The sequence below is a fragment of the Micromonospora sp. ABR4_055 genome, assembly GCF_056160425.1.
This window is the reverse complement of sequence record NZ_JBSWXD010000038.1, coordinates 1-44,365: the sequence shown is the minus strand read 5'-3', so window position 1 is coordinate 44,365 and position 44,365 is coordinate 1. Positions and strand designations below refer to the sequence as shown.

Genomic DNA, 44,365 nt, shown 5'->3' with positions numbered 1-44,365 from the left:
GTGCTGGTCACCGCGACCGGCCCGACCGCCCGCGGCGTCCGCGCCGAACTCGACCGGGCCGAACCCGACCGAGCCGAACCGGACCGGGCCGGGGCTCAGCCGCCGACGTAGGCGGCGAGGTGCTCACCGGTCAGCGTCGAACGGGCCGCGACCAGGTCGGCCGGGGTGCCCTCGAAGACGATCCGACCACCGTCGTGACCGGCACCCGGCCCCAGATCGATGATCCAGTCGGCGTGTGCCATGACCGCCTGGTGGTGCTCGATGACGATCACCGACTTCCCGGCGTCGACCAGCCGGTCGAGCAGGCCGAGCAACTGCTCGACGTCGGCCAGGTGCAGGCCGGTGGTCGGCTCGTCGAGAACGTAGACGCCGCCCTTCTCCGCCATGTGGGTGGCCAGTTTCAGCCGCTGCCGCTCGCCGCCGGACAGGGTGGTGAGCGGCTGGCCGAGGGTGAGGTAGCCGAGCCCGACGTCGGCGAGCCGACGCAGGACGGCGTGCGCGGCCGGGGTGCGGGCGTCGCCGGACGCGAAGAACTCCTCAGCCTCGGCCACCGACATCGCCAGCACCTCGCTGATGTCCCGGCCGCCGAGCTGGTACTCCAGCACCGCCGCCTGGAACCGCCGGCCCTGGCAGTCCTCGCAGACGGTGGCGACGCCGGCCATCATCGCCAGGTCGGTGTAGATGACCCCGGCACCGTTGCAGGTCGGGCAGGCGCCCTCCGAGTTGGCGCTGAACAGCGCCGGCTTGACCCCGTTGGCCTTCGCGAACGCCTTGCGGATCGGGTCGAGCAGCCCGGTGTACGTCGCCGGGTTGCTGCGCCGAGAGCCTCGGATGCCGGTCTGGTCGATCGACACCGCCCCCGCGTCGGCCGGGATCGACCCGTGCAGCAGCGAACTCTTGCCGGAGCCGGCGACCCCGGTCACCACGACCAGCACACCGAGCGGGATGTCGACGTCGACGTCGCGCAGATTGTTGGCGTTCGCGCCACGGATCTCCAGCGTGCCGGTGGGCTCGCGGACCGTCTTCTTCAGGTTGGCCCGGTCGTCGAGGTGGCGGCCGGTGACGGTGACGCTGGCCCGCAGCCCGTCCACGGTGCCTTCGAACATCACCTCGCCGCCGGCGGTGCCGGCTCCGGGGCCGAGGTCGACGACGTGGTCGGCGATCGCGATCGTCTCCGGCTTGTGCTCGACGACCAGCACCGTGTTGCCCTTGTCCCGCAGCCGCAGCAGCAGGTTGTTCATCCGGGCGATGTCGTGCGGGTGCAGCCCGATGGTCGGCTCGTCGAAGACGTAGGTGACGTCGGTCAGTGACGACCCGAGATGCCGGATCATCTTGGTGCGCTGCGCCTCACCGCCGGACAGGGTGCCCGCCGGGCGGTCCAGCGAGAGGTAGCCGAGGCCGATCTCGACGAACGAGTCGAGGGTGTGCCGCAGCGCGGTCAGCAGCGGTGCGACCGACGGCTCGGCCAGCGCCTGGACCCACTCGGCGAGGTCGCTGATCTGCATCGCGCACGCGTCGGCGATGTTGATCCCGTTGATCTTCGACGACCGGGCCGCCTCGTTCAGCCGGGTGCCGGCGCAGTCCGGGCAGGTGGTGAAGGTGATCGCCCGCTGCACGAACGCCCGGATGTGCGGCTGCATCGCGTCGACGTCCTTGGCCAGGAACGACTTCTGGATCCGCGGGATCAGGCCCTCGTACGTCACGTTGATGTTGTCGACCTTGATCCGGGTCGGCTCCTTGTACAGCAGGTCGTGCAGCTGCGACCTGGTGAACTTGCGGATCGGTTTGTCCGGGTCAAAGAAGCCGCAGCCGCTGAAGATGCGCCCGTACCAGCCGTCGACGCTGTAGCCGGGGATGGTCAACGCGCCCTCGTTGAGCGACTTGCTGTCGTCGTACAGCGCGGTCAGGTCGAAGTCGGTGACCGATCCCCGGCCCTCGCAGCGCGGGCACATGCCGCCCAGTCGGGTGAAGGTCTGCTTCGTGGTCTTGCTGGCGCCGCGTTCGACGGTGATCGCCCCGCTGGCCCGCACCGACGCCAGGTTGAAGGAGAACGCGTTGGGCGGGCCGACGTACGGCTGACCGAGCCGGCTGAACAGGATCCGCAGCATCGCGTTGGCGTCGGTGGCAGTGCCGACCGTGGACCGCGGATCGCCGCCCATCCGCTCCTGGTCGACGATGATCGCCGTGGTCAGCCCGTCGAGCACGTCGACCTCGGGCCGGGCCAGCGTCGGCATGAACCCCTGTACGAATGCGCTGTACGTCTCGTTGATCAGGCGCTGCGACTCGGCGGCGACCGTGCCGAACACCAGCGAACTCTTGCCCGAGCCGGAGACCCCGGTGAACACCGTCAGCCGGCGTTTCGGGATCTCGACGCTGACGTCCTTGAGGTTGTTGACCCGCGCGCCGTGCACCCGGATCAGGTCGTGACTGTCGGCGGGGTGCGGGGTGGACGGCCGCTCCCCCGAGGCGGTGGCCCTGCTCATCGAGAATCCCTACCTATCGAGTCTGCTGGATGCGGATCAGGTTGCCGGCGGGGTCACGCACGGCACAGTCGCGGACCCCGTACGGCTGCTCGGTCGGCTCCTGGACGATGTCCGCGTCGCCGGCCTGCAGCCGCTCGAAGACCCCGTCGAGGTCGCTGGTGGCCAACAGGATGCCGGCGTAGGTGCCCTTGGCCATCATCTCGGTGATGGTACGGCGCTCGTCGTCGGTGATGCCGGGGTCGACACCCGGCGGGTGCAGCACGATGGCGGTGCCGGGCTGGTCGACCGGGCCGACGGTGAGCCAGCGCATCCCGTCGTAGCTGACGTCCAGGCGCAGCTCGAAGCCGAGCAGGTCGCGCCAGAAGGCCAGCGCGGCGTCGGCGTCGGCGTGCGGCAGGAAGCTGGAGTGAATCGTGATGTCCATGCCGGTCACGCTAGTTGCGCCGCCGGAACCCGCGCTTCTCGATTCCTGATCGGTCTGGTTACCTGTTTTGCCAGGCAGGCGGGCATCTCCGGGCGGGCGGAGCCGGCCCGGCGCCGGTACACGCTGGGCGGGACGCCGACCAGCTCGGTGAACCGGGTGCTGAAGGTGCCCAACGAGGAACAGCCGACCGCGAAACAGACGTCGGTGACGCTCAGGTCGCCCCGGCGCAGCAGCGCCATCGCGCGTTCGATGCGCCGGGTCATCAGGTACGCGTACGGCGACTCGCCGTAGGCACGCCGGAACTCGCGGCTGAGGTGCCCGGCCGACATGTGCACGCCACGGGCCAGGGCCTCGACGTCGAGTGGCCGGGCGTACTCCCGGTCGATCCGGTCGCGCACCCGGCGCAGCCGCGCCAGGTCGCCCAGGTGCTGCTCATGCCTCACGCTGCCGGTCACCTGCGCGATGCTGCCACACCCCGCCGACAAACTCCCGCCCGGCGGGGCCAAACCTACGGTGCGGCGGGAGCGTAGCGCGCGTTCGGCATGTGAACGACACGTAGGAAGGCGGGCAGGCGCCACGGTCGCGGCCCTCCGACGACGACGTCGCGACGCATCGCGGCCACGGCGGTGCCGGTCCGGCCGAAGAGCATCAGGTTGAACCGGGCCGGACGGAACCGCAGCCGGACGTCGACCGGGTCGTCCGGTGGGGCGAGCCGGATCCGTCCGTCACCGAGCACGACGGTTGCGGTCGGGGTGTACGCGGAACGGAACTGCACCGCGATCGGCCGTTTCGGCATTGCCCGCGAGGTGTCCAGCAGGACGCCGTAGTCGTGGTGCAGCATCCCGAGGAAGAACTGGTCGAAGTACAGCGACGCGTAGTCGTCGGGCATCGACCAGGGGCGGCGCAACACCCGGGCGATGTCCCAGCCGTGCACCAGCAGCTCGTTGACCAGGTGCGCCACCATGCCGGCGATCGGCACCCGCGCGTCACCCAGCCACTGGACGGTCCTTTCCGGCGGCAGCTGGGCGGTCGCCGCGAGGATCGCGTCGGTCGCCTCGCCGAGCAGTTCGGCGAGGCGAGCCGGGTCGCGTTCGGTGAAGTGCCGCAGCACATGGTCGTTGACGTCGGCGACGGTGTCGACGTTCGCGGCGGACAGGGCCGCGCGGATGTCGGGGATCTGCAGCGGCGGCTCGTCACCCTCGACGAGGGTGACGTACAGCATCGCGATGCTCACCACGTGCGCGGCGGTGTCCGACACCGTCCAGTCGCGGGTCGCCATCGCCTTCGGCTGACTGTCGACTGTCAGCAGTGATTGGAATCGGTCGGTGAGGACACTCAACGCCGTACGGGCCAGGGTCCAGCGGTCAACGGGCACAACGAAACTCATCCGGTGATCGTGGCACCGGCTGCGTCGACAGTGTTCCTTGACGTTGCGCGTTTCATGCGCGATTTCCGATGAGCCGACCCTGGCCGGGGTCGCGCCTGGCGACGACACGGGCGAGGGTGCGCAGCATGGTACGGACGAAGCGGTCGAAGACACGGTCGGGCAGAATCCGCCGGGCCGCCAGGATCACCCTGGCGGCCCGGCCGACGGGGTAGCGGGTCCGTGGCCGGCGGGCGCGCACCGCTCTGGCGACGGCGTCGGCGACCACCGAGGGCGGCGACGCCGGGCCGTCCTCGACCGCGAGGATGGCCGCGCCAAGTGCCGCCTGGTCGGCGTACGGGCCGCGACCCGAGGTGTCGAGGAGATGCTGGCCGGCGATGGCGGGCCACTCGGTGGCGATCGCACCGGGCTGGATGACGACCACGTCGATGCCGAGTGGGGCGAGCTCCATCCGCATCGAGTCGCTGAGTCCTTCGACGGCGAACTTGGTGGCGTGGTACCAGCCGCCGAGCGGCTCGTGGATCTTCCCACCGATTGACGAGATGTTGACGATGCGTCCACTGCCCTGCCGGCGCATCTGCGGCAGCACGAGTTGCGTCAGCCGGGCCAGGCCGAACACGTTGACGTCGAACTGGCGGCGGGCCTCGTCCAAGGGCACGTCTTCGACCGCGCCGAACGAACCGTACCCGGCGTTGTTGACCAGCACGTCGACCCGCCCGGATTCGGCCAGCACCTGTTTGACGAGGTCGACCAGCGCGGCGTCGTCGGTGATGTCGGCCCGCACGGGCCGGATGCCGACGTCGGCCAACGGGGTGATCCGGTCGAGCCGGCGGGCGACGGCGTAGACGTGGTAGCCCATGGCGCGCAGCTTGCGGGCGGTGGCCTCGCCGATGCCGGAGGAGGCGCCGGTGACGACGGCGACCTTGTCGCTCATGATCTCTCCCTTGGTAACCAACTAGATAGTTACATCATCGGCGCTACCCGCGCAGTTGTCAACCAACCAGTTGGTTTTGGGTAGGCTGGCGGCATGGTCCGCGACTCCACCGCCACCAAGCACCGGATCCTCGACGCCGCCACCGTCGAGTTCGCCGCCCACGGCCTGGCCGGCGCCCGGGTCGACCGGGTGGCCGAGCGCGCCGGCGCCAACAAGCAGCTGATCTACGCGTACTTCGGCAGCAAGGAACGGCTCTTCGACACCACCCTCGCCACCCACCTGGAGCGCTTCATGAAAGCGGTGCCCTTCGACGCAGACGACATACCCGGCTACGCCACCGCGATGTTCGACTTCGGCGTCACGCACCCGGACCTGCTCCGACTGCTGCAGTGGCACACCCTCGAACGGCCCGGCGAGCTCGCCCGGATGGAGCAGAACCACCACACGACCCGACGGAAACTGGCCGCCCTGGCCGAGGCCCAGGCCGCCGGCCTGGTCGACGACACGCTCCCGCCCGCCGAACTGCTCGCCGTCGTTCTCGCCGTCGCCCGGGCCTACGACGATCCGGCGCCGACGTCGGTGGCCGCGCGCCGGGCCAGCGTGACCACCGCCGTACGCCGGCTCGTCACCCCCGGCCCGCGCCCGTAGAGCCAGCTCGTCACTCCGCCCGCGACCGTAGGACCCGGCGACCCGGGTCCGGCGCGCCGCCGGTCCGCGACATCGAAACGGTTGTGCCGGGAACCAGCGATGCCGTTGCACCGACTACTCCTATCGGACCCCGGGACATATTATTGACTAACGTCTATCTGGAGTGCTCCGTGCCGCGACCCCGCATGCTTGCCGCCGTCCTCGCCGCGTCGATCGGACTCACCACAGCCTGCAGCGCTGACTCCGGTGGTGGCGCCACCTCGACGACGTTGCGGATCGGGTTGGGCACCGAGTCGGGCGCACTGGACCCGCACGCGTTCACCGGCAACTTCCTGCTCCTCGACGCCATCTACGAGCCACTGGTCAGCTACGGCGAGGACGGGCAACTGGAGCCGGGCCTGGCCGAGTCCTGGACGGTGGCACCGGACGGACGGCAAGTGAGTTTCGACCTACGCGACGACGTGCACTTCACCGACGGGACGCCGGTCGACGCCATGGCCGTCAAGTGGAACTTCGACCGGTGGGTGGGCAACGAACGCTTCTCGTTCTTCCGGGCCTCGCAGGTCGTCTCCGCTGTGGACGCCCCGGATCCGGACACGGTCGTGCTCACCCTGTCCGAACCGTACGAACCGCTGCTGCAGGAGTTGTCGATCGTCCGTCCTGTCCGGCTGCTCAGCCCGGAGTCCGCCGACGCCGACGGCACCTTCCAGGACCCGGTGGGCACCGGGGCGTGGAAGCTGGTGTCCAACGGCGCCACCGGCACCGTGCTGGAGCGCAACGACGACTACTGGGGGCCGAAGCCCAGTCTGGAACGGCTCGAGTTCAAGGTGATCCCGGATTCGCAGGCCCGCGTCGACGCACTCACCAACGGCGAGATCGATCTGATCGGCGGCGCCTACCTGGCCCCGATCACGCCGGTGGAGGCGCAGTCCTTGCGCGATCGCGCCGGCGTACGGCTGATCACCGGCGCGGCGGACGTCTCGATCCTGCTCGGGTTCAACCCCGACGGCCCCGCCGGCGACCGGGCGGTCCGAGAGGCCGTCGGCCGGGCGATCGACACCGAGGCGTTAGCGACGGCGTTGTTCCTGGGCCAAGCGGAACCGGCCCGTCGGGTGTTCCCGCCGAGCGTGCCGGACTCCGGTACCGATCTGCCGGTCGGCTTCGACCGGGCCGCCGCAGGGCGGGTGCTAGACACCGCAGGCTACCTCCGCGAAGGGGAGATCCGGACCCGCGACGGCGAGCCGCTGTCGTTGCGGCTGCTCATCCCGGCCGCACCGGCCGAGGGGCAGCTCGATCCGCGCACCATGGCCGCCGCGATCGCCGCCGCTCTGCAGGAGGTGGGGATCGGCGTGGAACTGGTCCCGGTCGACGCCGCCGCCTACTACGACGAGCGGGCCGAGGGCAGGTACGACCTGACCTTCTTCGAAACCCTCGGCGCCCCGTACGACCCGTCCAGCTCGATCGTGTCCCTGTTCACCGACGGGGCCCGGGCGCCGCTGTGGGTGACGCCGACCACCGAGGACCTGGTCGACAAGGCGTTGTTCGCCACCGACCCCGCTGAACGTTCCGTGGCCTACCAGGACCTCTACGAGGCGGTGGCCGCTGATACCGGGTTCGTCCCGTTGGTGTACCGGCCCCGACTGTGGGCGGTGCGCGACGGGGTGAACGGCTTCGCGGTGCCGCCCACCGACGTGGATCTGGAACTGACCGGAGTCACCGTCGGGTGAGCGGATCCGGGCGGCCACGGACCGTCGGCGGCCACCTCGTACGGTGGACCGTCGACACCGTCGGCGTGCTGCTCGCGCTGTCAGCCGGAACGTTCGCGCTGGTGCTGCTGGCCCGCGGCGATCCCGCCGCGGTGCTGGCAGCCACCCGGGCCGGCCGGCCGGCGACTCCGGAGCAGGTCGAGGCCGTCCGCTCCGAACTTGGGCTGGACGCTCCCGCCCCGGTGCGGTACCTACGGTGGCTGGCCGACGCCGCCACCGGCGACTTCGGACTGTCGCTGCGGACGAACCTGCCGATCGGCCCCGAGGTCGCCGACCGGCTGGCCGTGACGGCGGGGCTGGTGGCGGGATCGGTCGTGGTGGCCGTGGTGGTGGGGATGACGGTCGGCGTCGCCGGGGCGGTGGCCGGGCGGGGACCGCTGCGTGGGGTACTGCGGATCGGGGCGCTGCTGGCGACGTCGGTGCCGGCGTTCTGGCTGAGCTACCTCCTGGTTCTGCTGCTGGCTCTACGGTGGCAACTGGTGCCGACGTCAGGCATGGCCGGTCCCGCCACCTGGGTGATGCCGATGGCGGTGCTCGGGCTGCCGGCGGCCGGAGTGCTCAGCCGGGTGGTGGCGGTCACGTTACGGGAAGCGATCGACCGGCCGTACGTCCTGGCGGCGCTGGCCCGGGGCAGCGGGCCGATGTCGATCGTGCTCCGCGACGGTCTGCCGAACGCGGCCGGGCCGATCCTGTCCGTAACCGGGGTGATCATCGGCGGTCTGCTGGTTGGCACGGTCGTGGTGGAACAGATCTTCGGCTGGCCCGGTCTCGGGGCGTACTTCGTCCACGCCGCCGCCGCCCGTGACGTGCCGGCCCTGCAGGCCAGCGCGCTCGTGCTCGGCGGCGGCTTCATCCTGGCCAACCGGCTCGCCGACGTCGTGCAGGTCCTCGTCGATCCCCGGGCCCGGTCGGGGGTCGGATGACGGCCGGACATGGAAAGTGGACGATGCCCGCCCCGGTACGGACGGCGCTGGTCGGCCTGCCGTTGGCCGGGTTCGCGATCGTGGGGCTGCTCGCACCGGTGCTGGCGCCGGCCGACCCGGCGGCCAACGATCTGTCGGCCAGTCTGCTGCCGCCGTCGGCGGCCCATCTGCTCGGCACCGACCAGCTGGGCCGTGACCAGCTCAGCCGGCTCCTGCACGGTGCGCGAATCTCACTCGCCGTCACGGCGGCGGTCCTGCTGGTCTCGGTGACCATCGGGGTGCTCGCCGGCGCTGTCGCCGGATACCTGGGTGGCTGGGTCGACCGAATCGTCGCCCGGGTCATCGACATGGCGGTCTCGCTACCGGGAATGCTGGTGGCGCTGGCGGTCATCGGCATACGTGGCCCCGGTGTGGAGAATCTCGTCGTCGCGATGTCGCTGTGGACGTGGGCCCCGTACGCGCGGATCGCCCGCGCCCGCGTCGCGGGTCTGCGGGCCAGTCCGCACCTGGACGCGCTGCGGCTGCTCGGCGCCGGCCCGGTGCGCGTCATCGGCCGTCATCTGCTGCCGAGCGCCCTCGCCCCGTGCCTGGTCTATGCCAGCACCGACGTCGGCTCCATCGTGCTCGGCGTCGCCACGCTGAGCTTTCTCGGCCTCGGCATCCCACCACCGCAGGCGGAGTGGGGACAGATGCTCATCGAAGGGCGCCCCTACCTTGCCTCCGCCTGGTGGCTGGCCTACCCGCCCGGTATCGCGATCACCGCCGTCGTGTTCGCGAGCAACCTGCTCGGCGAACGGCTGGCGGTCGGCGACGAGCGCCCGTCGGTGCTGCGTTGGATACTTCCGGCCCGGCTGCGGGTGCCGCGACCCAGGCGGCCGGGGCCCGGGGTGCCCGCAACCGGCAGCACGGAGACCACGGCCACCGTCACGTCGAGGGCCGCTGCCGACGACGACGTACTGCTGCGGGTGCGGAACCTGTCCGTAGCCTATCCACGTGCCGGCGGCTTCCGGCGCGCCGTCGCCGACGTCTCCTACGCGGTACGCCGTGGCGAGACGCTGGCGATCGTCGGCGAGTCCGGCAGCGGCAAGACCACCTCCGCGTTGGCGCCCTTCGGGCTGCTGGACCCGAGCGCGCTAGTCTCCGGTTCTGCGCAGCTGCGGACCGGGCCAACGGCACGTGAGCTCGTCGGACTCGCCCTCCTGCAACGCCGCCGGGTCAACGGCCGCCGGGTCGGGGTGGTGTTCCAGGACAGTCTCGCCGTGTTCGATCCGCTGCGCAGCATCGGCGCGCACGTCGACGAGGCGGTCCGCAACGCGGGCGGCCGGGGCCGGCGGGCGGCGGTCCGCCGGGTCAGTGAGGACCTGCTGCGTCTGGCTGGTCTGCCCGACCCGACGGCGGTCGCCGGCCAGTATCCTCACCAGCTCTCCGGCGGGATGCGGCAACGGGTCCAGATCGCCGTCGCAATCGCCGGTGAGCCGGAGCTGCTCGTCGCCGACGAACCAACCTCCGCGCTCGACGTCACCGTCCAGGCGCGCCTACTCGACCTGCTCGGGCAGCTCCGCGACGAGCTGCGTATGGCCATGGTCGTCGTCAGCCACGATCTGGCGGTGGTCACCCGGCTGGCCGACGCCGTGGCCGTGATGTACGCCGGCCGGATCGTGGAGTACGGGCCGCTCGACTCCGTGGTCCGTCATCCCGACCATCCGTACACGCGGGGTCTGCTCGACGCCGTGCCGCGTCCCGGTGCGGCGCCGGGCACCCGGTTCCGCACCATGGCGGGACGCTCCGGTGCCGGGCCGGACGACACGTCAGGTTGCGCGTTCGCTCCCCGGTGTCCGATCGCCGTAGCCGGATGCGGGCACGAGCAGCCCGTGCTGTTGGCGGTGGGAGCGGACCCGGCGCACCGGTCGGCGTGCCCGCCGACCCGGACGGCCGACGCGTCGCTGCGGCGCGTGGCAATCGGTGACCTGGACGGAGACTGACCGATGTTGGAGATCGAACAGCTCACCGCCGACCACCCCCGGCGGCACGGCCGGGGCCGGCTCAGTGTGGTCGAGGACGTCACGCTCCGGGTCGCCGCCGGTGAGATCGTCGGGCTCGTCGGCGAGTCGGGCTGCGGCAAGACAACTCTCGCCCGCGTGGCCACCGGACTGCACCGGCCCCGGGTCGGCTCGGTGCGGTTCGAGGGTGTCGACATCCACGCCCTGCGCGGTCGCGCGCTGCGGGCACACCGACGACAGGTCCAGATGGTGTTTCAGGACCCGTACCTGACCCTCAGCCCTGTCCAGACGGTGCGCCAGGCCGTCGCCGAGCCGCTGCGCATCCACCGGATCGGCGACGGCCGGTCCCGCGCCGCACGGGTGGAGGAGGTGCTCGACCTCGTCGGGCTCGGCCCCGGGGTCGGCGGACACCGGCCCCGGCAGCTGTCCGGCGGTCAGCAGCAGCGGGTGGCGATCGCCCGCGCGCTGGCGCTGGGACCACGCCTGCTGGTGTGCGACGAACCCGTCACCGCACTCGACGTCTCGGTGCAGGCGAAGATCCTCAACCTGCTGTGCGATCTGCGCGACCGGCTCGGCCTGGCCTGCCTGTTCATCTCCCACGATCTCGCCGTCGTCCGGCAACTCGCCAACCGCGTCGCGGTCATGCGGCGCGGCCGCATCGTCGAGCAGGGACCGACCGGGCAGGTCACCGGCGGCCCGCGCCATCCGTACACCCGGGCGCTGCTCGCGGCGACCCCCACCATCGACCTCGGCGCCACCGACCGGCCACGACGTCACGCGTCCGAGCCGGCCGGGTTGTCGTAGACGGTGACGTGGGTGCCGGTGCCGAGGTAGGGCTCCCGGCGCCAGCCACCCCAGCGGTGCCGACGGCGCAGACCGGCGAGGCGGGCCATCAGGTCGAGCTCGGACGGCCAGGCGTAGCGCATCGACACCGGGGCCAGCCGCATCCCGTCGTTGCTGATCAGGATGTGCTGGCCGTCGAAACGCTGGTCTACGGGGTCGTGGCGGACCGCGACCAGGCGGACGTGGTCGTGGTCGACACGGTGGGCGTCGACGCTCTGCTGCCGCTGGTAGCGGGCGAGGTCGGGCACCAGGCACTCCAGCACGAACAGCCCGCCCGGCAGCAGTCGTCGGGCGACGTTGGCGAAGCACCGCACCTGCTCCTCCTGGGTCATCAGGAAGAAGAAGGTGGTGAAGACGACGAAGACCATGGCGAACCGGTCGTCGGTGCCGGGATCGACGTCGGCCATGTCGCCGATGGTGACGGGAATCCGGTCGCCGCCTGGCTTGGCCCGCATCCGGGCCACCATCGCCTCGGAGGCGTCGATGCCCCGCAGATCGATCCCGCGACCCGCCAACGGAACGGTGACCCGGCCGGTGCCGACCGCCAGTTCGAGGACCGGCCCGGCCGGCCCGTGCCCGATCAGGTCGGCCAGGCAGTCGACGGCATCGGTCGGGTCGAGGTCGGCGTGCCACTCGTCGTAGACGTCGGCGTTGCGCTCACCGTAGGTCTCCGGTCCGTACGTGGTCATGAGGCTCCTGTCCGAGGCTTCAGTGCAGCGGTCGCATGTCGTGGGTGACGGTGCCGGCGGCGGCCAGCGAGTGGTAGAGCCCGATCTCGGCGGTGGGCCCTTCGGCCATCACCAGGGCGGTGCAGCCGCGTTGGTCGGCGAGGTGGACGATCCGGTCACCGGGCTGGGCGGTCGGGAAGAACTCCGGGCCGCCGGGGAACATCGGTAGCCGTTCGGGTCCGCGCCAGCCGGCGAGTCGGCCGGCCGCCGGTGGATGCAGGAACGTCATGCCGTAGCCACGGTCGGCACTCAGTGGTGCGTCGAGCAGCCGGGGCCGTCGGCCGAGCGCGGTGTCGGTCACCGCCGCGTACACGTTCACCCCGAGCGACCGGCACATCATCTCCCCGATGACCGCCCCGGCGATCCGGCCGTTGATCTCCACGACCTCGGGGCCGGCCGGGGTGTGGGCGAACTCGGTGTGTGCCACGCCGTCGGTGAACCCGACGGCGGCGAGGACCTCCCCGATCCAGGTCGCCAGCCGCTCCGACTCGGCTGGCGGGAGCGCGACTGGAAAAGCGACGGCCTCCTCCCGACGGACCGGCTCGGGGGTGTGAATGTGCACGGCGATCCCGAGCAGTCTGGTGTGCCCACGCCAGCTGACGGTCTCGGCGCTGTACACCGGGCCCGGGAAGTACGGTTCGACCACCAGGTGTCGACCCAGCAGGGTGGCTTCGGCGACCTCGCGGGCGGTCCGGTCGCGTTCGGCGTCGTCGCGGATCAGCCACACCGACCGGGACGATGTGCCCGCCGAGTCCTTCACTATCACCGGGTAGCCGATCGCCGCGACCGCCCCGGCGACCGCCTCGCCGGTGGGCTCCACGCGGAGCGCGTCGGCGCGGCTGAGTCCGGCCCGGTGCAGCAGGGTACGGACCTGTGCCTTGTCCCGCAGAGTGTGGGCTACCTGCGGGCCGAGCGTGGCCAGGCCGTACCGGGCCGCCAGCGTCGCACCGGGCAGCATCCACGTGTCGGTGGAGTTGACCAGCCCGGCGAGGTCGGGCAGCCGGTCGAGCACGGCGGCGCAGGCGGCCACGTCGGTGGTGTCGACGTCGATCACCGTCACGTCGTCGGGTCCGAGCCGGTCGAGTTCGTACGCGTAGATCGACCGGTCCCCGGTGAGCAGGCACAGCCGGTGCCCGGACTCGGCGGCGGCGTCGCGCAGCCGGGCGAGGCCGAACGTCAACGCCTCCAGCGACACGATGGTCACGCCCCCGCCTCCTCGGCCTGCCGGGGACGGCTCGCCTGCGCAGGACGGCTCGCCTGCACGATCAGCCGCTGCGCGTGATTGTCGTACGGTTCACCGGCGAAGCCGCCGAAGCAGGTGATGCCGGTGAATCCGGCGGTGTCCAGCATGGTGCGGATCTCGGCGGCGCTGTAGACGAACTGTTCGAAGTACGCGTGCCGGGCGGTGTCGCCCCGGATCAGGGTCCAGTCGCTACGAAACCGGGTCCAGTCGTCCAGGATGGTGTCCCGCATGACCAGATGTCCGCCGCTCACCTCGACGACCTTCGGGGTGCCCGCCCACCGGGCGAAGATCTCCTTGCTGAACAGATCCAGCAAAAGTCGCCCGCCTGGCACCAGGCTCTGCCAGGCGTTGCGCAGTACGAGCTGGTTCTGGGCCGGGTCGGTGAAATACCCGAACGAGGTGTACATGCTGATGATCAGGTCGTAGCTGTCCCGCTCGACGAACTCCCGCATGTCGGCGCGGACCAGACGTAGCGTCACTCCGGCCTGCTCGCCGGCGAGGTCGGCTCGGTCCAGCATGGTCGCGCTCAGGTCCACCCCGGTGACCCGGGCACCGCGTGCGGCGAGCGGCACGGCGTAGGTACCTGGACCGCAGCCGAGGTCCAGCACTCTGGTCCCGGCTGCGACCTCCAGCAGCGGCGAGGTCGCCACCCAGTTCCGGGCCTCCTGCTGACGGTGCGGGGCGAACAACGCGCCGGCGAAGTCCACCCAGAACCCGTCGTCTGCAAACCACTCCATCGGCAGCTCCGAACTCATGCGACGACTGACGCCTTACAGGTCGCTCAACGACGTGCGGAAGTTCCCCGCCGACCGAAGAAAACTGATCACCTCCACATCAGGGTGAAGCAAATGAATCCTGGATCATTATATCGATGTCGGACATTGTCCAGCGCTCGACTGCCAGCGTCCTGATTCGCACGACAACAGGAACCAATCCACCACTCGGAGCGACCAACATGTCAACGGAACGCCTCGACACCGAGCAGACACATTCCCTGACGACAATGTGATGAACATCAGAGGAGCGATCAGCCCATGCCGTCCACGGGCCCGTCGACGCCCCCGCCGCCGGTACACCTGCACGTCACAGACGCCATCAAGACACCGAGCCTCATCCGCCTGTCGGACACCATGATCCTGGCCCGGTTCGAGACCCTGAAGGTCTACGCCGCCCTCGGCGCGGTACGGGCCCTGCTGGCGGCGGGGACCGTCCGCCCCGGCGACACCCTCGTCGACAGCTCCAGCGGAATTTACGCCCTCGCGCTGGCCATGGCCTGTCACCGGTACGGACTGCGCTGCCACATCGTCGCCTCGACCACGGTGACCCCGACCATCCGGTCGCAGTTGGAGATCCTCGGCGCCACCGTGCACCAGATGCCCGTCGAGAGCGATCTGCGACTGGACCAGCACCGACGCGTGGCGCGGGTACGGGAGCTCCTGCGCGCCAACCCCGGCATGCACTGGATGCGCCAGTACCACGACCCGGTGCACCGACTCGGCTATGCCGAACTGGCGACACTCGTCCGGGCCGCCGTACCGCAGGTCCCGCTGACCCTCGTCGCCAGCGTCGGCACCGGTGCGTCCAGCGCCGGACTGATTCTGCCGATCCGCGCCCACGACCCGTCGACCCGGCTCGTAGGTGTCCAACCGTTCGGCAGCGTCAGCTTCGGCAGTGAACGGTTTCCGGATCCGGACGCGATCATCGCCGGGATCGGCAGCGCCATCCCTTTCGACAACGTCCACCACGAACTGTACGACCAGGTGCACTGGATCGGCTTTCGCCACGCCATGGCCGGCACCATCGCGCTGATGCGGTCTCATGCGGTCTTCGCCGGCCTCTCCACCGGTGCGGCGTACCTCGCAGCGCGGTGGGAGGCCCGCCGCCACCCGGAACGGGTGCATCTGCTGATCGGAGCCGACACCGGCCATCGGTACGTCGACAAGGTCTTCGCCCGCCACCGCGAAGCCCTCGACATGGAGACGTTGGAGCCGGTGGAGATTGCCTCTCTCGACGAGCTGGCCCCGCCCTGGTCGACCTTGCCGTGGGCGCGACGCGCCCATCCGCCGTCAGCCGGCCAGGACCTGCACCCCGCCGCCGTCACCGGCGGCCCAGGAACAGACCGGCCCGCAACAGACCGGCCCGCGACGGCCGGATGAGCGCAGCTAGGAACCCTGCTGCGGTACGCGGCGTCCCAGCCATCGCCCGACAGTGAGCACCAGCACCGGAAGGACGACACACTGGGCGGCGACGACCAGCCAGAAGCCGGGTAGGAACCCGACTTGTTCGAACGCCCCGTACACGCTGCCCCCGGCGACGCCACTGAGGAACGAACCGACCCCCACCGCGAGCCGTTGCTGGCCGAAGGCCACCGTCGCCGACCTTCTCGACCCCGCCAACGCTTCGAGGTCGTTCTTGAGGAACAACACGGCGCTGCCGGCGCTGATCGCGGCGACCCCGCAGACCACCGCCGGACCGTTGCCAACCGCGAACGCGGCCATCCCGGTCGCCAGGGCACCGAATCCGATGGCCATCGCCGCCGGGTAGCTCATCCTCCCCACCCGCTCGGCGACCAGGGGCTGCACCACCACCAGGCCGAGCGAATAGCCCATCATCGCCGCCCCGAACAACAGGGTCGCCATCCGGCCCTGGGCGTAACTGGAGAGGTACTGGTAGAACTGCATGTGCACGTAGAACGACACGGCGGTGACGACGAACGGCAGCACCGCCACCCCGTGCAGCATCCGCCGGAACGGCTCCACCGGTGGCGCGTCGGCGACCTGCCGCTCCCGGCGGAGAAAGACGTGACCGAGCGCCACACCGGCGTACACCGTCGTCACGGCCGCGAACATCACGGTCGGCCGGTGCACGAACAACGCCCCCACCACCGGCCCCACCGCTATACCGAGGTTGCCTGCGGCGTTGCCTGCCGACACCAGCCGGGGCCGCTGCTCGTCGCCCACCTCGTGCACCAGATAGCTGCGGTACGCCGGCGAGTACAGTGATCCGCCGCCGGAGATGAGCAACAGGCCGGCGACGGTCAGCACCGGGAACCGCTGTCCCGCGAGGAACGCCGCCCCGCCGAGGCTGTACAGCGTGAGGGCCGCCACCAGGGCCCGCTTGAGACCGACCCGCTCGGCCACCGCAGCGGTCGCCGGGGCGCTGGCGAACTGCACCAGGGTCGCCGCCCCGAGCACCACCCCGACCTGCGCCATGCCCACGCCCATGCGTTCCCGCAGCAGCACGGCCAGGTACGGATAGATCGAGAACGAGCCGACGTTGACCAGGAATCCGCCGATCAGCACGGCCCACTGGGCACGGGTGAAGGAACCCCTGCGCAACGCCGACCAGGGGCGGTTGCCCGCAGCCGCGCGGGGGGTGGCCGGTGCGGCCATCAGTCGGCCGGCCCGCCGTCGGATCGGACACCGACCCCGGTCGACGGGTCGACGCCGCCGAAGGCATGCTGGTCGGACGGCAGCACGCCCAGCCCTGGGGCGTCGCCGAGAACGATCCGCCCCTGGTCGAGGCCCAGCCCCCGGAACGGGGGGTCGCGCAGGAGGAACTGGCTGTCGATGTCGATGCGCTCGGCCAGCGGGGCCAGTAGGGCGGCCTGGCTCAGCGCTAGCTCCGACTCGCAGTTGCAGCTGAGCATCACCGACAGGCCCGCCTGGCGGGCGGCCTCCATCACCCGTCGGGTGGCCCGGACCCCGCCGGACTTGGCCAACTTGACCACCACCCCGTCGGCCAGTCCGGCGGCCGCCCGGACACTGTCCACGTCGGTGCAGCCCTCGTCCAGGAAGACCGGCAGCCGGTCGGGCAGCTCACGGTAGCGGCGGTACGCCTCGACCGCGTCTCTCGGGAACGGCTGCTCGACGAGCTGGATGTCGAGGGCACGCAGGGCCGGGGTCAGTTCCTGCGCGGTCCGCAGGTCCCACGCCTCGTTGGGGTCGATCCGCACCGGCAGGTCGGTGACCGCGCGGACGGCGGCCAGCCGGTCGAGGTCCTCGGCGCCGCGCACCTTGATCTTGAACGCGCCGACCGGCGGCGCGTTCGCGACCAGCTCCAGGGTCTGCGCGACGCTGCCGAGCCCGATCGTGTACCCGGTCGGCTCGGGCATGGTGCGCGGTACGCCGTACAACTGCCATGTCGGCACGCCGGCGGACCGGCCCACCCAGTCGTGCACCGCGCCGTCGAGTGCCATCCGCGCGCCGACCGGTCCGTCCCAGTCGGCCACCCGGTCCAGGACCCGGTCCGGATCGGACAGGTCCGGGCCGAGGACGTCTCTGCCGTGTTCGGCGACCGCCGCGACGACCTGCTCGACGGTTTCGCCGTGCGCCCAGGCCGGTGTGCCCTCACCCAGGCCGGTGACGCCGTCGTGGACGACGGCGACGAGGCAGGTGTCCGTCGAGTCGTAGGAGTGCTGTGAACTCCGGAACACCGTCAACAGGCGCAGGGTCATCCGACGGACGTCGAGCTCCATGCGGATCAGCTTGTCACGCACCACGCCGATAATCCACGGTGATCGATCTGGCGTCCGGGTCAGGGACGGCAGAGGATCTCGCCGTGCAGGATGGCGAACCAGCCGTCGGGCGCGTCGGCCCAGCGGAGCCAGCCGGCGGAGAGGCGCTGCAGGTCGGCGGGGGTGGCGGTGCCGGCGGCGAGGATCTGCCGGGCCATCTCGGAGGCGACGATGCGCTCCGACCACATGGTCCCCCACCAGCGGCGGTCCTCGTCGGTGGCGTAGCACCAGGCGGAGGCGCCGGGCGTGACGTCACCGAACCCGGCGGCCCGCGCCCAGGAGAGCAGGCGGCGACCGGCGTCCGGTTCGCCGCCGTTGGCGCGGGCGGTCGCCTGGTAGAGCGCGAGCCATTCGTCGAGCTCGGGTACGGCGGGGTGCCAGGCGAAACGGTCGTAGTCACTGTCGCGGGCCGCGACCACTCCCCCGGGCCGGCAGACGCGGCGCATCTCGGCGAGCGCGCGGACCGGGTCGCCGACGTGCTGGAGGACCTGGTGGGCGTGGACCACGTCGAACGCGTCGTCGGGGAAGGGCAGATCGTGTACGTCGGCCGTGGTGAAGTCGACGGTGGTGACGCCCCGGGCCTGCGCCTCGGCGCGGGACAGGGCGAGCGCTTCGTCGGTGACCTCGGTGGCGGTGACCCGGCCGGGAGCGACGAGCGCGGCGAGGTCCATGGTGATGGTGCCGGGACCGGCGCCGATGTCGAGCAACGCCTGGCCGGGCCGCAGGTGCGGCAGCAGGTACGCGGCCGAGTTCTCGGCGGTACGCCAGCGGTGGGAGCGCAGCACCGACTCGTGATGACCGTGCGTGTATACAGCTGACATGCTCCGACGATAGACCGGCTGTCTCGCAATTCGGGAGCAGCTTCCCACATTATGGCCACCGCGGGATCACGACGGTACGCGGCTCAGCTGACCCGGGGCGGCCGGTTCTCCTGAATCCACCGCTCGACATCGGCGCGAAGCCAAACCTCACCCTGTTTGAGCTTCGCAACCGGCAGCGGGAAGGTTCGAGACCTGGTGATGGTGTACGTGCGTTGACGGGACAGCGGGCCGCCTGGCTGGCCCAGCATCTCGGCTATCTCAGCGCTGCCGACCAGGTCGATGTCCACACTCTCGCAAGTTAGGCTGCAGGCAACCGCACTTGACGGTTGCCCGTAATTGTTTCACCCTGTTGGGTATGACTGGCAGGGGTGACGGCCGACGGGCCGGGGCGTACAACGGGAGAGCCGCCCGGACGGCGGGCATCAACGCGCAGGCCGGCGGGACGGCCCTGCTGCGGCGGCAGGTGGGACGGTGCCTGGCGGCGTTGCGGTACGAGGCCGGGCTGTCCCAGGACGTCGCCGCCGACAAGCTGCGACGCGGCAACAGCACGCTCTGGCGAATCGAGGCCGGCGACCCGCGGGTGCGCTGGACCGAAGCGGACATGTCAGCGATGTGCCGGCTGTACCGGGCCGACGACGAGACCCGGGAACGGCTGCTCGCCCTCGCGGCGGAGATCGACCGCCCCAGCGGCGGGCGCTGGTGGCACGACGGGCTGGCCGGACTGCCGATCGACGCCGACCCGTACCCGGTGTTCGAACAGTCCGCGACGCTCATCCGCTGCTACGGCCAGGCGACGCTGCCGGACCTGCTGCAGACCCCGGGGTACGCCGAGGCGCTGCTGCGCTGCCCGGCCGGTCTCCGCAGCGACGACGACATCGCCGCCCGCCTCGACCAGCTGGCGGCGCGGCAGCGGCACCTGCTGACCCACCCGCATCCGCCGGCGGTGCAGGCGATCGTCGGCGAGGGGGCGCTGCGGCGTACCGTCGGCAACGACGCGACGGCGCGGGCGCAACTCGACCACCTGCGGGCGCTCGCGATCAGGCCGGGGATCTCGGTACGGGTCCTGCCGCTGTCCGGCGGCGCGCACGCCGGCATGACCAACCCGTTCACCCTGCTGCGCTTCGCCGCCGCCACGACGGTCCCCGGACGGCGGCCGGCCGGGTCGGGGCTGGTCCGGCTCGACACCCTGACCGGGACGATGCACCTCGACCAGCCGGCGCACGTCGTTGCGTACGAGCGGGTCTGGTCCGACCTGGCCGCCCGGGCGCAGCCGATACCCGACGGCAACGGGTCGGCAAAGTGACCGAAACCACAGCGGCGTCTACTCCGGGGTGACTCACCAACGGTGAGGCGCACCTAGGGTTCCGCCGCCGCCGGGCAGCCAGGCACGGGCAGCCGGGGACGGGACAGGTCCGAGAGGTGCAGGCGTCGGGCCGCCAGCGTGGCGGGCGGCGTTCCACGGCGGGACAAAATCCCGGGAGGCAGCCGGATGTCTGGCTGTGCCTCAGCCAGGCCCTCATTCGGAGGTGCCCCGTGGGCTTGCACCACCATCATCACCACTATCACCAGCACCGCGACCAGCAGCCCAGCGACCAACCCGAGCTGCACGGCAACTACGGCCCGGAGGCAGCGTACGCGGTCGCCCGCGAGGCCGAACTGCCCACCACCAAGTGGGAAGAGGAGATCGCCCGGGGCCTGGAGTACGGCCTGCCCGGTGCCGATTCGATCGTCGACAAGCGGATCCCGACGTTCTCCCGTGGCGAGCTGCCGCACTTCGCCGGGATCAACACCTTCCTGAAGGCACCGTACGTCGAGGACGTGCGCCGCTGCGGCGAGTACGACGTGGCGGTGCTCGGCGCGCCGTTCGACGGTGGCACGACGTACCGCTCGGGAACCCGGTTCGGGCCGCAGGGTATCCGCAAGATCTCCGCGCTGTACGGGCCGTACTCGTTCGAACTCGGCGTCGACCTGCGCGAGTCGATCACGATCGCCGACCTCGGTGACGTCTTCACCATCCCGGCGAACATCGAGAAGACCTTCGACCAGATCTCCAAGGCGGTCAGCCACGTCTACTCCTCCGGGGCCTTCCCGGTGGTGCTCGGCGGGGACCACTCGATCGGCTACCCGACGGTGCGCGGGGTCGCCGAACACCTCGACGGCAACCTGGGCATCATCCACTTCGACCGGCACGTCGACACCCAGGAGACCGACCTCGACGAGCGGATGCACACCACCCCGTGGTTCCACGCCACCGACATCCCGAACGTGCCGCCGAAGAACCTGGTGCAGATCGGCATCGGCGGCTGGCAGGCGCCCCGCCCCGGGGTCAAGGTCGGCCGGGAACGCGGCACCACGATCATGACGGTCACCGACTGCGTCGAGATGGGCATCGAGGCCGCCGCCGAGAAGGCCCTCGAAGTCGCCTGGGACGGCGCCGAGGCGGTCTGGCTGTCGTTCGACGTGGACTGCCTGGACGCCGCGTTCGTGCCCGGCACCGGCTGGCCCGAACCGGGCGGCTTCCTGCCCCGCGAAGTCCTCAAGTTCATCCAGCTGATCGCCGAACGGCCGTTGGCGGGCATCGAGGTGGTGGAGTGCTCGCCGCCGTACGACAACGCCGAGATCACCTCGCTGATCGCCACCCGGGTCATCTGCGACACCCTCGGCTGTCTGGTCCGCGCCGGGCACCTGCCGCGCCATCGAGCCACTGAGCGCTGAGCCGACGCGGCGCCGATCCCCCGTAGTTTCCCTTCCGCAGGAGGACATAGAGATGCGACGTACCCCCAAATTTTCCCGCCGTTCCACCACCCGGAGGCTGATCGCCGCCGCCTGCGCGACGACGCTGCTGGTGAGCGCCGCCGGCTGCGGCGGTGATGACGGTTCCGCCGACGACGGCGACGGCTCGACCACCGTACGGCTGGGGTTCAGCGCCTGGCCGGGCTGGTTCCCCTGGCAGGTCGCCGAGGAACAGGGTCTGTTCGAGGAGAACGGGGTCGACGTCGAGTTGACCTACTTCGACAGTTACACCGACAGCCTGACCGCGCTGGCCACCGGCAATCTGGACGCCAACAGCCAGACCCTCAACGACACGCTGTCGTCGGTGAGCGGCGGCGCGGCGCAGACCGTGGTGCTGGTCAACGACAACTCGACCGGCAACGACCAGATCATCGCCGCGCCGGGGATCGACTCGGTGGCCGACCTGGCCGGTAAGCGGATCGCGATCGAGGAGGGTACGGTCGACCACTACCTGCTGTTGTTGGCGTTGGCCGAGGCCGGGCTGAGCGCCGACGACGTCGAGATCAGTCCGTTGCTGACCGACGCGGCCGCCGCCGCGTTCCTGGCCGGGCAGGTCGACGCGGTCGGGGCGTTCGCCCCGTTCACCACGACCGCGCTGGGCCGCGAGGGCAGCACCGCGATCGTCACATCGGCGGACTTCCCCGGGGCGATCCCGGACCATCTGGTGTTCGACTCGGAGTTCGTGGCCGACCATCCGGAGCAGGTCCAGGCGGTGGTGGACACCTGGTTCGACACCCTGGACTGGATCGCCGACAACCCGGACGAGGCGGTCGAGATCATGGCGGCGCAGGCCGGGGTCAGCGTCGAGGACTACCGCACGTACGACGCCGGGACGACGATCTTCGACCTGGCCGACAACCAGGCGGCGTTCGAGCCGGGCGACACCCCGGCCAACCTGGACTTCCAGGCCCGCTCGATCGCCGAGTTCCTGGTGGAGACCGGTCTGGTCGACGAGGCACCGCCGCTGGACGGGCTGCTCGACGGACAGTTCGTGGGGGCGGTGTCGCCGTGACCGTCGCCCCGGCCCAGGCGACCGCGAACGGCGGCCCGGACGACACCCACGGGACCGCGACCAGCGATGCGGACGCGGACCGGGCGTCGTGGGGGCCGCTGCCGCGGCGGCGTCCGGCCCGCCCGGTGCCGGCGCTGCTGGCCATCCGTACGCCGATCCCGGCGGCCGGCCGGTGGACGTTGACGGTCGCCTCGATCGTGGTGCCGCTGGCCGCCTGGCAGATCGGCAGCGTGCTGGTCGACGGGCGGCCGGACTTCCTGCCGTCGCCGCTGGAGTCGGTGGCGGCCGGGGTGGAGATGGCCCGGACAGGTCAACTGTGGACCGACACCGCCGCGACCGTCGGCCGGGTGTTGCGCGGTTTCGGCCTGGCGGTGGCGGTGTCGGTGCCGCTCGGCCTGCTGATGGGCAGCTTCCAGGCCGGCCGGGCGGCGTTGGAACCGATGATCGGCCTGCTGCGCTACCTGCCGGCCAGCGCGTTCATCCCGTTGCTGATCATCTGGTTGGGGTTGGGTGAGCCGTCCAAGGTGGCGTTGATCTTCATCGCGACGGTCTTCTTCAACACGCTGATGACCGCCAACGTTGTTCGGACCGTGCCGGCCGGGCTGATCGACGTGTCGTACACCCTCGGTGCCCGACGGTTCGAGGTGCTGCGCAAGGTGATCGTGCCGCATTCGCTGCCCGGCATGATCGACTCTATCCGGGTGAACGCGGCGGCCGCCTGGAACTTCGTAGTGGTCGCCGAGCTGATCAACGCCCAGTCCGGGCTGGGCTACCGGATCGTCCGGTCGCAGCGGTTCAACCAGCTCGACAACATCTTCGCCGTACTGATCGTGATCGCCCTGATCGGGGTGGCGATCGATCTGGCGTTGCGGACCACCCGCGACCGGGTCGGGAGGTGGGCGGTATGACCGCGACCGAAGCCGCCGGCACAGACGCGGGCGCGGTGCCGGCCGCCGACGCACCGCTGGTGCGGCTCGACGGCGTCGGCAAGGACTTCCGGACCGCCGGGGGCGGGTCGCTGCGCGCGCTCGACGGCGTGGATCTGGCGGTACGCCGAGGCGAGTTCGTCTGTCTGGTCGGCGCTTCCGGGTCGGGCAAGTCGACGCTGTTGTCGCTGATCGCCGGGCTGGCCACGCCGAGCCGGGGCACCGTGCTGCTCGACGGCGTGCCGGTCACCGGGCCGGGACCTGACCGGGGGCTGGTGCTGCAGAGCGGCGCCGTCTACCCGTGGCGGACGGTGGAACGCAACGTCGCGTTCGGGTTGGAACTGCTGCCGATCAGCCGGGCCGAACGGGCCCGGCGGGTCGCCTGGTATCTGGCTGAGACCGGGTTGACCGGGCTGCGGCACGCGCTGCCCAAGCAACTGTCCGGCGGGCAGCGCCAACGGGTGGCGATCGCCCGGGCACTGGCCTGCGAGCCACAAGTGCTGCTGCTCGACGAGCCGTTCGGTGCTCTCGACGTGCAGACCAAGGAGGACATGCAGCTGTTCGTCCGCCGGGTGTGGGCCGACACCGGCACCACGGTGGTGATGGTGACCCACGACGTCGAGGAGGCGGCCTTCCTCGGTCAGCGGGTGGTGGTGCTGGCCAGCGACCCGGGTCGGGTCGCCGCCGACCTGCCGGTGGAGTTGCCGCCGGACCGCGACGGGGCGCCCCGGGAGCTGGCGGTCAAACGGCTGCCCGAGTTCCTGGCGCTGCGCGCCGAGGTGGAGGACCAGGTCCGCGCCTACCACCAGCGGCACGCCGCAGCGGCCGGCTCGGACGGCTGACGGGCCGCCCGCTCCGGCGGCGAGCGTTCAACGGCTCACGGTGGCGTCACTGCCAGCGGAAGAAGCGGGCGGCGACCAGCGCGCTGACCACGGTGGCGACGGCCAGGGCGATCAGGTGTCGCGGCTGCGGCGGCTCACCCGCCCAGGCCGCGCCGACCGCCTGCACGGCGGCCCCGAACGGCAGCACCTCACCGACCGTCGCCACCCGGTCCGGCAGGTTCTGCGTCGGCCCGAACAGGCCACCGGTCGCGCCCATCGCGAAGAAGGCTGTCAAGCCGATCGCCACCGAGGCGTTGCCGCTGGGCGCGACCGCCGCCACCAGCATCCCGACGGCGTACATGGCCGCAGCGGCGAGGGCGACGACGGCCACCGTACGGCCGGGGTGCTCCGGTGCCCGCACGCCGAACGCGACGACCGCGACCCCGAGGGCCAGCCCGACGCCGACCGCTGTCTGCAGCAGGCTCGTGACCACCTGCGCGGCGAGGACCATCGCCGGGTGGGCCGGGGTCACCGCCAGCCGGCGCAGCACCCCGGTGCGCCGGTAGTAGGCCAGGAAACTCGGCATGTTCACCACTCCGATGGTGGCGATGATGACGGTGAACACCAGCGGCAGCACGTACACGTCGAGCACGGTGCGGCCGCCGGGCAGGGTCTGACCGCCGGGCACACTCACCGCGTTCATCACCAGGATCAGCAGCGGCAGCCCGATCGGGACGACCAGGCCGGCGGTGTCGCGGACCACCATCCGGCACTCGGCGGCGACCAGCGCGGCCCAGGCGCGCGGTCCGGGCCGGCGGACGACGATCTCCGGCGCGGTCACCACGGCTCCTCCTCGCTGTCGCGTGCGGTGCGCAACGGCTGGCCGGTCAGAGTGAGGAAGGCGTCGTCAAGGGTGGTGCACGGTGCTGCTGTCCCCGTGTCGGCGGCGATGCGCCCGGCCCGCGCGATCAGTCCGGCCGGGCTGTCGAGAGCGATCAGCCGGCCCCGGTCGATCAGCGCGACCCGGTCACAGAGCCGCTCCACCTCCTCCATCAGGTGGCTGACCAGCAGCACCGTCACCCCGTCGTCGCGCAGCTGTCCGACCACCGCCCAGATGCGTCGACGGGCCTGTGGGTCCAGCCCGGTGGAGAGCTCGTCGAGCAACGCCACCCGGGGGTTGCCGACCAGCGCCAAGGCGATCGACAGCCGCTGTTGCTGGCCGCCGGAGAGCTTCTCGAACCGGGTGTCGCGGCGGTCTGCGAGACCCAGCAGGTCGATCAGCTGTGGACCGGGTCCGCGACGCCGGCACCGGGCTGGTGTTCGGCGCGCTGGTCGGTCTCGGGGTGGCGCTGGTGCTGATGGCTCCGGCGTTCGGCTGGACGCAGATCCTGCTGGTGTTCGGCGCGGCGGTCAGCACCTACCTCAACCGGCTTCCGGTGACGGTCACCGTGATCGGGCTCAACACCGTCGTGGCCGCCGTGGCCGCGTATCTCAGCTCGGGCTCGGTCGCCCAGGGGTTGCTCAACGCGCTGCTGTACGCCCTGCTGCAGGTGGGTGTGGTGTTGTCGGTGCGGACGTACCTGCGGGAGTTGGCGACCCGGCGCAAGCTCGCCGAGGCGCACACCGAGTTGCGGGCGGCGACCGCGCTGCTGGCGCAGGCGACCCGGTCGGACGAGCGGCTGCGGATCGCCCGCGAGTTGCACGACCTGATCGGCCACCAGTTGACGGTGCTGACTCTGGAGCTGGAGGTCGCCGCGCACCAGAGCAGCCCGCCGGCGGCCGAGCACGTCACCCGGGCCCGGAAGGTGGCCCGGGACCTGCTGGCCGACGTCCGTGCCACCGTGGGCGAGCTGCGCCGGCACGCCCCTGACCTGCGCGAGGCCCTGCAGCGGATCGTCGCGGAGCTGCCGGAACCGGCCGTGCATCTGCGGGTCGCCGACGGGATCACCGTCGACGAGGAGCGGGTCACCGCGCTGGTCCGCTGCGTGCAGGAGGTGGTGACCAACACCATCCGGCACGCCGACGCGGCCAACCTGTGGATCGAGATCAGCGACGACGGCGGGACGATCCGGCTGTCGGCCTGGGACGACGGCCGGGGTGTCGGTGGCCGGGTGCAGCCGGGCAACGGGCTGATCGGGCTGCGGGAACGGGTCGAGGCGCTCGGCGGACGGGTGTCGTTGGATGGCGGGCGGGGCTTCCGGATCCAGGCCGAGGTGCCGTCGGCATGACCGGTGGCCGTGTAACCGATGACCGCATGCCTGACGGCCGCGTGATCAACGTCTGCGTCGTCGACGATCAGACCCTGGTCCGGCAGGGCATCCGCAGCCTGCTGGAACTGGCCGACGACGTCGTCGTGGTCGCCGAGGCCGACGACGGGCAGACGGCAGTCTCGGCGGTCGAGCGGCACCGCCCGGATGTGGTCCTGCTCGATCTGCGGATGCCGGGCCAGGACGGGATCTGGGCGCTGCGGACGTTACAGGAACGTGGGGTCGACGTACCGGTGCTGGTGTTGACCACGTTCGACGACGACGAACTCGTGCTGCGGGCGTTGCGCGCCGGGGCACGGGGCTACCTGCTCAAGGACGTCACCCTCGAACAGCTGATCGGCGCGGTCCGCACGCTCGCCGCCGGTGGCACGCTGATCCAGCCGGCGATCACCGACCGGCTGCTGCGGGCGGTCGCCGCCGGTGACGTGCCGGTCGCCGTGGACCGCGACGCCCCGCCGATCCAGGAGCTGACCGATCGTGAACGTGAGGTGCTGCGGCTGATCGCGACCGGCTACAGCAACCGGGAGATCGCCGAGGCGCTGTTCCTCGCCGAGGGCACCGTCAAGAACCACGTGTCGGCCGTACTGCTGAAGTTGGGCACCCGCGACCGCACCCGCGCGGTGCTGCGCGCCCTGCACCACGGCCTGCTCGGCTGAGCAGAAAGCGACCCGTTCAGGCCGGGCCGATCAGGTCCCACCGGTTGCCGGCGATGTCGAGGAAGACCACGACCCGGCCGTACGGTTCGGTGCGCGGCGCGGTCACGAACCGCACGTCGTGGTCGGTCATCCGCTGGTACGCGGCGTCGAAGTCGTCGACCCGCAGGAAGAACCCGACCCGGCCGGCGGCCTGGTTGCCGACCGCCGCCCGTTGGGCGTCGCCGTCGGCGCGGGCCAGCAGCAGACCGGTCTCGGCACCGGGCGGGCGCACCACCACCCACCGTTTGGGGCGGCCGTCGTTGGTCGTCGACGGGGAGTCCTCGACCAGTTCGAATCCGAGGACGCTGGTGAAGAACGCGATGGCCGGGTCGTAGTCGTCGACGACGATCGCGGTGAGCGAGATGTGCACGCCCGCAGCGTAGGCCGTCAGGCGTCAGGCGTCAGGCGTTAGGCGTCAGGTGCCGGGGCTGCGGGGGTGCGCAGGCGGGCACCGGGGCCGGGGCGGGGCAGGGCGTCGCGGGGGCCGGCCAGGTCGTGGCCGGCGGCGCAGCGCATGGTCACGCCGACCTCGGCGCCGCAGTCGCGGTGGGTCACGGCCAGCGCCGAGCCGTCAGGGTCGGCGCAGTACCGGTCACCCCACTGCAGCAGGGCGATCAGCACCGGCCACAGGTCGAGACCTTTGCCGGTGAGGCGGTACTCGTAGCGTTGCCGCTCCCCCGGCTCCTGGTACGGGTGCCGACGCAGCAGGCCCTGGTCGACCAGCATGGCGAGCCGGTTGGTCAGCACCTGGCGGGGAACGCCGGTGCGTTCGCGCATCTGGTCGAAACGCCGTACGCCGTTGAAGACCTCGCGGAGCACGACGATGGTCCACCGCTCGCCGAGGATCTCCATGGTGCGGGCGATGGTGCAGTTGTCGATGGACCAGTCGAGTGCGGTAGGTCTCACCGTTACCTCTCAGTGCGCTCTAGTGAGCACACGGTTGGTAGTCCCGCCTTGCGGTGGGACGGTCCCGGTCTGACCGGCGTTGCCGTGCCGGGTTCACGCTTCGCAGCCACCTGCCCGCGTACGCGGGTCTTCTGGTCGGCTCCACGTGCTGCCACCGGGCCACTCCCGGCGGTGTCGTACTCAACGGCCAGGGCGGCCAGGTTACGCGCGGCGTTGTGGTCGCGGTCGATGACCAGGCCGCACGCCGCACAGCGGTACTCACGCTCGGACAGGGCCAGCTTGGTTTTCACCGCGCCGCAGCCCGAGCAGGTTTTCGAGGAGGGGTACCAGCGGTCGGCCACGAGCAGCCTGCCGCCGTTCCATCCGGTCTTGTACGCCAGTTGCCGTCGCAGTTCGGCGAATCCGGCGTCGGTGATGTGCCGGGCGAGCCTGCGGTTGGCCAGCATCCCGGCCACATGGAGGTCTTCGGCCACGACCGTGCCGTGCTCGCGGGTCAGTCGGCTGGTGAGCTTGTGCAGCCCGTCGCGGCGCAGACGAGCGACCCGGGCGTGTGCCCGACCGAGGCGGGCGGATGCGCGCTGCCACCGGTTCGACGGACGCCGGCCGGTACGCCGGTCCGGGCCTTGCCGGCGCGACAGGGTCCGGCCGAGTGCCCGCAGCCGGGACCGCGCGCCGACAAGGTGTCGCGGGTTCGGCACCAGTTCGCCGGTGGACAGCACCGCGAGATGCCGGATACCGACGTCCACACCCACCACCGAGTCCGGTCGGGCCGGGCTGCGTTCTGCGCGCTCGACTTCGACGGTGAACGCGACGTGCCAGCGCCCGCCGTCGCGTCGCACGGTCGCGGACATGATCCGGGCGGTGCCGGCCTCTACCCGGCGGGCGAGTTTGCGCGTGGACTCGTGCACCTTCAGCTGGCCCAGTCGGGGCAGCACCACATGTCTGCGGTCCGGCTCGACGCGGATCGCGCCGGTGGTGAACCGAACGCTCGGCGTCGACCGACGGCGGGACCTGAACCGGGGAAACCCGACCAGACGGCCGGCCCGCGTACCCGAGCGGGAACCGGCCCAGTTGGCCAACCCGCGGGCCAGGGCATCCAGGCCGGTGTTGAACGCCTCCTTGGACACCTCCGGCCACCACGGCGCCACGGCAGGCTTGGCCGCGTTCCACGCCTTACGCAACGCGGGCAACGACCACGACACCGCCGGGGTCAGCCGATCGTCGCCGACACCGTACGAACGCTCGGCAGCCCGCTGGTCCATCACCGCCTTCACCCGCGCGAGCGCCCAGTTGTACGCCACCCGCGCCGCCCCGGCATGCGCCAGCACCGCGCGTTCCTGGCCCGGGGTAAGGTCCAGAGCGAACCGGTACGCCTGAATCGTCTTCACACCGGCCCACCCGCTCCGGTGGCAGCTTCGACAGCCCGACGGGCCCGGTCCGCCGCCCCTCGACGCCCGTACAGGCGAGCACACAACGAGGTGAGGACCTCCGTCACGTCACCGACTAGGTCGCCGTCCACCCCGGCCGGGTCGACAACCAGCAGGCGCCGGCCCTGCGCGGCAAGCGCCGCCTCGACATACTCAGCACCGAAGCGGACGAAACGGTCCCGGTGTTCCACCACGATCGTCGACACAGCCGGGTCACGGAGCAGAGCCAGGAACTTCCCGCGATGCCCGTCCAACCCGGACCCCACCTCAGTTACCACCCGAGACACCGACAGTCGCTGGCTGGTTGCCCACACCGTGACCCGGGCGACCTGCCGATCCAGGTCCGCTGTCTGGTCCGCGGACGACACCCGGGCGTACACCACGACCTGCCCAGCGGCAGTCGTGGCAGCAGCGAGCGGGTCACCGACCATGATCAGGCGGCCGAGCCGGTACGTGGGAACGGGCAGCGTCCCGGCCGCGTACTGCCGACGAGCGGTGATGTACGCGATGCCCTGCGACGCCGCCCACTCCTTCAAGTTCACATCGAACACCATAGCAGCCTCAAGATCACCAAAGATGCCCAGGACGGCAGCAGATAACTACCCCGACCAGGCTAGGTCTCGTTGACAGACCTAGCAACCGACTGCCAGTCTGCGTCCATGACTCAGACTCAGCAGCCGTCGCAGTCGGACGCGCAGCCGCAGCGGGACGCGGCGCAGCGCAGTCGCACCTTCTCGTGGACCGACCCCGCCACGGTGCGGCTGGCGGCGTTGAACGGCCTCGACGGGCTGGGCCAGCTGCGGGCGATGGCGTCCGGTGAGATCCCGGCCCCGCCGGTGATGGTGATGCTGGGCCTCGAAGGGTTGGAGCCCGAGCACGGCCGGGTGGTCACCGTGCTGACCCCGCAGGAGTTCCACTACAACGCCCTGGGCACGGTGCACGGCGGCATCCTCTCGACCCTGCTGGACACCGCGGCCGGCTGCGCGGTGCACTCCGTGCTGCCGGCCGGGACGAGCTACACCTCGATCGACCTGAACGTGAAGTTCCTGCGCCCGGTGACGCTCGCCTCGGGCACGCTGCGCTGCGAGGGCACCGTGGTGCAGCGCGGGCGGCGCACCGCGTACGCCGAGGCGAAGCTGACCGACGCCGCCGGCCGGCTGGCCGCCCACGCCACCTCGTCCTGCCTGCTGTTCGAGCTCCCGCCGACGACCTGAGACCGCCCAGCCGGCCGGGTCACACCGACAGCAGTTGGCGCACCGACTCGTCGCGCAGGTCCGCCTTGTCGCCGGCCCGGACCACCTCGCCGGCGTCGAGGACGACGAACCGGTCGGCCAGCCGCAGCGCCAGTTCGAGGTACTGCTCGACCAGCAGGATCGCCAGCCCGGCCTCGGTGTGCAGCCGTTCGATCGCCTCCTCGATCTCGATGATGATCGACGGCTGGATGCCTTCGGTCGGCTCGTCGAGCAGCAGCATCTTCGGCCGGGTGACCAGGGCTCGGGCGATCGCCAACTGCTGCTGCTGGCCGCCGGAGAGGAACCCGGCCCGGCGGCGCAGCAGCCCGCGCAGCGCCGGGAACAGGTCCAGCGCCTCGTCGACCGCCGACTTGTCGGTCCGCGCCGCCTCGACCGCCACCTGCAGGTTCTCGGCGACGGTCAGCTGCGGGAACGTCTCGTGGCCCTGCGGGACGTAGCCGAGCCCGAGCCGCACCCGTTCGTGGGTACGCAGCTTGGTGATGTCGCGGCCTTCGAAGATCACCCTGCCGGCGCGCACCGGCAGCACCCCGGTGATCGCCTTCAGCAGCGTGGTCTTGCCGACCCCGTTACGGCCCATCACACAGACCAGGGCACCGACCGGTGCCTGCAGGTCGACCCCGAACAGCACCTGGGCCCGGCCGTACGCGACGTCGAGCGACTCGACGGTCAACATGGCGGTCACGACGACGCCTCCTGGACGAGGGGTTCGGTGGTTTCCTCCCGGGCCCGGCCGAGGTAGACCTGCTGGACGCGCGGGTCGGCCTGCACCTGCGCGACGGTGCCCTCGCAGAGCAGTTTGCCCTCGTGCAGCACGGTGACGGTGCTGGCGAACCGGCGCAGGAACTCCATGTCGTGCTCGATCACCATCACGGTGTGGTCCTTGGCGACCTCGCGCAGCAGCTCACCGGTGCGGTCCCGCTCGCTGCGGCTCATCCCGGCCACCGGCTCGTCGAGCAGCAGCAGACTGGGCTGCTGCACGATCAGCATGCCGATCTCGAGCCACTGCCGCTGCCCGTGGGAGAGCACCCCGGCCGGCCGGTACGCCAGGTCGGCAAGACCGGTGGTGTCCAGCGCCCGGGACACCTGGTCGGAGACACCGCGCCGGCGGCGCAGCAGGCCGACCATCCGCCGGCGGAAGCTGGCCGCCAGGTCGAGGTTCTCCAGCACGGTGAGCTGCTCGAAGACCACCGACGTCTGGAAGGTCCGGCCGATGCCGAGCCGGACGATCCGGTGCTCACGGCGGCCGACCAGCTCCTGGCCGTTGAACCGCACCGAGCCGGATGCCGGCCGGGTCCGGCCGGTGACCACGTCGATCAGGGTGGTCTTGCCGGCACCGTTGGGGCCGATCAGGAAGCGCAGCTCCCCCGGCTCGACGGTCAGGTCGAGGTCGCTGATCGCCCGGAAGCCGTCGAAGACGACGTCGAGGCCGCGTACCTCCAGCTTGCCGCTCATGGTTTCGCACCCCCGACCCGGTGCCGCACCGCCGCCCAGCCGTCGGCGAGCAGCCCGGCGAGGCCGCGCGGCGCCCACATCATCACCGCGATGAACAGGCCGCCGAGCAGGTAGAGCCAGCCGGACGGCCACTGTTCGCTGAGCACGGTACTGCCGTAGTTGAACAGGATCGCCCCGCCGACCGCGCCGACCAGCGAGAACCGCCCACCGATGGCGACCGCGACCAGCATCTCGATGGACGGCACCACGCCGAGGTCGGCCGGGCCGAGGATGCCGACCACCGGCACGAACAGCGCGCCGGCGATCCCGGCCATGGCCGCCGACAGCGCGTACACGATGGTCTTCACCACGGCCGGGTCGTAGCCGAGGAAGCGGACCCGGTCCTCACCGTCGCGGATGGCGACCAGCAGCTTGCCGAACCGGGAGTGGGTGAGCTGCCAGGCGGCGAGGAAGACCAGGCCGAGCGCGCCGACCGCGACGTAGTAGACGATCCGTTTCTGCGTCGGGTCGTACAGGTCGAGGCCGAAGAAGAACTGCACGTTGGTCAGGCCGTTGGTGCCGCCGGTGAGGCCCTGCTGGCCGACCAGCAGGATCACGAACGCGGCGGCCAGGGCCTGGGACAGTACGGCGAAGTAGGCACCGCGCACCCGTTGGCGGAACACCAGGGTGCCCAGGATCAGCGCCACCACGGTGGGCAGCACGACCACCATGACCAGGGCGAACGCCGGGCTGCGGAACGGCCCCCAGATGGCCGGTAGGGTCTCCACCCCGCTCCACACCATGAAGTCGGGCAGGTTGCCCTCGCCGGCGTCGGCGAGTTTGAGGTGCATGCCCATCGCGTAGCCGCCGAGGCCGAAGAACACGCCCTGGCCGAGGGTCAGCATGCCGCCGCGCCCCCAGGCCAGGTAGATGCCGACCGCGACGATCGCGTAGCAGAGGTACTTGGCGAGCAGGTCGAGCCGGAACGGGCTGAGCACCAGCGGTGCCACCACCAGCAGCAGCACTCCGACGGCGACGAAACCGACCGGTCCGGGCCAGCGGGTGGCCGGCCGGGCCCCGTTGGCGGGGGTGGTCGTCCGGGCGGCGCTCATGTCAGCGCCCGGGAACGGAGGACGAACATGCCCTGCGGACGGAACTGGAGGAAGGCCACGATCACTGCGAAGACCACCACCTTGGCCAGGCTCGCATCGGTCCAGAATTCGACGAAGCTGTTGATCGCGCCGAGGGCGACCGCCGCGATCACCGCCCCGCGCAGCTGTCCGAGTCCCCCGGCGACGACGACGAGGAACGCGTCCACGATGTAGTAGGTGCCCAGCGACGGCCCGACCGGGCCGATCAGGGTCAGCGCCACCCCGGCGACGCCGGCCAGGCCGGAGCCGATGAAGAAGGTGAGCTGGTCGACCCGCTGGGTGGCCACCCCGGTCACCGCGGCCAGCTCGCGGTTCTGCATCACCGCCCGCATCCGCCGGCCGTACGACAGTTTGCTGAGGTAGAGCGAGATCGCCACCACGCAGCCGACCGCGAGTGCCATGATGAAGATCCGGTTGTACGGCAGCTGTACGCCGGCCACGTCGAGCCCGCCGGTGAGCCAGCCGGGTGCGGTGACCTGCACGTTGGGCGCGCCGAAGATGTCCCGGGCCAGTTGCTGCAGGATCAGGCTGACGCCGAAGGTGAGCAGCAGGGTGTCCAGCGGCCGGCCGTAGAACCGCCGGATCACCAGGCGTTCCAGGATCAGACCCATGGTGCCGGCGGTGAGGAACGCGACCGGCAGGGCGGCCGGGACGGCCTGCGCCCCGACCAGCCCCTGCATCATGTACGCGGTGTAGGCGCCCGCCAGGATGAACTCCCCGTGGGCCATGTTGATGACGCCCATCTGTCCGAAGGTGAACGTCAGTCCCAGCGCGATCAGGAGCAGCACCGCTCCGATGCTCGCGCCGATGACCAGTTGGTTGAGTACCGCCATGGCGGGCACCTCCCTCCGCTTGTTTACTAGTCTGTTACGACAGGCCTTCGGCCCAGTCGTAGCCGGTCAGGTACGGGTCCGGCTTGATCGGTTCGCCGGAGTTCCACACCTCCTGGATCTGGCCGTCGGGCTGCACCACGCCGATCCGGGCCGTCTTGTAGACGTGCTGGTTGTCGCCATCGATGGTGACCGTGCCCTCCGGTGCCTCGATGCTGATCCCGCCGGCGGCCTCCTTGACCGCCTCGACGTCGGTGCTGCCGGCCGCTTCGACCGCCGCCGCCCACAGGTAGACCGCGTTGTAGCCGGCCTCCATCGGGTCGGAGGTGACCTTCTCCGCCCCGTACTCGGCCTTGAAGGCCTCGACGAAGGCGGTGTTCCGCTCGCCTTCGGTGGTCTGGTAGTAGTTCCAGGCCACCAGGTGGCCGGCGACGTTGTCCGGGCCGATGCCGACGACCTCCTCCTCGGCGACGCTGACCGACACGGTCGGCATCGTCTCGGCGGTGACTCCGACGCTGGTCAACTGCTTGAAGAAGGCGACGTTGCTGTCGCCGTTGAGGGTGTTGAACACCGCGTCGGGCTGGGCCTGCTGCAGCTTGTTGACCACGGTGCTGTACTCGGTGTGGCCCAGCGGCGTGTACTCCTCGCCGACGATCTGCATGCCGTTGGCCTCGGCGTACGCGGTGATGATCTTGTTAGCGGTACGCGGGAAGACGTAGTCGCTGCCGACCAGGAAGAGCGTCTTGTGGCCCTGCTCGGCGAGGTAGTCCAGGGCCGGGACGATCTGCTGGTTGGTGGTGGCCCCGGTGTAGAAGATGTACTCGGAGCTCTCCAGCCCTTCGTACTGCACCGGGTACCACAACAGCGCCTTGTTGCGCTCGAAGACCGGCAGCATCGCCTTGCGGCTGGCCGACGTCCAGCCACCGAAGACGGTGGCGACCTTGTCCTGGGATATGAGCTTCTGCGCCTTCTCGGCGAAGGTGGGCCAGTCCGACGCGCCGTCCTCGACGACGGGTTCGATCTGCTTACCCAGCACGCCACCGGCGGCGTTGATCTCCTCGATCGCGAGCAACTCTGCGTCGCGTACGGTGACCTCACTGATCGCCATGGTGCCGCTCAGCGAGTGCAGGATACCGACCTTGATGGTGTCGGAGTCACCGCCGCCACCGGCCGAGGACGTGGGGTCCTCCGCACAGGCGGTCGCGGCAACCAATGTCGACAGTATACAGAGTGCGGCGAGGCCGCCCCGGAAGCGTCGTGGCATCCAACTCCCCTTCAGCCGAAGTCGTGGTGCCACGAAACGTAGGTACGCCGGGTTTCATGAATCTCGACCCATCGATTTCCAACGCGTTAAGCCCGTCTCACAACGAACCTGAACGGCTGTGCGGTCGCTAGATCGGACGGACACGGTGGACGGACCACATACGACGAAGGTCCCGTGGCCGACCAGCCACGGGACCCGCACTCATCGTTCCTGAAGCGCCGCGACGGCACTTACCGGCCGCGGGCGCGCCGCTCCTCCCGCCGGGCCTCGAACCGGGACGCGGCGGTGTCCAGTTGAGTCATCTGCGCGGCGATCTGGTCACGGGCCGACTCGCCGTCGGCGTCCAGCCCGGTGACATTCCAGATGTCCCACTGGCGCAGCACCGGCGCGAGCACCTCGTCGCGGTGCTGACGCAGGTCGTAGATGCCGGCCATGGCGATCGCCACCGACTTGCGGGCGAAGCCCTCGATGCCCACGCCCGGCATCTGGAAGTCGGCGACCACGTCGGCCACCGCCCGCATCGCCTGACTCGGCGCCAGCTCGAACGCCGCGCCGAGCAGGTTTCGGTAGAACATCATGTGCAGGTTCTCGTCAGCGGCGACCCGGGCCAGCAACCGCTCGCAGAGCGGGTCACCGGTGGCCCGACCGGTGTTGCGGTGCGAGATCCGGGTAGCCAGCTCCTGGAACGACACGTACGCCAGCGAGTGCAGCACCTCGTCGTCGTGCTGGTTGGCGTACCCGTTGGACATGTGCACCATCCGGGCCCGCTCCAGCGCGACCGGATCGACCGCCCGGGTGACGGTCAGGTAGTCCCGGATGGCGGTGCCGTGCCGGCCCTCCTCGGCGGTCCACCGGTGCACCCAGGTGCCCCAGGCACCGTCGCGACCGAACAGGGTGGCGATCTCGCGGTGGTACGAGGGCAGGTTGTCCTCGGTGAGCAGGTTGACGATCAGCGCGGTACGGGCGACGTCCGGGATCTGCGAGTCCTCCGGCGACCACGGTTCGCCGCCGAGCAGGCCGTCGAAGGTCCGCCCGTCGCTCCACGGCACGTACTCGTGCGGGAACCACTCCTTGGCCAGGCCGAGGTGCCGGTCAAGGTTCTCGGCGACCACCGGTTCGAGCTCGACGAGCAGCGCGGTCTGGGACATCGGGGTGGTGGCGGCGACGGTCAACGACGTTCTCCCTACCGGGGTAACCTACGACAGCGTAACTTACGCAACCGTAGGTTATGTCGGGCCGCACCGCCACTTTCCCGGATGATCTTTGCGGCAATCGCCGCCGTATGTCCGCTATGTCGACCAGGCAAGTCGCCATCGGCCGCGTCACTGTCAGCCGGTCACCGTCGGCTGGAGGTCCGCCGACGGCGGTGACCAGGCGTCCGCGGCCGCCGGCACCTGATCCCCCGAGCGGATGTCCTTGACACTGTCCGACTCACCGTCGACCCCGAGGAACCAGACGTACGGGATGTCGCGGCGCTGCGCGTACCGGATCTGCTTGCCGAACTTGGCAGCCGACGGTGACACCTCGGTGGCGATCCCCCGCCGACGCAGCGCGTCGGCCACCCGGTTGCCGGCCGGCCGGCCAGACTCGGCCGGCAACGCCACCAGCACGCAGGTCGGCACCGGCCGGGAGATCGCCAACGCGTCGGCGCCGAACAGCAGCCCCAGCAGCCGGGACACCCCGATCGAGATCCCGACGCCCGGGAAGCGGTCCGCGCCGGCCGAGGCGAGATCGTCGTAGCGGCCACCCGAGCAGATCGAGCCGAACCGCTCGTACCCCTGTAGCTGGGTCTCGTAGACCGTACCGGTGTAGTAGTCCAGACCCCGGGCGATCCGCAGGTCTGCCACGCACAGGCCGGGCGAGTGCGCGGCGGCCGTCTCCAGCACCGCCACAAGCTCGGTGAGCCCTTCGTCGAGCAGCGGGTGCTCGACGCCGAGACCACGCACCGCGTCGGCGACCGAGGCGTCCGGTGCCGAGATCTCCGCCAGCGACAGGCAGGCCTTGGCCTGGCTGTCGCTGGCACCGGCCGTCTCGGCCAGCAGCTCGGCCACCCGCTGCGGGCCGACCTTGTCCAGCTTGTCGATCGCCCGCAGCGCCGCGTCCGGATCGGTCAACCCGATCCCCCGGTAGAAGCCTTCGCAGACCTTGCGGTTGTTGACCTGGATCCGCACCGGCGGGATCGGCAGACTCGCCAGCGCGTCCCCGATGACCAGCGGCAGCTCCGCCTCGTGGTGCGGGGCCAGCTCGTCGCGGTCAACGATGTCGATGTCGGCCTGCAGGAACTCCCGGTAGCGGCCCTCCTGCGGCCGCTCCCCCCGCCACACCTTCTGGATCTGGTAGCGGCGGAACGGGAACTGCAGCTTGCCGGCGTTCTCCAGCACGTAGCGGGCGAACGGCACGGTCAGATCGAAGTGCAGCCCGAGGGCGTCGTCACCGACCTCGGCACCCGGCTCGGCCTGCAACCGGCGCAGCAGGTAGACCTCCTTGGAGGTCTCCCCCTTGCGCAGCAGCTGGTCCAGCGGCTCCACCGCGCGGGTCTCCAGCGGGGCGAAGCCGTACAGCTCGAAGGTGTGCCGCAGCCGGTCGATGACGTACTGCTCGATCATCCGCTGCGGGGGCGACCACTCCGGGAAGCCGGAGATCGGCCTGGGCTTGCTCATCGGTACATCCTCGTCGTCACAGTCCGGTACGGCGGGCCGGCACGGCGTTGCCGCTGCCGGCGGCCTCGTGCAGATAGGGGTTGCTCACACGCTCCCGGCCGATGGTGGTGGCCGGACCGTGGCCGGGCAGCACCACGGTGTCGTCGGCCAACGGCAGCACCTTGTCCCGCAGGCTGGTCATCATCGTCGCCATGCTGCCACCGGGCAGGTCGGTGCGGCCGATCGAACCGGCGAACAGCACGTCGCCGGAGAGACAGACCTGCTCGGCCTCCCAGGGCGAGTCTGCGCCGGGCAGCCGGAACAGCACCGAACCGCCGGTGTGGCCAGGGGCATGGTCGACGCTGATCTCCAACCCGGCCAGCGTCAGCGTGGCGCCGTCGGTCAGCTCGGCGACGTCGTCCGGTTCGCTGTACGGCAGCCGGCCGCCGAACATCGCCGCCAGGTCCGTCGACAGGCCTTTCGCCGGGTCGGCCAGCATCTCCCGGTCACCCGGATGCACGTACGCGGTGATGCCACGCGTGCCGCAGACCGGCGCGACCGAGAAGGTGTGGTCGAGATGGCCGTGGGTGAGCAGCACCGCCGCCGGATGCAGCCGGTGCTCGGCCAGCACCTGGTCCAGGTCGTCGAGCACCCCGATGCCGGGGTCGACGACGACGCACTGCTCGCCCGGCCCGGCGGCCACCACGTAGCAGTTGGTGCCGAACGCCTGCGCCGGGAAGCCGGTGATGAGCACGCCTCTCCTCTCCGTCGGCCGGCCCGCGCGGGCCGCCGGAATCGTCTCCGGGTCGAGCCTAGCCGCCGCGACACGCGGGGCCGCCGTGGCACACCTGCCGGCCCCACCCAGTCCGCGACGGCAGCGATGATCTCCAATTGGATACAGAGCGGACCTCGTACAACAATTTCCCAGCCGATACCCGTACACTCTTGCGGGCGTGTGGCGTGGCGCACCGCAAAGGCGCCCGGGTCCGGCACGCCCTCCGCAGGACACGTACCGACCCGCCGCACGGCGCAGGGATGATCAGGAAAGGGGAGCGCGGGTGGCCTCCAGTAGGGACCGGCAGCGCAAGTTGGCGCGGGCGAAGCTTGACCGGCAGATGGCCCGGCGTGCCGCCGCGGCCCGGCGCAAGCGGCGGATCCGCGCCGGCGTGGGCGCCGGCCTCGCGCTGCTGCTCATCGCCGGCGGCTCGGCCTGGGCGCTCGGCGCCTTCGACGGCGAGCCGGAGACCCCGGAGGCTGCGGGCATCTGCACCTGGACCCCGCAGGACCCGGCCGCCAACAGCAACCTCACCGACGTCGGCATGCCGGAAACCACCGACCCGCCGAACCAGGGGGTCCAGCCGATGACGATCACCACCAACCAGGGCGAGCCGATCACCGTCGAGCTCGACCTCGCCGCCGCGCCATGCGCCGCCGCCAACTTCGCCCACCTGGCCAGCCGCAACTTCTTCGACGACACGACCTGCCACGAGATCACCGACGAGGGCGCGATCCTGTGCGGCGACCCGAGCGGCACCGGACAGGGCGGGCCGACGTACTCGTACTTCAGCGAGAACGTGCCGGTCTCGCCGCAGCTGGACCCGTCGGCCGACCCGACGCAGGAGCTGGCCGACCATCCGCCGCTCTACCCGGCCGGCACGGTCGCTGCGGTCGGCGTGCCGCAGGGCACCAACGGCAGCCAGTTCAAGATCTTCTTCGAGGACTACACCACCGAGTTCCCCTCGTACCCGATCATCGGGAAGGTGACCTCGGGGATGGACACGGTCGAGGCGATCGGCGCTCTCCCACTGGTGAACAACGCTGCCGGCGCCCAGGTGAAGCCGGAGACCGACGTGGTCATCCAGAGCCTGACCGTCGGCGAGCCGATCGGGGCCGACGAGACCGAGGCGACCCCGTCGACCGACCCGAGCACCTCGGCACCGGCCACCACCGACCCGTCGGCCACCGAGCCGGACGCGGAGGGCACCGACGGCACCGCCGGCCAGTCCTGACCAGACCAGACAACCCGAATCCAGGAGGATCCACCGTGACGTCGACCAGGGAGCGGCAGCGTGCCGCGGCTCGGGCCCGCCTTGAAAAGGAGATGGCCCAGCGCGCCGAGGCGGCCCGCAAGCGCCGCCAGTTGCAGGCCAGCATCGGTGCCGGCGTCGCCCTGCTGCTCGTGGCCGCGGGCACGGTGTGGCTGGTCGCCAGCCTCGGGGACGACGAGAGCGAGACCACGCCCCAGGCCGACGGTGCCGACGCCGGCGTGACCTGCGTGTGGAACGAGATCCCCGCCGAGCAGCGCCGTGAGACGACCGTGGACGTCGGTGTGCCGCCGACCACCACGCCGCCGGACACCGGCACCCAGGTGATGACCCTGGACACCAACTTCGGTGAGATCCAGGTGGAGATGGACCTGGCTGAGGTGCCGTGCACGGCGGCCAGCTTCAGCCACCTGGCCAGCCAGCAGTTCTGGGACAACACCAAGTGCCACCGGATGTTCCCCGGCATGCTGCAGTGCGGTGACCCGAGCGCCAGCGGCGAAGGCTACCGGGACACCGACGGCACCGGCGGGCCCGGCTACCAGTTCGCCAACGAGAACCTGCCGGTCGACGACCGGCCCGCCTACCCGGCCGGGGTGGTGGCGATGGCCAACAGCGGCCCGGACACCAACGGCAGCCAGTTCTTCTTCATCTACCAGGACGTCGAGCTCAGCCCGGACTACACCGTGCTCGGCCGGGTCGTCGAGGGCCTCGACGTCATCCAGGAGGCCACCGAGGCCGGTCACGACGGTGCGTTCGAGCCGTCCCCCGGCGGCGGCCACCCCAACAACGACATTCTGATCAACTCGTTGACGGTGAGCGAGCCGCAGTAGTCCACGGGCCTCGGTGGCCGGCAACGCCGCCGACCCCGCTGAGCCGGTACCAGTGCGCCAGGGCATTACCCGATGCCCTGGCGCCTTCTTGTCAGGTGCCGGAGGTGACCCGGTAGGCGTCGAAGACGCCGTCGACCTTGCGGACCGCGTTGAGCAGATGGCCAAGGTGCTTCGGGTCGGCCATCTCGAACGAGAAGCGGCTGACCGCCACCCGGTCCCGGGTGGTGGTCACGGTCGCCGAGAGAATGTTCACCCGCTCCTCGGAGAGCACCCTGGTCACGTCAGCCAGCAGCTTGTGCCGGTCGAGCGCCTCAACCTGGATGGCGACGAGGAACGTCGACGCCGAGGTCAACTTCCAGGTGACCTCGACCAGCCGTTCCTGTTGCGCCTTGAGCTCGGCCGCATTGAAGCAGTCGTCGCGGTGCACGCTGACGCCGCCGGACCGGGTGACGAAGCCGAACACCGTGTCCGGCGGGACCGGGGTACAGCAGCGGGCCAGTTTGATCCAGACGTCGGTGACCCCGCGTACCACCACGCCGGGGTCGGCGCCGTTGTGCCGTGCCCGGGGCGGGCGGGTTGCGACGGCCGACTCGGCCAGGTCCTCGGCGGCCCCTTCCTCGCCGCCGAGGCTGACCATCAGCCGCTGCACCACCGACTGCGCGGACACCTGGCTGTCGCCGACCGCCGCGTACAGCGCGGCGACGTCGGCCAGGTGCAGGTCGCGGGCGATCGCCATCAGCGAGTCCGTGGTGAGCATCCGCTGCAACGGCATGCCCTGCTTGCGCATCGCCTTGGCGATCGCGTCCTTGCCCGTCTCGATTGCCTCCTCGCGGCGTTCCTTGTTGAAGTACTGCCGGATCTTGGTGCGGGCCCGAGGGCTCTTGACGAAGCCCAGCCAGTCCTGGGTCGGGCCGGCGGTCGCCGACTTGGAGGTGAAGATCTCGATGACGTCGCCGTTGGACAGCGTCGATTCCAATGGCACCAGCTTGCCGTTGACCCGCGCCCCGATGCACTTGTGCCCCACCTCGGTGTGCACGGCGTAGGCGAAGTCGACCGGGGTGGAACTGGTGGGCAGCGGGATCACGTCGCCCTTGGGGGTGAAGACGTAAACCTCCTGGCTGGACAGGTCGAAGCGCAGCGCGTCGAGGAACTCGCTCGGATCGCTCGCCTCCCGCTGCCAGTCGAGCAGTTGCCGCAGCCAGGTCATCTCGTCGATGTGCGCCGGCGGGCCGACGACGGTGGCGCCCTTCTGCTCCTTGTACTTCCAGTGCGCGGCGATGCCGAACTCGGCGGTACGGTGCATCGCGTAGGTGCGGATCTGCATCTCCACCGGCTTGCCGGTGGGCCCGATCACCGTGGTGTGCAGCGACTGGTACATGTTGAACTTCGGCATCGCGATGTAGTCCTTGAACCGGCCGGGGACCGGCTGCCAGTTCGCGTGGATCACGCCGAGCGCCGCGTAGCAGTCGCGGACCGTGTCGACCAGGATGCGTACGCCGACCAGGTCGTAGATGTCGTTGAAGTCCCGCCCCCGGACAATCATCTTCTGGTAGATCGAGTAGAGGTGCTTCGGCCGGCCGGTGACCTCCGCCCTGACCTTCGCGGCGCGCAGGTCGACCTGCACCTTCTGGGTCACCTTGCGCAGCTGGGTGTCGCGCTGCGGCTGGTGTTCCCCGATCAGCCGGTTGATCTCCTCGTACCGTTTCGGGAACAGCGTGCCGAATGCCAGATCCTCCAGCTCCCACTTGACGGTGTTCATACCGAGCCGGTGGGCCAGCGGCGCCAGGATCTCCAGGGTCTCCTTGGCCTTCTGCTCCTGCTTCGCCTTGGGCAGGAAGGTCAGCGTCCGCATGTTGTGCAGCCGGTCGGCGAGCTTGATCACCAGGACCCGGGGGTCCTTCGCCATCGCCACCACCATCTTGCGGATGGTCTCGGCCTTGGCCGCGTCGCCCAGCTTGACCCGGTCGAGCTTGGTGACCCCGTCGACCAGCAGCGCCACCTCACCACCGAAGTCGGCGCGCATCTCGTCGAGGGTGTAATCAGTGTCCTCGATCGTGTCGTGCAGCAGCGCGGCGACCAGCGTCGTGGTGTCCATGCCGAGATTGGCGAGGATGGTGGCAACCGCCAACGGATGCGTGATGTACGGATCGCCGGACTTGCGGTACTGCCCGGAGTGCCACTTGGAGGCCATCTCGAAGGCCCGCTGCAGCACCCGTGGGTCGGCCTTCGGGTGGCTCTGCTGGTGGGTGGCGATCAGCGGTTCCAGCACCTCGGGGATGTGCGGCGCCTGCCAGGGCGCGTTGAACCGGGCCAGCCGGGCCCGTACCCGACGCCCGGTCGGCGCACCGTTGAACGCGAAACCAGTGCCGGCCGCGCCCGCGCCGGCGTGGTCGCCCGCACCGTTCGCCGCCGCAGCTGTCGCACCGTTCGCCGCCGGGGGTGCCGCGCTGCGGTCACCGGCGACGTCGGGGCCGCCCGGATTGACGGCAGAACCGGGTGCCTCGCCGTTGGTCACGCCCCCAGTGGGGTTGACCTCGCCAGTCGGATGCACAGTGCCCTCCATGGAAGGAGCGACGACGTCGGGGGACACCGGCCTCCCTCACCTCTGCCGGAACTCAGCCGACCGTATCGGGCTGAGCTGCTACCGCGCTAGCCAGGAGACAGCGCCCCTGACTGACAGGGACCGCAATATTACCCGTCCGGCCGGTGCTGCGCCCGGCGGCCGAGCTGCCCGTCGGCCGGCTCACACCCGCCACATGGCGTGCACCGACCGGGGCGCGAGCCGGTCCCGCCCGGCGAGGAATCCCAGCTCCAGCAGGACGGTGAAGCCGATCACCGTTCCCCCGGCCCGGTCGACCAGGTCCAGCGTGGCGGCGGCGGTTCCGCCGGTGGCCAGCACGTCGTCGACCACCAGGACCCGCTGACCGACCGTGAAGGCGTCCTGATGCACCTCCAGGACCGCCTCGCCGTACTCCAACGCGTACGAGGCGGAGAACGATGCCCGGGGCAGCTTGCCGGCCTTGCGGACCGGGACCACCCCGGTGCCGGTGGCGTACGCGATCGCCGCCGCCAGCACGAACCCACGCGCCTCGATGCCGGCGACCACGTCGAAGGAGTCCGCTCCGTGGTGGGCGATGATCCGGTCGGTGATCTCCCGGAACGCCGGCCCGTCGGCGAACAGCGGCATCAGGTCCTTGAATACGATGCCGGGTTTGGGGAAGTCCGGTACGTCGATCACCCGACTGGCCACCAACGCGGCCGTCTCGGCACCGCTGTCCCCGACGATCACTGCCTCGGTCTCCGTCACCTTCCGCCCTTTCCGTGCCGGGTGAGACCGGTGGTGTTCCGGCGGCGTGTCGCCG

General features: G+C 70.8%; 44 protein-coding genes. 16 read left to right on the top strand and 28 right to left on the bottom strand.

Annotation, left to right across the window (positions count from 1 at the left end):
- Window positions 1–95: 95 nt before the first annotated feature.
- From ACXAHD_RS11845 to ACXAHD_RS11825, 5 genes are read right to left on the bottom strand one after another with little or no spacing between them, the layout of a single operon-like run.
- Window positions 96–2,483, bottom strand: coding sequence for an ATP-binding cassette domain-containing protein (locus tag ACXAHD_RS11845; RefSeq protein ID WP_475050398.1), 2,388 nt, complete (start codon window positions 2,481–2,483; stop codon window positions 96–98).
- A gap of 13 nt (window positions 2,484–2,496) precedes the next feature.
- On the bottom strand, window positions 2,497–2,907 hold the full coding sequence (locus ACXAHD_RS11840; protein ID WP_475050396.1) for a VOC family protein: 411 nt from the start codon (window positions 2,905–2,907) through the stop codon (window positions 2,497–2,499).
- A gap of 5 nt (window positions 2,908–2,912) precedes the next feature.
- Window positions 2,913–3,362: a helix-turn-helix transcriptional regulator gene (locus ACXAHD_RS11835; RefSeq protein ID WP_475050394.1), complete on the bottom strand. Its 450-nt coding sequence runs from the start codon at window positions 3,360–3,362 to the stop codon at window positions 2,913–2,915.
- 53 nt (window positions 3,363–3,415) lie between these two features.
- Window positions 3,416–4,294, bottom strand: coding sequence for a maleylpyruvate isomerase N-terminal domain-containing protein (locus ACXAHD_RS11830; RefSeq protein WP_475050391.1), 879 nt, complete (start codon window positions 4,292–4,294; stop codon window positions 3,416–3,418).
- 52 nt (window positions 4,295–4,346) lie between these two features.
- Complete coding sequence (locus ACXAHD_RS11825; RefSeq protein ID WP_281554516.1) at window positions 4,347–5,225, bottom strand: oxidoreductase; 879 nt, start codon at window positions 5,223–5,225, stop codon at window positions 4,347–4,349.
- A 93-nt stretch (window positions 5,226–5,318) separates the two neighbouring features.
- On the opposite strand from ACXAHD_RS11825, the gene ACXAHD_RS11820 reads away from it, so the two are divergent.
- The 5 genes from ACXAHD_RS11820 (at window position 5,319) to ACXAHD_RS11800 (ending at window position 11,366) form a co-directional block, all read left to right on the top strand.
- On the top strand, window positions 5,319–5,873 hold the full coding sequence (locus tag ACXAHD_RS11820) for a TetR/AcrR family transcriptional regulator (protein ID WP_475050389.1): 555 nt from the start codon (window positions 5,319–5,321) through the stop codon (window positions 5,871–5,873).
- Window positions 5,874–6,043: 170 nt separating this feature from the next.
- Entirely contained in the window at window positions 6,044–7,600 is a 1,557-nt protein-coding gene (locus ACXAHD_RS11815) for an ABC transporter substrate-binding protein (RefSeq protein ID WP_475050386.1), read from the top strand.
- Complete coding sequence (locus ACXAHD_RS11810; protein ID WP_282230410.1) at window positions 7,597–8,562, top strand: ABC transporter permease; 966 nt, start codon at window positions 7,597–7,599, stop codon at window positions 8,560–8,562. Before ACXAHD_RS11815 ends, ACXAHD_RS11810 begins: the two co-directional genes overlap by 4 nt.
- Window positions 8,563–8,585: 23 nt before the next feature.
- Window positions 8,586–10,544: a dipeptide/oligopeptide/nickel ABC transporter permease/ATP-binding protein gene (locus tag ACXAHD_RS11805; protein WP_475050383.1), complete on the top strand. Its 1,959-nt coding sequence runs from the start codon at window positions 8,586–8,588 to the stop codon at window positions 10,542–10,544.
- Window positions 10,545–10,547: 3 nt separating this feature from the next.
- Window positions 10,548–11,366 carry an ABC transporter ATP-binding protein gene (locus ACXAHD_RS11800; RefSeq protein WP_282230408.1) on the top strand — a complete coding sequence of 273 codons (819 nt, stop codon included), beginning with the start codon at window positions 10,548–10,550 and terminating at the stop codon, window positions 11,364–11,366.
- Here ACXAHD_RS11800 and ACXAHD_RS11795 read toward each other — a convergent pair.
- The 3 genes from ACXAHD_RS11795 to ACXAHD_RS11785 are packed head-to-tail and all read right to left on the bottom strand — an operon-like array spanning window position 11,336 to window position 14,113.
- On the bottom strand, window positions 11,336–12,094 hold the full coding sequence (locus tag ACXAHD_RS11795) for a class I SAM-dependent DNA methyltransferase (protein ID WP_282230407.1): 759 nt from the start codon (window positions 12,092–12,094) through the stop codon (window positions 11,336–11,338). The two genes, ACXAHD_RS11800 and ACXAHD_RS11795, sit on opposite strands and share 31 nt — an antisense overlap.
- 19 nt (window positions 12,095–12,113) lie before the next feature.
- On the bottom strand, window positions 12,114–13,337 hold the full coding sequence (locus ACXAHD_RS11790) for an ATP-grasp domain-containing protein (RefSeq protein ID WP_289212714.1): 1,224 nt from the start codon (window positions 13,335–13,337) through the stop codon (window positions 12,114–12,116).
- Entirely contained in the window at window positions 13,334–14,113 is a 780-nt protein-coding gene (locus ACXAHD_RS11785; RefSeq protein ID WP_289206579.1) for a class I SAM-dependent methyltransferase, read from the bottom strand. The genes ACXAHD_RS11790 and ACXAHD_RS11785 overlap by 4 nt, the downstream gene beginning before the upstream one ends.
- A 297-nt stretch (window positions 14,114–14,410) precedes the next feature.
- On the opposite strand from ACXAHD_RS11785, the gene ACXAHD_RS11780 reads away from it, so the two are divergent.
- Window positions 14,411–15,532 carry a pyridoxal-phosphate dependent enzyme gene (locus tag ACXAHD_RS11780; protein ID WP_282230404.1) on the top strand — a complete coding sequence of 374 codons (1,122 nt, stop codon included), beginning with the start codon at window positions 14,411–14,413 and terminating at the stop codon, window positions 15,530–15,532.
- A gap of 6 nt (window positions 15,533–15,538) precedes the next feature.
- On the opposite strand, the gene ACXAHD_RS11775 is transcribed toward ACXAHD_RS11780, so the two are convergent.
- From ACXAHD_RS11775 to ACXAHD_RS11760, 4 genes are all read right to left on the bottom strand, one after another.
- Window positions 15,539–16,768 carry an MFS transporter gene (locus tag ACXAHD_RS11775; RefSeq protein ID WP_282230403.1) on the bottom strand — a complete coding sequence of 410 codons (1,230 nt, stop codon included), beginning with the start codon at window positions 16,766–16,768 and terminating at the stop codon, window positions 15,539–15,541.
- Window positions 16,768–17,874: a mandelate racemase/muconate lactonizing enzyme family protein gene (locus ACXAHD_RS11770; protein ID WP_289206580.1), complete on the bottom strand. Its 1,107-nt coding sequence runs from the start codon at window positions 17,872–17,874 to the stop codon at window positions 16,768–16,770. Before ACXAHD_RS11770 ends, ACXAHD_RS11775 begins: the two co-directional genes overlap by 1 nt.
- 38 nt (window positions 17,875–17,912) lie before the next feature.
- Window positions 17,913–18,713 (bottom strand): class I SAM-dependent methyltransferase, encoded by an 801-nt coding sequence (locus ACXAHD_RS11765; protein WP_281554504.1) that lies wholly within the window; start codon window positions 18,711–18,713, stop codon window positions 17,913–17,915.
- An 83-nt stretch (window positions 18,714–18,796) separates the two neighbouring features.
- Window positions 18,797–19,000, bottom strand: a complete 204-nt coding sequence (locus tag ACXAHD_RS11760; protein ID WP_348650086.1) for a hypothetical protein — start codon at window positions 18,998–19,000, stop codon at window positions 18,797–18,799.
- A gap of 68 nt (window positions 19,001–19,068) precedes the next feature.
- Between ACXAHD_RS11760 and ACXAHD_RS11755 the strand changes: the two genes are divergently transcribed.
- The 5 genes from ACXAHD_RS11755 to ACXAHD_RS11735 all read left to right on the top strand — a co-directional run bounded on the left by ACXAHD_RS11755 (window position 19,069) and on the right by ACXAHD_RS11735 (window position 24,286).
- The gene (locus ACXAHD_RS11755; RefSeq protein ID WP_281554503.1) at window positions 19,069–20,016 is read left to right on the top strand and encodes a helix-turn-helix domain-containing protein; all 948 of its coding nucleotides are present in this window, start codon (window positions 19,069–19,071) and stop codon (window positions 20,014–20,016) included.
- A gap of 230 nt (window positions 20,017–20,246) precedes the next feature.
- Entirely contained in the window at window positions 20,247–21,428 is a 1,182-nt protein-coding gene (locus ACXAHD_RS11750) for an agmatinase family protein (protein ID WP_289212709.1), read from the top strand.
- A 52-nt stretch (window positions 21,429–21,480) separates the two neighbouring features.
- Window positions 21,481–22,518, top strand: coding sequence for an ABC transporter substrate-binding protein (locus ACXAHD_RS11745; protein ID WP_281554501.1), 1,038 nt, complete (start codon window positions 21,481–21,483; stop codon window positions 22,516–22,518).
- The gene (locus tag ACXAHD_RS11740) at window positions 22,515–23,426 is read left to right on the top strand and encodes an ABC transporter permease (RefSeq protein ID WP_281554500.1); all 912 of its coding nucleotides are present in this window, start codon (window positions 22,515–22,517) and stop codon (window positions 23,424–23,426) included. The genes ACXAHD_RS11745 and ACXAHD_RS11740 overlap by 4 nt, the downstream gene beginning before the upstream one ends.
- A complete protein-coding gene (locus ACXAHD_RS11735) occupies window positions 23,423–24,286 on the top strand; it encodes an ABC transporter ATP-binding protein (RefSeq protein ID WP_475050374.1) in 864 nt (287 codons plus the stop codon). Before ACXAHD_RS11740 ends, ACXAHD_RS11735 begins: the two co-directional genes overlap by 4 nt.
- Before the next feature lie 46 nt (window positions 24,287–24,332).
- Here ACXAHD_RS11735 and ACXAHD_RS11730 read toward each other — a convergent pair whose 3' ends face one another.
- Entirely contained in the window at window positions 24,333–25,106 is a 774-nt protein-coding gene (locus ACXAHD_RS11730) for an ABC transporter permease (RefSeq protein WP_475050371.1), read from the bottom strand.
- Window positions 25,103–25,534: an ATP-binding cassette domain-containing protein gene (locus ACXAHD_RS11725; protein WP_475050405.1), complete on the bottom strand. Its 432-nt coding sequence runs from the start codon at window positions 25,532–25,534 to the stop codon at window positions 25,103–25,105. Before ACXAHD_RS11725 ends, ACXAHD_RS11730 begins: the two co-directional genes overlap by 4 nt.
- Before the next feature lie 14 nt (window positions 25,535–25,548).
- Between ACXAHD_RS11725 and ACXAHD_RS11720 the strand changes: the two genes are divergently transcribed.
- Together ACXAHD_RS11720 and ACXAHD_RS11715 are read left to right on the top strand one after the other, a co-directional pair.
- Window positions 25,549–26,493 carry a sensor histidine kinase gene (locus ACXAHD_RS11720; protein ID WP_475050369.1) on the top strand — a complete coding sequence of 315 codons (945 nt, stop codon included), beginning with the start codon at window positions 25,549–25,551 and terminating at the stop codon, window positions 26,491–26,493.
- A 41-nt stretch (window positions 26,494–26,534) separates the two neighbouring features.
- A complete protein-coding gene (locus ACXAHD_RS11715) occupies window positions 26,535–27,188 on the top strand; it encodes a response regulator (RefSeq protein ID WP_421372077.1) in 654 nt (217 codons plus the stop codon).
- Window positions 27,189–27,204: 16 nt separating this feature from the next.
- Here the strand turns inward: ACXAHD_RS11715 and ACXAHD_RS11710 are convergent, their stop codons facing one another.
- Genes ACXAHD_RS11710 through ACXAHD_RS11695 form a run of 4 tightly spaced genes read right to left on the bottom strand, consistent with a single transcriptional unit; the run spans window position 27,205 to window position 30,102 of the window.
- A complete protein-coding gene (locus tag ACXAHD_RS11710) occupies window positions 27,205–27,597 on the bottom strand; it encodes a VOC family protein (protein WP_475050366.1) in 393 nt (130 codons plus the stop codon).
- 38 nt (window positions 27,598–27,635) lie between these two features.
- Window positions 27,636–28,133 (bottom strand): winged helix-turn-helix transcriptional regulator, encoded by a 498-nt coding sequence (locus tag ACXAHD_RS11705; RefSeq protein ID WP_421362968.1) that lies wholly within the window; start codon window positions 28,131–28,133, stop codon window positions 27,636–27,638.
- A 2-nt stretch (window positions 28,134–28,135) separates the two neighbouring features.
- Window positions 28,136–29,521: an IS607 family element RNA-guided endonuclease TnpB gene (gene tnpB, locus ACXAHD_RS11700; protein ID WP_475050362.1), complete on the bottom strand. Its 1,386-nt coding sequence runs from the start codon at window positions 29,519–29,521 to the stop codon at window positions 28,136–28,138.
- Window positions 29,518–30,102: an IS607 family transposase gene (locus ACXAHD_RS11695; RefSeq protein ID WP_421362964.1), complete on the bottom strand. Its 585-nt coding sequence runs from the start codon at window positions 30,100–30,102 to the stop codon at window positions 29,518–29,520. Before ACXAHD_RS11695 ends, tnpB begins: the two co-directional genes overlap by 4 nt.
- Window positions 30,103–30,219: 117 nt before the next feature.
- Between ACXAHD_RS11695 and ACXAHD_RS11690 the strand changes: the two genes are divergently transcribed.
- Window positions 30,220–30,774, top strand: coding sequence for a PaaI family thioesterase (locus ACXAHD_RS11690; RefSeq protein WP_475050359.1), 555 nt, complete (start codon window positions 30,220–30,222; stop codon window positions 30,772–30,774).
- Window positions 30,775–30,793: 19 nt separating this feature from the next.
- Here ACXAHD_RS11690 and urtE read toward each other — a convergent pair whose 3' ends face one another.
- The 8 genes from urtE to ACXAHD_RS11650 all read right to left on the bottom strand — a co-directional run bounded on the left by urtE (window position 30,794) and on the right by ACXAHD_RS11650 (window position 38,882).
- Complete coding sequence (gene urtE / locus ACXAHD_RS11685) at window positions 30,794–31,486, bottom strand: urea ABC transporter ATP-binding subunit UrtE (RefSeq protein ID WP_475050402.1); 693 nt, start codon at window positions 31,484–31,486, stop codon at window positions 30,794–30,796.
- 5 nt (window positions 31,487–31,491) lie between these two features.
- Entirely contained in the window at window positions 31,492–32,265 is a 774-nt protein-coding gene (gene urtD / locus ACXAHD_RS11680) for an urea ABC transporter ATP-binding protein UrtD (RefSeq protein WP_475050356.1), read from the bottom strand.
- On the bottom strand, window positions 32,262–33,356 hold the full coding sequence (urtC, locus tag ACXAHD_RS11675; protein WP_475050354.1) for an urea ABC transporter permease subunit UrtC: 1,095 nt from the start codon (window positions 33,354–33,356) through the stop codon (window positions 32,262–32,264). The genes urtD and urtC overlap by 4 nt, the downstream gene beginning before the upstream one ends.
- Window positions 33,353–34,228, bottom strand: coding sequence for an urea ABC transporter permease subunit UrtB (gene urtB, locus ACXAHD_RS11670; protein ID WP_475050352.1), 876 nt, complete (start codon window positions 34,226–34,228; stop codon window positions 33,353–33,355). The genes urtC and urtB overlap by 4 nt, the downstream gene beginning before the upstream one ends.
- Before the next feature lie 34 nt (window positions 34,229–34,262).
- Window positions 34,263–35,438 (bottom strand): urea ABC transporter substrate-binding protein, encoded by a 1,176-nt coding sequence (gene urtA / locus ACXAHD_RS11665; RefSeq protein ID WP_475050349.1) that lies wholly within the window; start codon window positions 35,436–35,438, stop codon window positions 34,263–34,265.
- 281 nt (window positions 35,439–35,719) lie between these two features.
- The gene (locus tag ACXAHD_RS11660) at window positions 35,720–36,637 is read right to left on the bottom strand and encodes an acyl-ACP desaturase (protein ID WP_281555549.1); all 918 of its coding nucleotides are present in this window, start codon (window positions 36,635–36,637) and stop codon (window positions 35,720–35,722) included.
- 180 nt (window positions 36,638–36,817) lie between these two features.
- Complete coding sequence (gene hisS, locus ACXAHD_RS11655) at window positions 36,818–38,149, bottom strand: histidine--tRNA ligase (RefSeq protein WP_281554491.1); 1,332 nt, start codon at window positions 38,147–38,149, stop codon at window positions 36,818–36,820.
- Window positions 38,150–38,165: 16 nt separating this feature from the next.
- Window positions 38,166–38,882 carry an MBL fold metallo-hydrolase gene (locus tag ACXAHD_RS11650; RefSeq protein ID WP_281554490.1) on the bottom strand — a complete coding sequence of 239 codons (717 nt, stop codon included), beginning with the start codon at window positions 38,880–38,882 and terminating at the stop codon, window positions 38,166–38,168.
- Between the two features lie 304 nt (window positions 38,883–39,186).
- Between ACXAHD_RS11650 and ACXAHD_RS11645 the strand changes: the two genes are divergently transcribed.
- On the top strand, window positions 39,187–40,137 hold the full coding sequence (locus ACXAHD_RS11645; protein WP_475050345.1) for a peptidylprolyl isomerase: 951 nt from the start codon (window positions 39,187–39,189) through the stop codon (window positions 40,135–40,137).
- 35 nt (window positions 40,138–40,172) lie between these two features.
- On the top strand, window positions 40,173–41,003 hold the full coding sequence (locus ACXAHD_RS11640) for a peptidylprolyl isomerase (protein WP_282230386.1): 831 nt from the start codon (window positions 40,173–40,175) through the stop codon (window positions 41,001–41,003).
- 91 nt (window positions 41,004–41,094) lie between these two features.
- On the opposite strand, the gene ACXAHD_RS11635 is transcribed toward ACXAHD_RS11640, so the two are convergent.
- Window positions 41,095–43,566: a RelA/SpoT family protein gene (locus ACXAHD_RS11635; RefSeq protein WP_281555548.1), complete on the bottom strand. Its 2,472-nt coding sequence runs from the start codon at window positions 43,564–43,566 to the stop codon at window positions 41,095–41,097.
- A 180-nt stretch (window positions 43,567–43,746) separates the two neighbouring features.
- Window positions 43,747–44,310 (bottom strand): adenine phosphoribosyltransferase, encoded by a 564-nt coding sequence (locus ACXAHD_RS11630; protein ID WP_281554487.1) that lies wholly within the window; start codon window positions 44,308–44,310, stop codon window positions 43,747–43,749.
- Window positions 44,311–44,365: the final 55 nt, after the last annotated feature.

Bases quoted from the DNA above. Each gene is read 5' to 3' on its own strand.
- ACXAHD_RS11780 (WP_282230404.1), top strand. From the start codon at position 14,411: ATGCCGTCCACGGGCCCGTCGACGCCCCCGCCGCCGGTACACCTGCAC.
- urtC (WP_475050354.1), bottom strand. From the start codon at position 33,356: ATGAGCGCCGCCCGGACGACCACCCCCGCCAACGGGGCCCGGCCGGCC.
- ACXAHD_RS11745 (WP_281554501.1), top strand. From the start codon at position 21,481: ATGCGACGTACCCCCAAATTTTCCCGCCGTTCCACCACCCGGAGGCTG.
- ACXAHD_RS11795 (WP_282230407.1), bottom strand. From the start codon at position 12,094: ATGACCACGTACGGACCGGAGACCTACGGTGAGCGCAACGCCGACGTC.
- ACXAHD_RS11765 (WP_281554504.1), bottom strand. From the start codon at position 18,713: ATGTCAGCTGTATACACGCACGGTCATCACGAGTCGGTGCTGCGCTCC.
- ACXAHD_RS11830 (WP_475050391.1), bottom strand. From the start codon at position 4,294: ATGAGTTTCGTTGTGCCCGTTGACCGCTGGACCCTGGCCCGTACGGCG.
- ACXAHD_RS11825 (WP_281554516.1), bottom strand. From the start codon at position 5,225: ATGAGCGACAAGGTCGCCGTCGTCACCGGCGCCTCCTCCGGCATCGGC.
- ACXAHD_RS11660 (WP_281555549.1), bottom strand. From the start codon at position 36,637: ATGTCCCAGACCGCGCTGCTCGTCGAGCTCGAACCGGTGGTCGCCGAG.
- urtD (WP_475050356.1), bottom strand. From the start codon at position 32,265: ATGAGCGGCAAGCTGGAGGTACGCGGCCTCGACGTCGTCTTCGACGGC.
- urtB (WP_475050352.1), bottom strand. From the start codon at position 34,228: ATGGCGGTACTCAACCAACTGGTCATCGGCGCGAGCATCGGAGCGGTG.
- ACXAHD_RS11785 (WP_289206579.1), bottom strand. From the start codon at position 14,113: ATGGAGTGGTTTGCAGACGACGGGTTCTGGGTGGACTTCGCCGGCGCG.
- hisS (WP_281554491.1), bottom strand. From the start codon at position 38,149: ATGAGCAAGCCCAGGCCGATCTCCGGCTTCCCGGAGTGGTCGCCCCCG.
- ACXAHD_RS11845 (WP_475050398.1), bottom strand. From the start codon at position 2,483: ATGAGCAGGGCCACCGCCTCGGGGGAGCGGCCGTCCACCCCGCACCCC.
- ACXAHD_RS11735 (WP_475050374.1), top strand. From the start codon at position 23,423: ATGACCGCGACCGAAGCCGCCGGCACAGACGCGGGCGCGGTGCCGGCC.
- ACXAHD_RS11755 (WP_281554503.1), top strand. From the start codon at position 19,069: ATGACTGGCAGGGGTGACGGCCGACGGGCCGGGGCGTACAACGGGAGA.
- ACXAHD_RS11775 (WP_282230403.1), bottom strand. From the start codon at position 16,768: ATGGCCGCACCGGCCACCCCCCGCGCGGCTGCGGGCAACCGCCCCTGG.
- ACXAHD_RS11805 (WP_475050383.1), top strand. From the start codon at position 8,586: ATGCCCGCCCCGGTACGGACGGCGCTGGTCGGCCTGCCGTTGGCCGGG.
- ACXAHD_RS11690 (WP_475050359.1), top strand. From the start codon at position 30,220: ATGACTCAGACTCAGCAGCCGTCGCAGTCGGACGCGCAGCCGCAGCGG.
- urtE (WP_475050402.1), bottom strand. From the start codon at position 31,486: ATGTTGACCGTCGAGTCGCTCGACGTCGCGTACGGCCGGGCCCAGGTG.
- ACXAHD_RS11635 (WP_281555548.1), bottom strand. From the start codon at position 43,566: ATGGAGGGCACTGTGCATCCGACTGGCGAGGTCAACCCCACTGGGGGC.
- ACXAHD_RS11800 (WP_282230408.1), top strand. From the start codon at position 10,548: ATGTTGGAGATCGAACAGCTCACCGCCGACCACCCCCGGCGGCACGGC.
- ACXAHD_RS11840 (WP_475050396.1), bottom strand. From the start codon at position 2,907: ATGGACATCACGATTCACTCCAGCTTCCTGCCGCACGCCGACGCCGAC.
- ACXAHD_RS11820 (WP_475050389.1), top strand. From the start codon at position 5,319: ATGGTCCGCGACTCCACCGCCACCAAGCACCGGATCCTCGACGCCGCC.